Source organism: Psychrobacter sp. UBA2514, from assembly GCF_002341255.1.
GTDB classification, from domain to species: Bacteria; Pseudomonadota; Gammaproteobacteria; order Pseudomonadales; family Moraxellaceae; genus Psychrobacter; species Psychrobacter pacificensis.
The window spans coordinates 47,994-103,705 of record NZ_DDNS01000038.1; the positions used below are offsets into that span (position 1 = coordinate 47,994).

45 protein-coding genes, 2 tRNA genes and 1 pseudogene are annotated in these 55,712 nt (G+C 42.9%); 25 read left to right on the forward strand and 23 right to left on the reverse strand.

Going from position 1 to position 55,712, the window contains the following annotated elements; all coding sequences use genetic code 11:
• Positions 1 to 159: 159 nt before the first annotated feature.
• The 3 genes from B3V51_RS10180 to gltX form a co-directional block, all read right to left on the reverse strand.
• Positions 160 to 235: transfer RNA gene (locus B3V51_RS10180), tRNA-Ala, on the reverse strand.
• Between the two features lie 122 nt (positions 236 to 357).
• On the reverse strand, positions 358 to 723 hold the full coding sequence (locus tag B3V51_RS10185; protein WP_186474972.1) for a hypothetical protein: 366 nt from the start codon (positions 721 to 723) through the stop codon (positions 358 to 360).
• Positions 724 to 867: 144 nt separating this feature from the next.
• Complete coding sequence (gene gltX / locus B3V51_RS10190) at positions 868 to 2,391, reverse strand: glutamate--tRNA ligase (RefSeq protein WP_286708352.1); 1,524 nt, start codon at positions 2,389 to 2,391, stop codon at positions 868 to 870.
• A 373-nt stretch (positions 2,392 to 2,764) separates the two neighbouring features.
• On the opposite strand from gltX, the gene rsmH reads away from it, so the two are divergent.
• Complete coding sequence (gene rsmH, locus B3V51_RS10195) at positions 2,765 to 3,778, forward strand: 16S rRNA (cytosine(1402)-N(4))-methyltransferase RsmH (protein WP_286708372.1); 1,014 nt, start codon at positions 2,765 to 2,767, stop codon at positions 3,776 to 3,778.
• 242 nt (positions 3,779 to 4,020) lie between these two features.
• On the opposite strand, the gene B3V51_RS10200 is transcribed toward rsmH, so the two are convergent.
• Positions 4,021 to 4,179 (reverse strand): hypothetical protein, encoded by a 159-nt coding sequence (locus B3V51_RS10200; RefSeq protein WP_156770989.1) that lies wholly within the window; start codon positions 4,177 to 4,179, stop codon positions 4,021 to 4,023.
• Between the two features lie 14 nt (positions 4,180 to 4,193).
• On the opposite strand from B3V51_RS10200, the gene ftsL reads away from it, so the two are divergent.
• From ftsL to B3V51_RS10230, 6 genes are all read left to right on the forward strand, one after another.
• Entirely contained in the window at positions 4,194 to 4,676 is a 483-nt protein-coding gene (gene ftsL, locus B3V51_RS10205) for a cell division protein FtsL (RefSeq protein ID WP_071003736.1), read from the forward strand.
• On the forward strand, positions 4,673 to 6,757 hold the full coding sequence (locus B3V51_RS10210; RefSeq protein ID WP_186474971.1) for a peptidoglycan D,D-transpeptidase FtsI family protein: 2,085 nt from the start codon (positions 4,673 to 4,675) through the stop codon (positions 6,755 to 6,757). Before ftsL ends, B3V51_RS10210 begins: the two co-directional genes overlap by 4 nt.
• A 67-nt stretch (positions 6,758 to 6,824) precedes the next feature.
• Positions 6,825 to 8,561 carry a UDP-N-acetylmuramoyl-L-alanyl-D-glutamate--2,6-diaminopimelate ligase gene (locus B3V51_RS10215; RefSeq protein ID WP_286708353.1) on the forward strand — a complete coding sequence of 579 codons (1,737 nt, stop codon included), beginning with the start codon at positions 6,825 to 6,827 and terminating at the stop codon, positions 8,559 to 8,561.
• A gap of 83 nt (positions 8,562 to 8,644) precedes the next feature.
• On the forward strand, positions 8,645 to 10,093 hold the full coding sequence (locus B3V51_RS10220; protein ID WP_093070127.1) for a UDP-N-acetylmuramoyl-tripeptide--D-alanyl-D-alanine ligase: 1,449 nt from the start codon (positions 8,645 to 8,647) through the stop codon (positions 10,091 to 10,093).
• A 3-nt stretch (positions 10,094 to 10,096) separates the two neighbouring features.
• Complete coding sequence (gene mraY, locus B3V51_RS10225) at positions 10,097 to 11,215, forward strand: phospho-N-acetylmuramoyl-pentapeptide-transferase (protein WP_186474969.1); 1,119 nt, start codon at positions 10,097 to 10,099, stop codon at positions 11,213 to 11,215.
• A 128-nt stretch (positions 11,216 to 11,343) separates the two neighbouring features.
• Positions 11,344 to 12,294, forward strand: coding sequence for a putative RNA methyltransferase (locus tag B3V51_RS10230; protein ID WP_186475411.1), 951 nt, complete (start codon positions 11,344 to 11,346; stop codon positions 12,292 to 12,294).
• A 35-nt stretch (positions 12,295 to 12,329) separates the two neighbouring features.
• On the opposite strand, the gene B3V51_RS10235 is transcribed toward B3V51_RS10230, so the two are convergent.
• The gene (locus B3V51_RS10235; RefSeq protein ID WP_093070132.1) at positions 12,330 to 13,112 is read right to left on the reverse strand and encodes a YdcF family protein; all 783 of its coding nucleotides are present in this window, start codon (positions 13,110 to 13,112) and stop codon (positions 12,330 to 12,332) included.
• A 357-nt stretch (positions 13,113 to 13,469) separates the two neighbouring features.
• Here B3V51_RS10235 and B3V51_RS10240 point away from each other — a divergent pair, with 357 nt between their 5' ends.
• From B3V51_RS10240 to B3V51_RS10290, 11 genes are all read left to right on the forward strand, one after another.
• A complete protein-coding gene (locus tag B3V51_RS10240) occupies positions 13,470 to 13,772 on the forward strand; it encodes a hypothetical protein (protein ID WP_071002761.1) in 303 nt (100 codons plus the stop codon).
• 1,206 nt (positions 13,773 to 14,978) lie between these two features.
• Complete coding sequence (locus B3V51_RS10245; protein WP_286708373.1) at positions 14,979 to 16,325, forward strand: MBL fold metallo-hydrolase; 1,347 nt, start codon at positions 14,979 to 14,981, stop codon at positions 16,323 to 16,325.
• A 291-nt stretch (positions 16,326 to 16,616) separates the two neighbouring features.
• Complete coding sequence (locus B3V51_RS10250; protein ID WP_286708354.1) at positions 16,617 to 18,152, forward strand: type I restriction-modification system subunit M; 1,536 nt, start codon at positions 16,617 to 16,619, stop codon at positions 18,150 to 18,152.
• The gene (locus B3V51_RS10255; protein ID WP_286708355.1) at positions 18,142 to 19,368 is read left to right on the forward strand and encodes a restriction endonuclease subunit S; all 1,227 of its coding nucleotides are present in this window, start codon (positions 18,142 to 18,144) and stop codon (positions 19,366 to 19,368) included. Before B3V51_RS10250 ends, B3V51_RS10255 begins: the two co-directional genes overlap by 11 nt.
• A gap of 82 nt (positions 19,369 to 19,450) precedes the next feature.
• Positions 19,451 to 19,762: a hypothetical protein gene (locus tag B3V51_RS10260; protein ID WP_286708356.1), complete on the forward strand. Its 312-nt coding sequence runs from the start codon at positions 19,451 to 19,453 to the stop codon at positions 19,760 to 19,762.
• A gap of 2 nt (positions 19,763 to 19,764) precedes the next feature.
• On the forward strand, positions 19,765 to 20,247 hold the full coding sequence (locus B3V51_RS10265) for a PIN domain-containing protein (protein WP_286708357.1): 483 nt from the start codon (positions 19,765 to 19,767) through the stop codon (positions 20,245 to 20,247).
• A gap of 227 nt (positions 20,248 to 20,474) precedes the next feature.
• Positions 20,475 to 21,977 (forward strand): AAA family ATPase, encoded by a 1,503-nt coding sequence (locus B3V51_RS10270; RefSeq protein ID WP_286708358.1) that lies wholly within the window; start codon positions 20,475 to 20,477, stop codon positions 21,975 to 21,977.
• A complete protein-coding gene (locus B3V51_RS10275) occupies positions 21,961 to 22,581 on the forward strand; it encodes a hypothetical protein (protein WP_286708359.1) in 621 nt (206 codons plus the stop codon). The genes B3V51_RS10270 and B3V51_RS10275 overlap by 17 nt, the downstream gene beginning before the upstream one ends.
• On the forward strand, positions 22,578 to 25,913 hold the full coding sequence (locus B3V51_RS10280; RefSeq protein WP_286708360.1) for a type I restriction endonuclease subunit R: 3,336 nt from the start codon (positions 22,578 to 22,580) through the stop codon (positions 25,911 to 25,913). The genes B3V51_RS10275 and B3V51_RS10280 overlap by 4 nt, the downstream gene beginning before the upstream one ends.
• Positions 25,914 to 25,919: 6 nt before the next feature.
• The gene (locus B3V51_RS10285) at positions 25,920 to 26,729 is read left to right on the forward strand and encodes a M48 family metallopeptidase (RefSeq protein ID WP_286708361.1); all 810 of its coding nucleotides are present in this window, start codon (positions 25,920 to 25,922) and stop codon (positions 26,727 to 26,729) included.
• 134 nt (positions 26,730 to 26,863) lie between these two features.
• Positions 26,864 to 27,718, forward strand: coding sequence for a patatin-like phospholipase family protein (locus tag B3V51_RS10290; RefSeq protein ID WP_198328257.1), 855 nt, complete (start codon positions 26,864 to 26,866; stop codon positions 27,716 to 27,718).
• Positions 27,719 to 27,861: 143 nt separating this feature from the next.
• Here the strand turns inward: B3V51_RS10290 and B3V51_RS10295 are convergent.
• The 3 genes and pseudogenes from B3V51_RS10295 to B3V51_RS10305 form a co-directional block, all read right to left on the reverse strand.
• Positions 27,862 to 29,143, reverse strand: a pseudogene (locus B3V51_RS10295) (IS256 family transposase).
• A gap of 67 nt (positions 29,144 to 29,210) precedes the next feature.
• Positions 29,211 to 31,730 (reverse strand): S8 family peptidase, encoded by a 2,520-nt coding sequence (locus tag B3V51_RS10300; protein ID WP_230710333.1) that lies wholly within the window; start codon positions 31,728 to 31,730, stop codon positions 29,211 to 29,213.
• A gap of 11 nt (positions 31,731 to 31,741) precedes the next feature.
• On the reverse strand, positions 31,742 to 32,707 hold the full coding sequence (locus B3V51_RS10305) for an AAA family ATPase (RefSeq protein WP_192993555.1): 966 nt from the start codon (positions 32,705 to 32,707) through the stop codon (positions 31,742 to 31,744).
• A 148-nt stretch (positions 32,708 to 32,855) separates the two neighbouring features.
• Between B3V51_RS10305 and B3V51_RS10310 the strand changes: the two genes are divergently transcribed.
• The gene (locus B3V51_RS10310) at positions 32,856 to 33,080 is read left to right on the forward strand and encodes a hypothetical protein (protein ID WP_286708362.1); all 225 of its coding nucleotides are present in this window, start codon (positions 32,856 to 32,858) and stop codon (positions 33,078 to 33,080) included.
• A 119-nt stretch (positions 33,081 to 33,199) separates the two neighbouring features.
• Here B3V51_RS10310 and B3V51_RS10315 read toward each other — a convergent pair whose 3' ends face one another.
• The 6 genes from B3V51_RS10315 to B3V51_RS10340 form a co-directional block, all read right to left on the reverse strand.
• The gene (locus B3V51_RS10315) at positions 33,200 to 33,460 is read right to left on the reverse strand and encodes a helix-turn-helix transcriptional regulator (RefSeq protein WP_330165964.1); all 261 of its coding nucleotides are present in this window, start codon (positions 33,458 to 33,460) and stop codon (positions 33,200 to 33,202) included.
• Positions 33,461 to 33,628: 168 nt separating this feature from the next.
• A complete protein-coding gene (locus tag B3V51_RS10320; protein WP_286708363.1) occupies positions 33,629 to 34,540 on the reverse strand; it encodes a hydrolase or metal-binding protein in 912 nt (303 codons plus the stop codon).
• Between the two features lie 109 nt (positions 34,541 to 34,649).
• Positions 34,650 to 35,777, reverse strand: a complete 1,128-nt coding sequence (locus B3V51_RS10325) for a YqaJ viral recombinase family protein (protein WP_286708364.1) — start codon at positions 35,775 to 35,777, stop codon at positions 34,650 to 34,652.
• A gap of 111 nt (positions 35,778 to 35,888) precedes the next feature.
• A complete protein-coding gene (locus B3V51_RS10330; RefSeq protein ID WP_286708365.1) occupies positions 35,889 to 36,884 on the reverse strand; it encodes a DUF932 domain-containing protein in 996 nt (331 codons plus the stop codon).
• A gap of 56 nt (positions 36,885 to 36,940) precedes the next feature.
• Complete coding sequence (locus tag B3V51_RS10335; protein ID WP_286708366.1) at positions 36,941 to 37,219, reverse strand: hypothetical protein; 279 nt, start codon at positions 37,217 to 37,219, stop codon at positions 36,941 to 36,943.
• A gap of 181 nt (positions 37,220 to 37,400) precedes the next feature.
• Positions 37,401 to 38,291, reverse strand: coding sequence for an inovirus-type Gp2 protein (locus B3V51_RS10340; protein ID WP_286708367.1), 891 nt, complete (start codon positions 38,289 to 38,291; stop codon positions 37,401 to 37,403).
• Between the two features lie 413 nt (positions 38,292 to 38,704).
• On the opposite strand from B3V51_RS10340, the gene B3V51_RS10345 reads away from it, so the two are divergent.
• Positions 38,705 to 40,078, forward strand: a complete 1,374-nt coding sequence (locus B3V51_RS10345) for a hypothetical protein (RefSeq protein WP_286708368.1) — start codon at positions 38,705 to 38,707, stop codon at positions 40,076 to 40,078.
• A 194-nt stretch (positions 40,079 to 40,272) separates the two neighbouring features.
• On the opposite strand, the gene B3V51_RS10350 is transcribed toward B3V51_RS10345, so the two are convergent.
• On the reverse strand, positions 40,273 to 41,643 hold the full coding sequence (locus B3V51_RS10350) for a tyrosine-type recombinase/integrase (RefSeq protein ID WP_286708369.1): 1,371 nt from the start codon (positions 41,641 to 41,643) through the stop codon (positions 40,273 to 40,275).
• 282 nt (positions 41,644 to 41,925) lie between these two features.
• A tRNA-Ser gene (locus B3V51_RS10355) sits at positions 41,926 to 42,016 on the reverse strand.
• Between the two features lie 186 nt (positions 42,017 to 42,202).
• On the opposite strand from B3V51_RS10355, the gene B3V51_RS10360 reads away from it, so the two are divergent.
• The 3 genes from B3V51_RS10360 (at position 42,203) to B3V51_RS10370 (ending at position 43,999) form a co-directional block, all read left to right on the forward strand.
• Positions 42,203 to 43,039 (forward strand): DNA/RNA non-specific endonuclease, encoded by an 837-nt coding sequence (locus B3V51_RS10360; protein ID WP_227674111.1) that lies wholly within the window; start codon positions 42,203 to 42,205, stop codon positions 43,037 to 43,039.
• A 52-nt stretch (positions 43,040 to 43,091) separates the two neighbouring features.
• Positions 43,092 to 43,355 carry a hypothetical protein gene (locus tag B3V51_RS10365; protein ID WP_093070137.1) on the forward strand — a complete coding sequence of 88 codons (264 nt, stop codon included), beginning with the start codon at positions 43,092 to 43,094 and terminating at the stop codon, positions 43,353 to 43,355.
• Positions 43,356 to 43,615: 260 nt separating this feature from the next.
• Positions 43,616 to 43,999 carry a DUF2147 domain-containing protein gene (locus tag B3V51_RS10370; protein WP_058023491.1) on the forward strand — a complete coding sequence of 128 codons (384 nt, stop codon included), beginning with the start codon at positions 43,616 to 43,618 and terminating at the stop codon, positions 43,997 to 43,999.
• Between the two features lie 196 nt (positions 44,000 to 44,195).
• On the opposite strand, the gene B3V51_RS10375 is transcribed toward B3V51_RS10370, so the two are convergent.
• The 4 genes from B3V51_RS10375 to B3V51_RS10390 all read right to left on the reverse strand — a co-directional run bounded on the left by B3V51_RS10375 (position 44,196) and on the right by B3V51_RS10390 (position 48,891).
• A complete protein-coding gene (locus B3V51_RS10375) occupies positions 44,196 to 45,458 on the reverse strand; it encodes an ammonium transporter (RefSeq protein WP_286708370.1) in 1,263 nt (420 codons plus the stop codon).
• Positions 45,459 to 45,564: 106 nt separating this feature from the next.
• Positions 45,565 to 45,903 (reverse strand): P-II family nitrogen regulator, encoded by a 339-nt coding sequence (locus B3V51_RS10380; RefSeq protein ID WP_010197981.1) that lies wholly within the window; start codon positions 45,901 to 45,903, stop codon positions 45,565 to 45,567.
• 462 nt (positions 45,904 to 46,365) lie between these two features.
• Entirely contained in the window at positions 46,366 to 47,220 is an 855-nt protein-coding gene (locus B3V51_RS10385; RefSeq protein ID WP_286708371.1) for a universal stress protein, read from the reverse strand.
• Positions 47,221 to 47,391: 171 nt separating this feature from the next.
• Entirely contained in the window at positions 47,392 to 48,891 is a 1,500-nt protein-coding gene (locus B3V51_RS10390; protein WP_093070144.1) for a SulP family inorganic anion transporter, read from the reverse strand.
• Between the two features lie 668 nt (positions 48,892 to 49,559).
• On the opposite strand from B3V51_RS10390, the gene murD reads away from it, so the two are divergent.
• Positions 49,560 to 50,996: a UDP-N-acetylmuramoyl-L-alanine--D-glutamate ligase gene (murD, locus tag B3V51_RS10395; RefSeq protein ID WP_093070146.1), complete on the forward strand. Its 1,437-nt coding sequence runs from the start codon at positions 49,560 to 49,562 to the stop codon at positions 50,994 to 50,996.
• Positions 50,997 to 51,284: 288 nt separating this feature from the next.
• Positions 51,285 to 52,481, forward strand: coding sequence for a putative lipid II flippase FtsW (ftsW, locus tag B3V51_RS10400; RefSeq protein ID WP_186474963.1), 1,197 nt, complete (start codon positions 51,285 to 51,287; stop codon positions 52,479 to 52,481).
• Between the two features lie 107 nt (positions 52,482 to 52,588).
• On the opposite strand, the gene gluQRS is transcribed toward ftsW, so the two are convergent.
• From gluQRS to B3V51_RS10415, 3 genes are all read right to left on the reverse strand, one after another.
• Positions 52,589 to 53,569, reverse strand: a complete 981-nt coding sequence (gluQRS, locus tag B3V51_RS10405) for a tRNA glutamyl-Q(34) synthetase GluQRS (RefSeq protein WP_379542900.1) — start codon at positions 53,567 to 53,569, stop codon at positions 52,589 to 52,591.
• A gap of 240 nt (positions 53,570 to 53,809) precedes the next feature.
• The gene (gene dksA / locus B3V51_RS10410; RefSeq protein ID WP_071002794.1) at positions 53,810 to 54,247 is read right to left on the reverse strand and encodes an RNA polymerase-binding protein DksA; all 438 of its coding nucleotides are present in this window, start codon (positions 54,245 to 54,247) and stop codon (positions 53,810 to 53,812) included.
• A gap of 472 nt (positions 54,248 to 54,719) precedes the next feature.
• Positions 54,720 to 55,562 (reverse strand): metallophosphoesterase, encoded by an 843-nt coding sequence (locus B3V51_RS10415; protein WP_071002795.1) that lies wholly within the window; start codon positions 55,560 to 55,562, stop codon positions 54,720 to 54,722.
• Positions 55,563 to 55,712 lie beyond the last annotated feature (150 nt).

Sequence of the window (55,712 nt, forward strand, 5' to 3'; positions counted from 1 at the left end):
CGGTGTCCTAGGCCTCTAGACGATGGGGACGCATAGAGTGTTATAACCTATGGTTATAACGGTACTTCACAATATCAGAGCGCTTATTTATTAATAAGCCTTGCCTAGGTGCTGACATTGTTCTCAAAGCAATATTTATCCGTTGAGCGATAAATAGTATGGTGGAGCTAAACGGAGTCGAACCGTTGACCCCTTGCATGCCATGCAAGTGCTCTACCAACTGAGCTATAGCCCCTCGCTAAGAGTGTGCGTATTTTAGGTAAGACCAGCAGTCTTGTCAACCGATATTTTTAAAAAAATGCATAAATATGCAAAAAAAAGCGTTTTAGCCTATTTTAAAGGCCCAAGAAGTCCAAATTAGCGTAGATTTTGCTTAAGCGCGATCTCTTTAATGGCTTTATCGGTATAAAACTCTGCTTCGCTGCCATCAGACAAAATAATCGCACAGCATTCGGTTGGCACATATTGACCGCCTTTTTCTCGGATCGTTCTGATACTTTTGACCCCAATGATGTCATATTTGCCTAATTTATCTAGATTATGCTTGGTATAACCGCAGTAAGTGCGGTATATCCATTTTAAATCTTCAAAATCCCGACCTGTGGTTTGGGTAAGGTTTGTCTCAAAAAGCTCTTTTACGATGGCATCGTAGTATTTTTGCGCTTCTTTTAGAGTGTTAAACACATAATCTTTGCTTTCTATCGTGACGGTTTTGGCGGCCATGTTTATTTCCAATTAAAAATTTGATGATATGGAAGTAGCCGTATTGACTAACAACAAAAAAAGGGTCAGAGATGGCTTGACCCTTTTACATTCGACAAGTTTCGCTAATTAACTGTTTAGTAGATAAGTTATTCAGCTTCTGAATTACTCAGCAGCAGCCAAAAAATCTGGCAACTCTGCCGCCTGCTTCTCAAGTTTTTTCAGTTTCTTTTTGCCAAGACCGCCGAGTACATCAACCGCATGGCGCAAGCGCGTCAAGGTCATATCCGCACCGATAATCGCCATCGAGTTCATAACGGGCGTCGATGAGGTGCTACCCGCAATCGCGATAAAGAACGGCGCCATAAAATCGCGCATCTTGATATCGAGGTGAGCGGCGAGGCCTTTTAGCGTGGTATAGATGTTTTCCTCCGACCACGTCGGCAGGGTCTCAAGCTGCCAAAGCGCCAGTTGTAGCAGCTCGATGATTTGCTCAGGCTCAAGCGATTTATGGGTGAAGCTCTCAGCGGTGATGTCTGGCAGGTTTTGGAAATAAAAGCCGCCCCAGTTGACCGCGTCAGACAACAGCTCGATGCGTGGCTGAATCGCAGCGGCGATAGCGGTCAGCTTGTCACTGTTACTGGCCCATTCAAGGATTTTATTTTTTAGCTCTTCAGGGCTAAGCGCACGTAGCCACTCGCTATTGACCCAGTTAAGCTTTTCGATATCGAAGATAGGACCACCAAGCGACACACGCTGAATATCAAAGCTTGCAATCATCTCATCTAAGGTAAATTTCTCAGCATCATTGGGCATGGAGTAACCCATACGACCCAGATAGTTGAGCAACGCTTCAGGCAGCACGCCTGCATCACGATAGTAAGTGATAGAGGTTGGGTTTTTACGCTTAGACAGTTTTGATTTGTCAGGGTTACGCAGTAGTGGCATATGGCAAAGGGTCGGCATTTCCCAACCAAAATAATCATACAGCAGTTGATGCTTGGGCGCAGAGTTCAACCACTCTTCACCGCGCATGACATGAGTGATTTCCATCAAGTGGTCATCGACGACGTTGGCGAGATGATAGGTTGGCATGCCGTCGGTTTTTAGCAATACTTGCATGTCGACTTGGGTCCAAGGGAACTCAACCGTACCGCGCAGCATGTCTTGTACCTGACAGGTGCCTTCGGTCGGCACGCGCATACGAATCACGTGTGGTTTGCCCTCGCTTACTAATTGCTCGGTTTTTTCTGGAGCAAGATGTGCGCAGCGACCGTCATAACGCGGCGTCTCGCCATTGGCCATTTGCTCAGCGCGCATGGCATCGAGCTCTTCAGGGGTACAAAAACAGCGGAACGCATGGTCTTTTTCTATGAGTATCTCGGCGTGTTTTTTGTAGATATCACTACGCTCGCTCTGACGATAAGGGGCGTGCGGGCCGCCAATATCTGGACCCTCGCTCCAGTCTAGGCCAACCCAGTGCAAGGCATCCAAAATCATTTGCTCTGATTGCTCAGTCGAGCGCGTCTGATCAGTGTCTTCGATACGTAGGATGAATTCGCCGCCATGTGCTTTGGCAAAAGCCAAGTTAAATAGGGCAATATAGGCAGTACCTACGTGTGGAAAGCCAGTTGGTGATGGGGCGATACGCGTGCGTACAGGGCGCTTGCTGTCAGTAGAGGTTTGCATGGTAAAAGTCTCAAAGTTTACTATCAATATAGGCTATTAGTATAAATAGCGATGAAAGATATGAAGAGGGTGCTAAGAAATAGCGTAAAATATAGCGCTAGTATAACAGAGACATGTGATATTTTTAATGAAAAGCCCTTCTAGTGCTTGACTACCCGTGTATCCTTGCGATAATAATGCTAGGCAAGTCATAACTTGTTTATTTTCATCCAACTACTGGCCAGTATGGTCGTCATCTATTGAGTTGTTTGTGTCCCTATCTAAATCTAAGTCAAATGCTAACGCTAACCATTCTTCAGTCGCGGCTGCTCCTAAGCCTGCGATCAGCCCTTCTTCGATAGAAAATGATGCAGCTCAAAACCTGCAATCATCGATGGAAGATTCTGCCCCGTCTAATAAGCTGGATTTTGTCCACGATGCGGTGCTGTTGCCAGAGACCGTCGCGGCAGTGCTGGGTGTAAAATCCCTACCCAAGCAAAAAGACGGCGACCAAAATGGCTTAAATATAAGCGGTATATACGTTGATGCGACCTTTGGTCGTGGCGGTCATAGCAGATTACTATTAAGTCAGCTTGCCGATGACGCCACACTCATTGTCTTTGACAAAGATCCGACAGCCATTAGTGTGGCGCAGGAATTGGCAAGTAAAGACAGCCGTGTGCATGTGGTTCATGACAGCTTTGCAACGTTGACAGATAGTCTGGCTGCTAGGGGTATTACGCAAGTGGATGGCTTGATGGCGGATTTGGGTATTTCATCACCGCAGATTGATGACGGTAGCCGCGGTTTTAGCTTTATGCGCGATGGGGCAGTGGACATGCGTATGGATACCAGTCGCGGCCAGTCAGTTGCCGAGTGGCTTGAGCAGGTTGACGATGAGACATTGGCCAATGTGCTTTATGAATTTGGTGAAGAGCGTCATAGTCGCCGTATTGCGCGCGCTATCAAGCAAATGGACAGCTACGAGTCTACGCTTGAGCTGGCAGAGGTAATCAAAGAGGCGCATCCCAATTGGCAACGCGGCAAGCACCCAGCCACGCAAAGCTTTCAGGCCATGCGTATTTTTATTAATAATGAGCTGGGCGATGTTGACGAATTTTTAGCGCAAAGTATTGCTATCTTAAAGTCAGGCGGGCAGCTTGCGGTCATTAGCTTCCATTCGTTAGAAGATCGCCGCATCAAGCAGTTTTTGCAGCGACATAGCAAAGGGCAATATCCAGAAGATGAAAATCTACCGATGCCGCCCAATCGTCCGCGCTATTTTAGCAAGCCAAAACGCGTTGGCCCCAGCAAAGCTGAAACGAGCCAAAACCCGCGCGCGCGCAGTGCATGGTTGCGTATGGCAACTCGCACCGACACAGAGTATCAGCAGACGGCCGCGCCATAAATCATGGATGAAAACACTGAGTAAATCGCATATGATTGCTATTGTTTGTCTGAATGATGCATAAATGTCTTAATCGCTACGCCACTGTTAAAAAGCTGTAAATATTGTCTGTTAGGCTCAGCAAATAATTTTCCGTCATTTATTAGTTGAGAGTGTCTGAGATATCAAGCGACTCAATCATTCTTTACTCTAAAATAACGTGATTATTTATTCGACCTATTCGACTTTGCAAGATAGCAGGTTTAGTAAGACAGCAGGTTTTGATATGACATATCGCTATAGCGGTAGGCTGTTGCCGCTATAAGACGGTCATCTTTGGTTTTATTTTTATCAATGGTATGGCTGAGCAATGATGCGTTCATTGCTTGCAGACCATTATCTACTTTATCGTTTACGTTCACTTTTTGAGATCGTCATGGCAATATCTGACAAACCTGCAAACCGCCGCGCCGTCGCGCCCTATAACACCGATATCGGCGAGCTATTCGTGCGTCGGTTCAATGTGGTGAGCATTTATGTGGTCGTATTACTGCTCTTGGCAGCCGCAATCGTATGGAGCGGCATCAAGACTGCCGAAGCCGTTCAGCAATATCATCAGGATTATAAAACCTTGCAAGACATGAAAAAACAAGAGCGTAAGCTACAAATAGAACATCAGCGTCTATTGATTGAGCAGCAAACTTTTAGCGCCACGCCGCAAATCGCCAGTCGTGCAGTGGCGGAATTGGGTATGTACTCACCGACACTAAAGGATAAGCTGATTATTCAGCCTGGTGTCGCCACCGCCTTGGCACCAGTAGTCTCTGATGACGACGATGAGTTAGATTTAGATGTGGTCGGACCACGAGCCTCTACCGATATCTCCCCTGAAGAACCGGTAGCGGAGGCAGGACAATGAGCGACAAAAAACCTAAATCCACATCAGCAAAAAATACCAGTAAAAAACCAGCCAGTGGCAAGGTGACCAAACCATTACGCCGTGCGAGCGCTGCTAAATCTGGACAAACGAGTGATAAAGCGGCAGGCAGTCGTAAAGCCAAATTATTTGATCGTATCAAAAAGAGTGACACGAAAGGGACGCATGCTAGTGCCAGAAACCCAAAGAGCAAAAGAGGGTTTTTAGGTAAAGCCTCTGGCGCCTCGTCTCGTGGCGGCTTTGAGCAGGACAAAAACCGTTTTCGTACCGTTTGGGGTTTGGCGCTGGTTATATTGGTGCTATTGATTGGCCGTGCCTACTATATTCAGGTGGCCAACGCGCAGTTTTATCAAGACAAAGGTAATGAGCTCATTACCAGTGAGCGCACGCAAAAATCCTATCGCGGTATGATTACTGACCGTAATGATTTACCACTTGCAGTGAGCGCACCGCTGGCGACCGTGTCATTTAGCCCGCATGATTACGCGAGCGAATACTACGAGCTCAAACGTATTATCTTGACCAATCCTAATAGTCCACAATTGCAGGCGCGTATGCAAAAGCGTTTGGACAATATGGATCTGACGACGCTGGCTGCGGCTGCCAACATCTCTGTCGATGAGCTAAAAAAAGCCACGGCAATCGATGACAGTATTGATGTGACCGATGAAGCAGCAGTCAAAGCGGCGCTGCCCTCTGGTGCAGGCTCGCATTATTTACCCCTTCTCAATAAAGTCACACCTGAGATTGCGCAAAGTGTTAGCTCGCTTGATTTCCCTGGTGTCCATGAGAAAAATTTCTTTCAGCGTTATTATCCGCAGCCGCAATCTAACGCGCAGTTGTTAGGGTTTATGGGGCAAAACGCCAACGACCCTGAGGGTGGTTACGAAGGACGTGCTGGTATTGAGCGCCAGTATGAAAAAGATTTAGCAGGCGACGATGGCAAAGTGCTTGTTTTAAAAGATGCCAAACAAAACAGCTTAAAAGAGATCAAGCAACTTGAGCCTGAGATACCAGGCAAAGATGTGGCGCTGACGATTGATTCGCGGTTGCAATACTTGCTCTACAAAGAGCTAGAAAAAGCAGGGCGTCTGCAAAAAGCGCGCTGGTCGACGGGTATGATCGTCGACGTACAGACTGGTGAAGTACTGGCGCTCTCCACATGGCCATCATTCAACTCAAACAATCTCAATGAGATGACCGGTGAAAACCAGCGTAACCGTGCGCTATTGGATGTGTTTGAACCCGGTTCGGTGATGAAGCCGTTCACCGTTGCGGCAGCCTTAGATTCAGGCAAATATACGCCGACCACTTTAATTGATACCAATCCTGGCTCAATTCGCGTGCGTGGCTATACCATCCGCGATCATAATAATTTGGGCATGATCAACATGGCGACGCTATTACAGAAGTCTAGTAACGTGGCTTCAACTAAGATTGCGTTGTCGCTACCGCCTGATGCCATTACTAATATGCAACGACAGTTTGGCTTTGGTTCAAAAACGCCTTTACAGTTCCCAGGTGAGGGCAGTGGTCTGATTGTGACGCCAAAAGAGAAAGAAACCTCACGCCGTGCGACAGTCAGCTATGGTTATGGTTTACAAGTGACACTAGCGCAGGTAGCGCAGGCTTATTCAGCCCTCGCAGCAGGTGGCGTGATGCACCCGTTGACTTTGATCAAAGATGACAAACCGCAACCAAGCAAGCGTATTATGGCGCGCGAGCAGGCGATGTCTATTGTACAGATGCTTGAGAGCGTGACCGAGGCAGGTGGAACAGCTAAAGCTGCCGCCATTGACGGATACCGTGTGGCAGGCAAGACGGGTACCTCGCGCCGTATCAACCCAGAGGGTGGCTATTATTCTGACCAGTATCGCAATGTCTTTGCTGGTATGGCACCAGCGTCTAATCCAAAGCTTGTGGGCGTCATGCTCATTGAAGATCCGCGCGGTCAGATTTATGCGGGTCTAACGGTCGCACCTGTGTTCCACAACGTGATGAAAGAAGCGTTACGATTGTATAATGTGCCTTTAGATAAGCCGCTCAAAACAGAACCACAGTAGGCGTTCAATGATTTTAAGTAGTCAGCTCTTTAAGGGCTGATTTGTATTAACTGTTTAGGATTTGCTCATGACCATGCCTACCTTATCGCCAAATAGCGCCACTGTTACGACGGCCACTCTACAGCAGCTTATCCATACTAGCGATAATAGGCTGGCGCAACAGCTAACCGCGATGATCGCAGCATCGGTTCAACAGGCGTCGAGTCAGTCAGGGGCGGATCAGATTCAATCAATTGCTCATATTCCTTTTCAGCAGTTCCAACTAGACAGCCGTCAACTATCCAATAATGACGTATTCATCCTTTTAAAAAGCCACAATCCAAATTACCAAAAGAGCCGAAATTATTTGCTACAAGCCGCTGAGAAGGCTGCTTTTGTCCTCTCAGAGATGGATCCTGCTGCCTTGATTAGCGAAGCAAATACCCCTCTGAAGATGGATGGTGAGTCTAACGCACAGCAGCAATTAGCAGCGCTGCCGTGCCCAATCTTATACGTTCCTAATATTCGTGATTTCTTAGGCAGCTTAATCCAAGCATATTTGCAATATCAGCAGCCAGTGACCCTGCCAAAGGTAGTCGCTGTCACGGGAACCAATGGTAAAACCACCATCAGTCAATTGGTGGCACAGCTGACCCAATTAACAGGCATGAGCAGTGCAGTGATGGGTACGGCAGGTAATGGTCGCCTTGGCGCTTTGGTGCAAGCCAGCCATACCACTGGAGACGCCTTAGCTGTACAGCAGTTTTTATATCAAATGGGTACCGAGAATGCTGAAATATTGGCATTAGAGGCCAGCTCTCATGGTCTGGATCAGCAGCGTTTACAAGGCGTGCCAGTTAGCATTGCGATTTATACCAATCTGAGTCGTGACCACTTAGACTATCATGCTGATATGGAAGAATACGCGTCTGCCAAAGCCAAGCTATTTGATAAAGCTCACTTCCCAGATTTGACCCATGCCATCATCAACGTCGATGATAAATATGCTCAGATTATGTTGGATACAGCCACTGCTAGTGACTTGACGGTATGGACGTACAGTCTAGAGCCTGCAACATCTGCTACTTTTGTCGCTGCTGATATCGAGCCAAGTCTACAGGGCGTCAAGATAAGTCTGCGTACTGACTTTAATGATAAAACAGTTGGTGATGAGAAAACGGATATTATCGAGATTGTCAGTCCATTACTCGGTCGCTTTAATGTTGCCAATTTGCTTGCCGCTATCGCAGCAGCAGTAGCGACTGTTACTGGTACTAAGTCTGCTACTGATTCAAATGTGGATATTGGACGCATTGCGACTGCGGTCACGCAGCTACAAGGTGCAGTTGGGCGTATGCAGCGCGTGCCATCAAATTATGGCTGTTTTATCGTTGATTATGCGCATACGCCAGATGCCTTAAGTCAAGTGCTGGCGAGCCTGAAAACTCACTGTAAAGGCCAGCTATGGGCAGTGTTTGGTTGTGGCGGCGATCGTGATGCAGGTAAGCGCCCACTGATGGCGCAAGCGGGCCTCACAGGTGCTGATCAAGTTGTCTTGACCGCTGACAATCCACGTACCGAAGACCCTAATGCCATCTTACAGGATATGCAGGCTGGGATGAGTGCTGAGCAATATCAGCGTACACATATAGAACCTGCTCGCCAAAAAGCCATTGAATATGCCGTCAGGCAGGCAGGTCCAGACGATATTGTCGTCATCGCTGGTAAAGGCCATGAGACCTATCAAGAGATTAACAACGTCCGTTACGATTTTGATGACAGTGTGATTTTGCAGCAGGCGTTAGCGCAAGCGGGCCCTATATAGTCGAGTGATTATCGATACCCCTATTATCAAAAAATTAAACATTAAATATAAAAATTGAGTAGTCATTATATAAGGTAACCATTATGACAGCCGACAACGATAACACCATCCAGTCGCAAGGGCTTTATGTCTGGCAAATGGATAATATGCTCGAGGCGACAGCGTCGCTCGATGGTCACTGGCAATTGCCACAAGACTATACAGATGCAGGCCAGCCAGCCCTAGCCAGTCAGCGTATTGCGACCGACACTCGTACGATAAAGCCTGGTGATATCTTTTTGGCGTTACGTGGTGAGAACTTCGATGGTCATGACTATATCGATATGGCAGCATCAAAAGGTGCCATTGCTGTCATTGTGTCTCGTCCTATCTTATCTGAGTCAAATGCGATTCCGCAGCTGGTTGTCAGTGATACCCGTTTGGCGTTAGGGCAGTTGGCAAGCTATCGTCGTCAGCAGCATAAAGATCTGACCGTGATAGCGATTACTGGTTCTAGCGGTAAAACCACCTGCAAAGAAATGCTAGGCAGTATTTTTGGTCGATTGGCACCGACATTGATTACTCGTGGTAACCTCAATAATGATTTGGGTGTGCCAATGATGCTGCTTGAGTTATCAGACCATCATCGCTATGCCATTTTAGAATTGGGTGCCAACCACATTGGTGAGATCGCCTATACGACTGAGATTGTGCGCCCTGATGTGGCCTGTATCCTAAATATTGGTACGGCTCATCTGGGTGAGTTCGGTAGCCGTGAAGGTATTTGCCAAACCAAGGCGGAGATTTATCACACCTTAACGGATGCGCAGTTTGCGATTGTTCCTGATAAAGACGATTTTACCAATCAGTTACGCCGCATTGCTGAAAAGCACACGTCACATGTGATTGGGTTTGGTAATACCGATGTGAGCGCAAGCCATCTAGATGTAGAGCCTGAGCGTAGTGAGTTTAAGCTACATATCGGTAATCAGGTTCATGATATCAATTTGCCATTAGCAGGCGAGCACAATGTCAATAATGCTTTGGCTGCTGCAGCCTGTGCGCATGCATTAAATATCAACGTCAGTGATATTGTTATCGGCCTTGAAAACGCGCGTCCAGCCAAAGGTCGTCTGAACAGTCAGATACTGGGTAAGCACCGTCTGATTGATGATACGTATAACGCCAACCCACACTCGGTACGCGCCGCTGCCAAAGTATTGGCTGCACAAACGGGTACGCAAGTGATGGTGTTGGGTGATATCGGCGAGCTAGGAGAGGCGGCAGTTAGTGAGCATCAAAGCCTCGGCCGTACTATCGCGACCACAGGTATCGATGTGCTGCTCTGTGTTGGCGAATATGCCAAGGCCACCGTTGCTGGTGCGAAAGAGGTTGCTGATATCAATGCTCAGGCATTCGCAGACAAAGACAGCTTATTGCAGTATTTGCAGCCGTATTTACAAGCGCACCAAGCAAAACCTTGTACGGTGTTGTTCAAAGGCTCGCGTTCCATGACAATGGAAACACTTATTCATGCGCTAGTAGAGGAGTAGGCGGTGTTAGTTTGGTTGTTTGGCTGGCTTGGCCAGTATTATACACCGTTTTCTGCGGTTTCTTCGTTGACGTTGCGAGCGCTGCTTGCGGTTATCACAGCGCTTGTGTTTAGTATGTTTTTTGGCGGGCGGGTCATTCAGCATCTGCGTGCGCTCAAATACGGTCAGGCCATTCGCAATGATGGGCCGCAATCGCATTTGGTCAAGACCGGTACGCCAACCATGGGCGGGGTATTGATTCTCAGTGCTATTGGGGTATCGACTCTGCTATGGGCACGTTTGAACAATCCTTATGTGTGGATTTTGCTCGTTGTTATGGTGATCTTCGGTGCTGTAGGGTGGGCGGATGATTGGCTCAAAATCAAGTATAAAGATCCCAAAGGTCTGATTGCGCGCAAGAAATATTTTTGGTTGTCGATGGGCGCATTATTCGTCGGCGTCTCTTTATACTACATCGCCACACTACAGCCGGATATCAATACGACTCACGAGATGCAAGATCTGTTGGTGCCGGTTTTTAAAGATTGGATGATTCCATTTTCGGCAGTACCTTTTGGTATTGGTTTTATTATCTTTACCTACTTTGTGATCAATGGTGCGTCCAATGCGGTTAACTTAACTGATGGCCTTGATGGCTTAGCAATCCTACCAGTAGTGCTTGTCGCAGCAGGCTTGGGTGCGATGGCTTATGTGTCAGGCGATGTGCGCTTTGCGGATTATTTGCACGTTCCGTATATTCCCTATAACTCTGAAGTCATTATCGTTTGTGGCGCCATGGTCGGGGCGGGTCTTGGCTTTTTGTGGTTCAATGCGCATCCTGCACAAGTATTTATGGGTGATGTGGGCGCGTTGGCACTGGGTGCGATGCTCGGTACGATTGCCGTGATGACGCGACAAGAGATTGCCTTTGCCATTATGAGTGGTCTATTTGTCGCTGAAGCGCTATCAGTAATGCTGCAAGTTGGCTCTTATAAATTGCGCAAAAAACGCGTTTTCCGTATGGCTCCGCTACATCATCATTTTGAAGAAATTGGCTGGAAAGAGACGCAAGTGGTGACGCGGTTTTGGATTATCGCCATCATTCTCGTCATCCTTGGGTTAATGACTTTGAAGCTGCGTTAGAAAAACAAGCCTCAAACATACCTAACTTTCCTGCTTAGAAGCCATCTCGATGATTATTGAGGTGGCTTTTTATCGTCTAAGCAACACGAAATTTGTTAAAATGTGGGTCATATTGCTATGACGTTGAGATACCTGTGTCCTTATTTATTTGTCCCCTTTGCCAGTCACCCATGCAGCCTGCAGCCGATACGTGGCGCTGTGACGGTAGTTTGCACCCCAAAAACACCTCACACCCTTTTGATGTGGCTCGCCAAGGTTACGTCAACCTGTTGCCTGTACAGCAGAAGAAATCAAAAGCACCTGGCGACAGTCAAGAATCTATCAATGCCCGCAAGCGATTTTTGAACCATGGGCACTATGGGCCGTTACAGAATCTGATTAGCCAAAAGATGGCAGCGCTACTGTCAAAAAGTGAGGCCATAGAGGAGCAGGATACTCAGTCTGTGAATTGGCTTGATATTGGCTGCGGCGAGGGCTACTACACGCAGGCAATGGCACAACTTGGCTCAGGTATTATTGATAACTTACTCGCAGCGGATATCAGCAAACCTGCATTGGTGGAATTGGCTAAAGTCAGTAAGGCGGCAGGTCGTCTTTGGTATCAGCGCAATAATACTAATGCTGCCAAAACAACGGTGATTTATCCGCTAGTGACCAGCGCCGCGCATCTACCGTTACGCTCTCATAGTGTGACGGGTATTAGCAGTATTTTTAGTCCTATTTTACCTGAAGCGTTCGCTGAGGTATTGGCCGATGATGGTTATTTAATCATTGCCAAACCAGATGCCGGACACTTGGCGACGATGCGAGATGCCTTATTCGATGATGTGCGTGAGCATGATTCTGATAAGTTTTTACACGAGTTGGCGCCATACTTTACGTTGATGGGGACTGACCATGTTAGTACAGAGATGACATTATCAGCGGATGATTTGGCTGATTTAATGACCATGACCCCGTATGCCTACCGCGCACGTAGTGAAAAAAGACAAGCGTTACTGGAGCTTAGTAAGCACGCGCCATTTAATACAGAGGCCAAGTTTGTGGTTTATATTTTGCAAAAAAAGGCGTCCAGTTGAGAGCCTTTTAATATTTTTGTTACGGCATCCACTAATCAGTATTCTTGTAGTAGCCAACCGCTACCAAAGGCAAAATACTCTCGAAACCATGCATTGTAGCGAATAGACAGTGGGGTTGGGCTGGCAAGCGTGATTGGTTGCGTATAACCTTGATGGAGGGCAATGGCGGCTGCGCGGATGGTATGAAAGTCGCTGGTGACAATCGCAATCGGTACCTCTTTATCAATACCATGCTGTTCAAGTATGATTTGGCTGTACGCCAAATTCTCCTCAGTACTGGTACTTTTCCCTTCTTGATAGATACGATCTAGTGGAATGTCATGGGTTTGCGCCAAGTAAGTCGCCATGATGTCCGCCTCACTGCGCGTGTGCTCATAGCCCATACCGCCACTGGTAATAATCAATGCCTGTGGTTGCTGCTCAATCAGTGTTGCTGCCGTATCCAAGCGACTAGCTAAGGTAGGGGTCGGCTTGCCATCGACCGTCCCAGAACCGAGTATAATAATAGCTGCTACAGGTGGCAAATCTTGTCTGCCCTGGGCAATCTGCTGCTGCAATGAATAAACAAAGAGCAAAAAGCTTATGAACCATAACCCAAACGCTAGCCACAATCCGTACCAAATACGTCGCAGTAAAGGATTCTTAGCAAGTATTTTTATAATTAAAGGAGCACCTAGTCCATGCCCTACAAAAACCACGCCTATCAAAAAAGGCAGCACTGTACCAAAATTAACCTTATCTACGGCCATCAGAGCAGTACAGTCAATGATGAGTATGGATCCAAGCGCTATCAATACGATACGTAATAATCCAAACATAAATTTTTTATCCTGTCAGCACTGATAGATCAATCACGCTTTCTATATAAGTGTCAAACATTCAGCATCAAATATTAAACGCTACAGCCACATCAACAGCGACCAAAAGCGTTATACATACTTCTAGGTCTGCCCGTCTATTTACACCAGTGGCACAACTATACAACTGTCTGCAGTTTAGTGGACGAATATGCCAAATAAAGGTAACAATCGCAACCTTTCTTCAAGTTTCATAAAGCTACTTAATACGAGAACCAGTTATCATTTTCTTTGTCGATAGAGCGATGCTTTATCGTGATACTTCATAAGGTATCTTTAATCATCATTTATTAATATGAATTACATTAGGAAAAAACAATGAAAAAGATAATAGTAAGTTCGATTTTAGCCGCTACCGCTTGTTTATCTATGGTTGGTCAAGCCAACGCTGCACCTGACTACTCAAAGTCTCATGCCGCTCAAGTACAGCATCAAAAGCATGATGCTAAAGCCAAAGTAGGTAGTAAACATAAAGTTGTCAAAAACAAGGCAAAGGTATCACAGCAAAAAGCAAAAATAGTGGCTGCCAAGCATAAAGCACAAGAAAAGCATCAAGACAAATATCAGGGCAAATATAAAAACGATAAACAAAGCAAAAACGACTACAGACACCGCTCTTAAAAGTGATATCTGATTATTTAAAAATGACGCCCTAAGTAGGCGTCATTTTTATGTGCAATGGTTTGGCTAGTAGTTGTGATATATCTGGTCTTGTATCTCTATTTGAAGAGATATTACGGTTTAGCAGATATGCAAAACGCTCACACCTTAACGTTTCTTAAACTTTCATCAAGCTACTTAACATAGGAACTGGCTATGATAAGAGACAGTATTAACATCATCTGCGCGCGCTAGTTATCTCAAGTAGTGCTTTTCAATCAAACCAGTGATGTTAAATATTCATTGACTGTCCTAAATAATCATCTTAAAAATCGACTGAGAGCGCCCATGAGACAAACCTTGTTCGTACTATTTATCACCTTATTCAGTGTAATAGGCTACTCAGCCAACGCGATGGTACCAAGCATTGCTTTTGCAGAAGCAGTAAACGCGACTCCAAAACCAGTCATGTCTGCTGAAACGAAAAAAATCAGACGAGACTGCCGCATAAGTTTGGGGTTGAACAAGTTACATATGAATCTAAGTGACAGTGAAAAAGAAGCAATAAAGAGATGTATAGGCAGTAAACAGCTGTAGATTTAGATATTAGCAGCAATAGAGCAGTGATATGAGCCAGCAATATTCTTTATTGGTGGTTTTTTTTGATAGATAGGATAAAAATCACCATTTAGGCAGCATTAGACGATCAGACTGACAGTCTTACTGTTAAGGTGTCTGGATTTTATTTAGGATAGAGTATGACAGTACAGAAAAACTAGTGCGTTTCTCAGAATAGATAAGATTGGCGGTGAAGGAGGAAGTCAAACTTTATGTATAAGCAATTGATTTTATTAATATTTATATTCTATAAAATTGTTATAGACCAGCTATTAGACCAACACCTTTCAAGTATTGGATGTAAGAAATATAACGGAATTTTCTTTCCTTTTATTTGTAACAAGATGTTTCTAGTTTGAAAATTTAATTTCAAGTGCATATTATCACTAAAAAACTGTTCCTAGCAAAAGGTATCGAAGTCTCAAAGATAAAGCATGTTGCTTTTGATAAAAGCAACCAAGTTAATATATGTTATTGTATATTGATAACCGTTAAAATAGTATGGTACTTTTAACAAGTTCACATAGCTCTTTGATATTTAGCCAATTAATGATAGCTCACTATTGAAAGTAGCCGTCTGGTTTAAATTATAATAATAAGGATACAATGATGCTTTTGGAAAAGATTAAAACATCTGGTCTTTCACACCTCTCTTATTTAGTGGGTTCTGGTGGTCAGGCTGCGGTGATAGATCCACGTCGTGACTGTGCGATATATGTAGAAAAGGCACGCGCAGCAGGACTTCAGATCACTCATATTTTTGAGACTCATCGTAATGAAGACTTGGTCTCTGGTGCACCAATTTTGGCAGAAATGACAGGAGCCATTGTATTACATGGCCCCAATCCAGAGCGACCAATTGTCTATGCTAAGACGGCGCGTAATGGTGATTGCTTTACTATTGGTCAACTTGAAATTCGCGTACTAGAAACGCCCGGTCATACTGATGATCACCTTGCCTATGCTCTGTTTGATACCGCCTATCCAGACAAAGCGGTTGGTGTCTTTACTGGCGACGCGCTATTTGTGGGAGATGTTGGTCGTACTGACTTCTATCCTGATCGCCGCAAAGAAGTCGCAGGCCTGCTTTTCGACTCACTACAAGATATTCTAGCGCTTGGTGATCAAGCCATTATTTATCCTGCTCACGGTGCTGGGTCAGTCTGTGGCTCAGGGATGGCAGAGCGTGAGTTTTCTACCGTCGGCCACGAAAGATTGAACAATCCGCGTTTACAAATCACAGACCGTGATGACTTTATTGATTTTAAAGTGAGCGAAAACCATTACCAACCACCTTACTTTAGGTTAATGGAGCGACTGAATATGGAAGGTGGTGAAGCCCCACCAGTCGTTATGCGCCCTCGTAATCTTTCGCTTGATCAACTCAATAGCTGCGGTGCCGATCATCTTATCGATATTCGTGAACCAATGGCTTATGCCTCAGGTCACCTGCATGGGTCTATGAGTCTACCCGTAAACATGCTTCCTGCGTTTGCTGGGTGGTTTATTGAAGAAGGACAAAGTTTGGCATTGATTGCGTCTGATGAAGAGCAGCTTGCTACTGCGATGGCGCATCTGGTACGAATTGCTCTCGACAATGTAGTGGGTGGCTATGTGGGTGTCGTTCCTGCTGCTAAAGGGGAGCAAATGCAACAAACCCCTATGGTTGATACACATGAAGTAGAAGATCGTCTTAATAATGCTCAAAATTGGACACTGCTCGATGTACGCGATATCGATGAGAGGAATGCCAATGCAATTGAAGGGTCACAGCACATCTATGTCGGACATCTTAACGAGCGTTGGCATGAGCTTGACTCAAGTCGCCACTATACGTTGATGTGCGCCAGCGGTGCACGAGCGACGATAGCGGCAGGATGGCTTGCCAGTCGTGGTTTTGAGCATATTGATATCTACCTAGGTTCAATGGGTGCGTGGCAAGCCGCTCATGATTAAAATAGCAAACGGTATTCGAGATATATGAGAACAATGAACTATTTTGCCAATGCACTCTATCTATATTATCGTTGAAAATCATTATTCAGAGTAGTAAAAAATAGCGCCTATTTTGGGCGCTATTTTTTTATTTAGAGCCGACTTAGTATATTCTTAGACCAACTAACGGCAATACATTACACCTTATTCGAAACAGTAATGTGCGCTATACTTCCAAGCGAAACGAGTTAATCGAACCATCATTGTTTATTATAAAAACTCGTAACCTTCCAAAGTATCTAGGACTAATAAATGCCTGCCAGTACCACTAATAATATTAGCAAAATCAATCAAGACGATATCAATAAAGCCGTATGGAACGCCTGTGATACTTTCCGAGGAGTCATCAGCGCCGATACCTATAAAGACTTTATCTTAACCATGCTGTTCCTAAAGTATCTGTCTGATGTCTATCGAGATGAGTACAACAAGCTGGTCGAGCAGTTTGGCGACAACCCAGAGCTGATCCACGCCATGATGTCAAAGCAGCGCTTTGTCTTGCCTGAAGGCGCAAGCTTTTGGGACTTGTATGAGCAGCGTCATCAGCCGGGCAACGGTCAACGTATTGACGAGGCGCTACACGCTATCGAAGAAGCCAACGGTACTAAGCTCAAAAACGTCTTCCAAGATATCAGTTTTAACACTGATAAACTGGGTCAAGAAAAGCAAAAGAACGAGCTACTACGCCACTTATTAGAAGACTTTGGCAAAGACATCCTGAATCTAAGTGCCGAGCGTGTCGGTAGCCTCGATGTGATTGGCAATGCGTACGAGTACTTAATCAAGCACTTTGCGGCAAGTAGTGGCGCGACGGCTGGTGAGTTCTATACGCCGCCCGAAGTATCGAATTTGCTAGCGACTATGCTTGAGCCTGTTGAGGGTGATGAAATCTGTGATCCAGCTTGTGGTTCAGGCTCGCTACTCATTAAGTGCGGGGCGATGGTACGCAAAAACTCAAACTCTAAGAAGTATGCGCTATACGGTCAAGAAGCCATTGGCTCGACATGGGCACTGGCAAAAATGAATATGTTCCTACACGGTGAGGACAACCACCGTATTGAGTGGGGCGATACCATCCGCAATCCGCTGCTATTAGGTAGCGACGGCAAGAACTTATTACAGTTCGATGTGGTGACCGCCAACCCGCCGTTTTCACTAGATAAATGGGGTCATGACGATGCCAGTAGCGATCCCTATGGTCGCTTCCATCGAGGTGTACCGCCTAAGACTAAGGGCGACTATGCCTTTATCAGTCATATGATCGAAACGCTAAAGCCTGCGACTGGCCGTATGGGTGTGGTCGTACCGCATGGTGTGCTATTCCGTGCGTCAAGCGAAGGCAAAATCCGTCAGCAGCTCATCGAAGAAAACTTACTCGATACGGTGATTGGTTTACCTGAAAAGCTGTTCTTTGGGACAGGGATTCCAGCTGCTATCTTGTTGTTTAAAAAGAACAAAACTGATGACAAAGTTCTGTTTATCGATGCCAGCAATGAGTTTAAATCAGGCAAAAATCAAAACCAGCTCACCGATAGCAATATTGCCAAAGTCATTGAGACGTATAAAGAGCGAGAAAGTGTCGATAAATACGCGTATCTAGCGAGCTTCGATGAAATTAAGGAAAACGACTTTAACCTAAACATCCCACGCTATGTCGATACCTTTGAGGAAGAGGCAGAGATTGATTTGGACGCGGTGCGTGCTGAGCGTCTTGAATTAAAAGCTGAGTTAGAAAGTCTAGAGACTGAAATGGCAGGGTTTTTAAAGGAGTTGGGTTATGGTGCCTAAAGGATGGGAGGTTAGAAATTTAGAAAATTTAGCATCTGTTGAAAGAGGAAAGTTTTCGGCACGTCCAAGAAATGACCCAAAATATTATGGTGGTGAAATTCCATTTGTTCAAACTGGTGATATTGCAGGAGCAAAAACATACTTAAAATCCTACAGTCAGACTTTAAATGAAGAAGGATTAAAGGTTAGTCGTTTATTTCCGAAAGATACTATTCTCATCACTATTGCAGCAAATATTGGTGATGTTGCAATCACTTCGTTTGATGTTGCTTGCCCTGATAGTTTAGTAGCTATTCAGCCTAAAGAAGGTACGAATGTTATTTGGCTGTATTTCTACTTAGAGACATGTCAAAAGGAACTAGATGGACAAGCAACACAGAATGCTCAAAAAAATATTAATTTGCAGGTATTAAGACCGCTTGAAGTCCTTACTCCACCTCTCCCAGAACAACAAAAAATCGCCAAAATCCTATCCACTTGGGATAAAGCGATTAGCACGACCGAGCGTTTAATTGAGAATAGTACCCAGCAGAAAAAAGCCTTGATGCAGCAATTGCTAACAGGTAAAAAGCGCTTGCTTAATGACGATGGGAAAAGGTTTGAGGATGAGTGGGAAGAGGGTTTGTTGGGAGATTTGGTGGATGTTACGACTGGTTACGCCTTTAAAAGCAATGAGTTTGTTGAACATAAAAATGATTCATATTCAATTGTTAGAATGAGTGACCTTAAAGAAGGTGTCTTAAATCTTACACAATCTGCGAGAGTACCTAAATCTACCGTTGTAGGACTAGAAAGATATAAATTGTCTGAGGGTGACTTCATTTTTGGAATGTCTGGTAGCTTAGATAATTACGCTACAGTTAAAAATGTTGATTTACCATGTTATCTCAATCAACGGGTAGGGAAAATTAGAGCAAAATCTAATTCGAATCAAGACTTTGTTTCATATATATATTTATCAGATAGAGTAAGAGAAAGTATATTAAATAAAGCGGCAGGTGCCGCTCAACTTAATATAAGTATAGGAGATCTGAGAAAAACATCAATTAGATATCCAAATAAAAAAGAACAACAAAAAATCGCCACCGTATTAATCAATGCCGATAAAGAAATTGATCTGCTTGAGCAGCAGTTGGCTGATTTGCAGCAAGAGAAAAAGGCGCTGATGCAGGTATTGTTGACGGGTAAGAAGCGGGTGGTGGTTGATGTGGGATAATTTTGATATAAGATACGTTTCATGCACCCCGAGGCATCTAAATAGTCTAAAATGAATTAAAAGCTCAATAGGAGTATATGACATGATCGAAGTGACTCAGGCAGTAAGGCTAGCACGCCAATATGCTAATGACTTTTATCAAGACGAAGATATCAAAAATCTAGGCTTGGAAGAAGTCGTTTTTGATGACGATAGTAAGGAATGGCGCATTACTTTAGGTTACGATTCCTATCGAGTAAAAACAATAGCTAAAGCAGCAAACCCTTATACAGCAGTAGGTAATTTAATAGGGTCTGGCAACATAGAAAAAGAAACCTTGCGGGAATATAAAACATTTCGTATTAGCGGAGATGACGGCAGTTTCAAAGGTATGCTAATACGTGACGTAGGCTAGCAGTGACTTATCATTATATTGATAAATCAAAAAATGTATTGCTTGATGCTAATCTACTAACTATGTATTTGGTGGCTCAGCTTGGTGATGGTGAAGTAGAGAGGTTTAAGCGTACACGAGAATATACGACAGCTGATGCCAAGATATTGGATAATACTTTATCAGGTTTTAAATCTATTATTACTACACCGCAAGTCTTAACTGAAACTGCTAACTTGCTTGATTGGTTTGAAGGGGCAAAGCGGCAGGTGCTATTTGGTTATCTGAGTCAGTTTGTTGTGCAAGTTGATGAAAAATACTTATCTGCTAAGCAAATTATAGTAAGTCCTGCATTTATTAAGCTAGGACTATCAGATGCTGCCTTATTTGATATTTGTCATTTAGATAAATGTGTCCTACTTACGTCTGACCTTGATCTATATGGGTTTGCAGCAGGTCATGGCATAGAGGCTATTAACTTTACCCATTTAAGAAAATATTTATAAACAGTATTGTTGACGCAAAACAACTATCAACTAATCTATACCTAACATAACCGCCATGCTTAGTGCCCTTTGGGTAACGCGCAACCTCGGCGGTTTTTTATTGCCTTTTTAAAGCAAAAAAAGACGTCACGCTTCATTGTAGCGACAAACAGTAGCGCACTGCTATACTGACAAGGTATAAGGCTTATTCATAGATCGATCACATAAAAAAGCGACTGGATACACTCATGGACATAAAAAAACTCACGTTAAATAATCTAGGACGCTTTGAAGACCTTGAGGTAGATTTTGCCCCAACTGAGAGTCATCAGTCGAATGTCACGGTATTCATTGGTAATAACGGTGCCGGTAAGACTTCCATACTAAACGCGTTAGCAACTTCTTTAAGCTGGTTCGTTGCACGTTTGCGTACTGAAAAAGGTAATGGCACGACCATCGATGAGCTGAATATCATCGACAATGCGTCAGCTGCTGGTATTTCATTATACTTGTCTGATGATATTAAAACGGATAGCGAGATATCATTTTTATTGTACCAATGGACGCTCGTAAAAGTACGAAAAGGGCGTAAAAGTGAGAAGTCTAGCAATCTAAGTCAACTTTCTAAACTGGTAGATAATTACCGTCAGAAACTCACCGATAATGACAATGCGAGCCTGCCTTTGATTGCCTACTATCCAGTCGAGCGTTCAGTCTTGGACATTCCGTTAAAGATAAGAAGCAAGCACAATTTTGAACAGATAGACGGCTATGACAGTGCGCACAATCAAGGCGTAGACTTTCGACGGTTTTTTGAATGGTTTCGTGAGCGTGAAGATATTGAGAATGAGGAGCAGCTTAGGTATCGCGAAAACTCTTGGCGTGAACAAATGCAAGAAATTAAAAGACAAGAACAGCTTACAGAAATATATAAGAAAAAGGCAGATGAGTTAAGGAAACGTCAGGATAAAAATTTAAATACTGAGGAAAGAATTAAGAGTTTAGAAGAGTTAAAAGAGCTTCTTGAAGAAGTAACGACTTTTCGTGAAAGTTTTAAAAATGTAGGTGGAATAAGTGATAATCGAATTGAAGATAAGCAACTAAGCGCAGTCAGAACTGCGATCACAGCCTTTATGCCTGATCTCAGTAATATCCGCGTTCAACGCAAACCACGACTACATATGGCGGTCGATAAAGATGGCAGGTCACTCAATGTCATGCAGCTCTCACAAGGAGAGAAGTCGTTGATGGCATTGGTGGGCGATATTGCCCGTCGTTTAGCGATGATGAACCCTGCTCTTGATGACCCACTACAAGGCGATGGCATCATCTTAATTGATGAAGTCGATATGCACTTGCATCCTAGTTGGCAGCGTAACTTAGTGCCGCGATTCACGGCTACTTTCCCCAATTGTCAGATCATACTAAGTACCCATTCGCCTTTGGTCATTAGTGATCAAAAAGGCATATTGGTCTATCTGCTAAGTGATGGCGAGATTGGCGCATTGCCACCTTTATATGGTGCCGACGTTAACACCGTATTGCTAGAGGCAATGGACACGGACGTCCGTAACCCTGATATTAATGATAAGCTCAATGATTTATTAGATGCCATTCATGATGGTGATGTCAATAATGCTAAGATGCTAATGCAAGCACTAGGTCGTGAGCTGCCTGCCGGTAATATGGAGCTTGCCAAAGCAAGATTGCTGCTTCGTAAAAAGGAGCTGCAACTTGCGAAAAATAAGTAAACAAGTAGGTCTCGAGCCAGCAAGTTTAAGTCAGTTCAAACGTCGCAATAGACAAGGCAACTATAGCGATCTGACGGTTGAAACAAGACAAGATATCCGTTTGGCATGTACCATAGAGCAGTTTTATTTATGTGCTTACTGCTGCAAACAAATCTCAGGCAGCAGCGACGATACAATGAATGAGCATGTCATAGCAAGAAAGACAGCACCTCATAAAAGCCTTGATTACACCAATATCGTTGCCAGTTGTACAACGGCCAATCAGTGCGATAATGCACATGGGTCACAGACATTACCCTTAACGCCTTTTGACGTTGAATGTGAAACAGATTTAGATTTTAAGCTCAGTGGTAGAGTGGTGGGTTTAACCGATGACGCTCAAAAAACCATCGACGTATTACATTTAGATCATAGGTCTTTGACTGAGCAAAGAGGGCAATTTGTACAAGCCTTATTATTAGGAAGTGGCATTGATCCTGATGATGTCATAGATGATAGTGATTTGATTCAAATGGTGATTGATGATTTAGCAAAGCCACAAGATGGCAGGCTTGAAGCATTTGCGCCTGTGGTTATCAATGTATTACGAGGATGGCTTAGATGACTAACAGTATCAATTTCGCAGAAGAATTTAGCTCAAAAATTCCTGCCTTAACCTTACTCACTACACTAGGCTATCAATTCATTCCTCCTAGCTGGTGCAATGCCATGCGCTCAAAGACGGTCTCCAATAAAGCCACCAACCAAGTGGTGCTATTGCCCATCATGCGTGCATTTTTAGCCGAGCAAACTTTTACGTTTGAAGGTCAGGCGCATCCTTTATCAGACAGCGCCATTGATAAGATCATACATGAGCTAAACCCAGCGATGAACTTAGGCTTGCAGCTCGCCAATGAGAAACTTTATAACGCTATGCTCTATGGCGTGACCGTGACTGAGTTCATCTATGGTAAGAAAACCTCGCAGACCGTCGCTCTGATAGATTGGAATAATATTGATAATAATAGCTTTCACGTTACTGAAGAGATGGTAGTACAGAATACTGAGGGCACAGGTAATGTCATTCCTGATATCGTTTGCTTCGTGAACGGTCTACCGCTGGCAGTGATCGAAGCCAAACGCCCTGACTCCAGTAGAGAGGGACAGTCGACCAATGCTCAAGCGGTGTCCCAGCATATTCGCAATCAAAAGCCGAAATTTATTCCAAACCTATTTGCCTATAGCCAGTTATTACTTGCGGTTAACGGTAATGAAGGTCTGTATGCTACTTGCGGTACACCTAGGAAATTTTGGGCGAAATGGGTCGAAGAAGAAATCTCTGAGCCTGAGTTTGCCCGTATAAAAAACCAAACGCTCAGCGATGAGAAGATTGAGAATTTGTTTAGCCATCGTCCTGCCTCTATTAAAGATGAATATAAATCACTGATTGCTAGCGGTGATCTGGTCGTTACCGATCAAGACCGCTTAATCATCAGTCTTTTACAGCCACAGCGTTTGCTTGAGATGACGCGCATGTTTACCTTGTTTGATAAAAAGGCTGGCAAAATTGTTGCCCGTTATCAGCAAGTCTTTGGCATCAAAGCTCTGATTGAACGTATCAGTAGTTTTGACGGCTCTGATGGTAAGTCGGGTAGTCGGCAAGGCGGTGTCATTTGGCATACCACAGGCAGTGGTAAGTCCTTTACGATGGTGTTCTTCTCCAAAGCACTTATTTGGCTAGAAGCATTAGCAAAGTGCCGAATAATCGTAGTGACTGACCGTGTTGATCTTGAAACTCAGCTGAGTAATACCTTTAAGTCTGGTGGTGTCATCACCAGTAAGCGAGATAGTCAGGATGCCATGGCAACCTCTGGTCGTCGTCTGGCCGAGCAAATCGGTCATGGTAATGAGCGCGTTATTTTCTCCATTATCAATAAGTTTGGCTCAGCCGTTAAGTATGATGAATGCTATAATGACAGCCCAAACATTATCGTCATGGTCGATGAAGGTCACCGAAGTCAAAACGGTGAAAACAATATTCGCATGACGCAAGCCTTACCAAATGCTGCCTTTATTGCCTTTACGGGAACGCCATTACTAAAAGATGATAAAACCGAAAACAAATTCGGCAGCATCATTCACTCCTACACCATGCAGCAAGCGGTCAAAGATAAAACCGTCACGCCACTGTTATATGAAGAGCGTATCCCTGAACTTAATACCAATGATCAAGCCATTGATGCTTGGTTTGACCGTATCACCCAAAAGCTTACCGACGATCAAAAGAGTGACCTCAAACGTAAGTTCTCCCAAAAAGGTCAAATCTATCAGGTTGAGGGACGTATCGAGCTGATCGCTCATGACATCTCTGATCACTTCCAAAACTTTAAACAGCAGCATCTAAAAGGTCAGTTGGCTTGTGACTCTAAAGCCTCAGCTATTCGCTATAAAATGGCATTAGATAAGATTGGCAAAGTGACCTCAGTGGTCGCTATGTCACCACCTGATACCCGTGAAGGGCATGACACTGTCGATGGCGAATCAAAAGACATCGTACAAAGATGGTGGCAAGATAATGTCGCCGCAGACTTCGGCGGTGATGAAAAAGCGTATACCAAAGCCATCATAGAAGCCTTTAGTCAGGACGATGGTCCTGACATTATGATCGTCGTTGATAAGCTATTAACGGGCTTTGATGAGCCAAAGAACACCGTTTTATATATTGATAAGCCTTTAAAGCAGCATAACCTCATTCAAGCCATTGCACGGGTGAACCGCTTGCATGAGAAGAAACGTTTTGGTTATCTGATTGATTATCGTGGCATCCTAAAAGAGCTGGATATCACCATTGAGAAATATCAAGACTTAGCGGAACGTACGCAAGGTGGCTTCGATATCGAAGACCTCAAAGGTTTGTATAACGCGATGGATACCGAGTATAAGCAGTTACCCAGACTGCATAGCGAACTGTGGGCTATCTTTTCATCGGTAAAAAACAAACAGGATGGGCAAGCGCTAAGGCAAGTGCTAGCACCGAAGATGCAGGATATCGATGGCAGAGTAGTCGATACCAAGCTTAAAGAACGTGATGACTTTTATGCTGCTTTGACCGAGTTTTCTAACGCCATGAAGATTGCGCTGCAATCAGCATCTTTCTTTGCAGATAAATCATTTGATAGCAAGCGTGATCGCTACAAAGCCGATCTAAAAGCCTTTATCAATCTACGTAAGCAAGTTCGTGAAGATGCTGATGAAACCATCGACTATGATGAGTATGAAGCGGATATTCGTAGCTTACTTGATAAGCACATTGCAGGGCTTGAGGTTAAAGAGGCGAAAGGGGCTTACTTGGTCGGCAATTTAGGCAAGGATGTTAAGCCCGAAGCGCTCAGTGATGATGAAGCACGCAACCAAACCGATAAAATTACAGGTCGTGTGACTAAGATGATTGAGCAAGATTTGGCTGATGATCCGTATGCGCAAGAGTACTTCTCTAAGCTCCTAAAAAAAGCCATTGAAGAAGCTAAAGCGATGTTCGATGCACCCGTGAAGCAGTACATGATGTTTGCTGACTTTGAGCAGGCCGTCAAAGACCGCGATGTTGCTGATGTACCGAATGAATTTATCGATGACAATGGCAAATTAAATAAACATGCTCAGGCTTATTTTGGTTTGTTTAAGCATTTATTTGATACTGATTTCTTAGCGGATAAAGAGCTAGATAATGACAAGCTGGTCGCTTACGCCTTTGAGATTGATGAAGTAGTCAAAACGAATGTGGCGGAATATTCCATCAATGCCAGTGAAATTGAAAATGCGATTAATAGACGATTATTGCCAATGCTGTTTGCTGACTTGGGTATTGATAAAGCGCAACAGCTCATTGAAGAGGTGCTAAAGATTACCCGACTTGGGCTGTCGAGAGAGACAAGTAGCCCACGAGCAGCAAGAGGGTAGTAGGCAATGACTGAGACAGGCAACTTTTATTATGGTGAAGATAAGATCCATTATGAAGTCGTGCGTAAAGACACAAAAAATAAGTCTAGAAGCGATACGCTTATTAACGAAAAGAGCAAACCTCGCAAAGTGGTCATCAAGGTACATCCTGATCAGCGTGTAGTCGCCACAGCGCCTGTTGATGCCAGTGACGAGATAATACATGACGCCATGATGAAGCGTGCTCGCTGGATATGGCAAAGCCTACAAGAATTTGCAAAGCAACAAGATCACGTATTGCCTAAACGTTATATCAGTGGTGAGACCCAGTTTTATCTGGGTCGTCGTTATGTGTTAAAAGTGATAACCGATGCAAAAACTAACGATGTGATAAACAGTACGGTGAAGCTCAGTCGCGGTAAGTTACATGTAGAATTGTCTCAAAATGATTCTGAATTAGACGCTGAAAAACGAGCGATTCTCGTGAAAAGCTTGATTGATAAATGGTATAAAGATAAATTTACGTCGGTCTCTAGAGAGAGGCTTGAGGCCTTGATACATAAGGCCTCATGGGTTAAAAATAGTCCTTCAATAAAATTAATAACCATGAAAAAGCAGTGGGGAAGCTGCTCTACTAGAGGCAATCTAATACTTAATCCACATTTGGTAAAAGCACCAAAGGAATGCATTGACTACGTGATACTGCATGAGCTCTGTCATATAGCCGAACACAACCATAGCGAAAACTTTTGGCGCTTATTAACTCAAGTCATGCCGCATTGGAAAGAGGTGAAAGCTAGGCTCGACGGGATGGCTGAGCTTTACTTGAATGAGTAAAATTTGGAGCTAGGTAGTTTAAGATGGTTCTTTGGAAAAGTATCAGCCTCCGATATACTCGAGGCGCTTCACTTAATTACTCTATGTAATGGTTAAGTTAAAAAGGTAGTATTTACAAGAATTCGAGGTTTTCAATGCTTAAACAACATCGACAAGCACTTGTAGTTGAAGGTGGTGGAATGCGTGGCGCATTTACCAGTGGTGTCTTAGACGCATTTTTACAACAACAATTTAATCCTTTTGATCTTTGTGTGGGGGTGTCCTCAGGCTCAACGAACGTTGCTAACTATTTAGCTGCGCAACAAGGTCGCACCCTGCAGATTTACTTAGATCATTCACTTCGACCTGAATTTATCCATTATGGTCGTTTCCTTAAAGGTGGGGACTTACTGGATCTAAAGTGGATGTGGGACGTGGTGGAACAAGAGCATCCACTAAATCAGGCACAATTATTTGCCAGTCATGCTGAGTTTTACATGGTGCTAACACACGCTATTTCAGGTGAAGCTAACTATATTAAAGCCTGTAAAGACAATATTTTGGATGGATTAAGAGCATCAAGTTCTATACCAGTGCTGACTCGTCAAGCGGTCGAGATATTTGGCGAACCTTATTTCGATGGTGGTGTAGCTGATGCTTTGCCTGTGCATTGGGCCGCTCAACAAGATCGTGTTGCTAAGCTAATGGTGATCCGTACTCGTCCTCACAATTACTATAAAGCAGGTCGCAAGGGCGATCAGCTGTTGGCTAAATATTTTTCTAAGCAACGATATGGTTTTGCCCAAAGCTTATTAACACGAACCCAACGTTATAATGATGCGGTGCAATTTTTACATTCTGCATCACCACAGAAGTTTTTAGAAGTTTGCCCACCCGACTTGAAAAATATGGCGGGTCGATTATCTAAAGATAAAGCTAAAATTCGTTATAGCTATGATGTAGGACTAGAAACTGGGTACAAAGCGATTGAAGATTGGCATAAACTTTAATGATAATTCCGTTAATAAATCAGAATGCTTAAAATTAGACATTAACTGTTAAATAGTGCAGCTTAATTCTATTGGATAAGTATCTTATGGTTGAGATATTTGCCGGTCAGTCGAGACCATCCCGAATTCTGTGTAACTGACGTTTAGATTAAATGCCTGCTTATACGATCATCAAACATAATCATAAAGCGATTCAGAGCAGACGTCCAGTTACGGATCGGCATTGACCACTTTTTGGATGCCTGCTGGGTGGCTAAGTACACCACCTTGAATGCCGCCTGATCAGAGGGGAACACCTTACGCTTATTCACCGCTGTCCGAATCACGCTGTTTAAAGACTCAATAGCATTGGTGGTATAAATGGCTTTTCTGATGTCTTTAGGATACTCGAAGAACACCGTTAAGCTCTCCCAGTTATTACGCCAAGACTTAACCACGTGCGGGTACTCTTTACCCCAAGTCTCATCAAAGTGCTCAAGATTGGCCTCTGCTATCTCAAGCGTATCAGCGCCGTAGATGGCCTTTAAATCAGCCGCCACGGCCTTCTTATCTGTCCACGGCACAAACTTCATGGAGTAACGCAGCATATGCACGATACACAGCTGAACCTGAGCATTGGGATAAACCGTGTTAATGGCATCAGGGAAGCCCTTTAAACCATCGACACAGGCAATGAGGATATCTTGTACCCCGCGGTTTTGTAGTTCAGTGAGAACGCCTAGCCAGAACTTAGCGCCCTCATTCTCTGATAGCCACATGCCAAGCAGCTCTTTTTTACCATCAAGTCCCACGCCTAGCGCCAGATAGATAGCCTTGTTGATGATCTGCTTGTCTTGGCGTACCTTAACGACGATGCAGTCCAAATAGACGATAGGATAAACACTGCTCAATGGCCGGTTCTGCCAAGCGGTGATGTCGTCTAAGATATTATCGGTGACTCTTGAAACCAATGTACTTGAGATATCTACATCGTAGAGCTCTTTAATGCTCTCTACGATCTCAGTGGTGGTTTGACCCTTGGCGTATGAGCGAGGATCAGCAAGTGTCTGGGAGACACTTGCCCGAAGCGCAAGACGTAAGGCTATGCCTGTAGTGAAATATGATCTTGTCATCAAGGCCTGAGATACGACTTTGATGCTTACGCACTAACGCAGGTTCAAAGTCACCATTACGGTCTCTTGGGGTGGAGATTTCAAGATCGCCCGTGTCACTGCGGACTGTCTTTTTAGTGTGCCCATTGCGCTTGTTTGGCTTGTCTGCTTTCTCATGCTTGGGGTAGCCGAGATGGTCTTCCATCTCAGCTTCAAGGGCAGTATCGATAAACGATTGCATGAGCTGCTTCTGAAAGTCTTTGATGTCATCAAAGCTTTTCATGCTACAAGCCATTTGTTCGGCTAGTTTCTTAATGTCAGTTTGGTTAGTCATTGCTTATTCTCCGGTTAGTGGATTATAAGCAGTTACACAAAGTTTGGGAAACTCTCGAATAAGAGGGCTAGTGTTCTATATCAATTGATACTAGATTCTTAGTAAGAAGTTCTATTTTGTTTTTAACCTCAGAATAAATATCTACTTCGTTATCTTCAACCTCCAGAGTAACTAATAATGAATAGTTAACCGTTCTCGAACATCTTTCTTTATCTTTATTAAGCTTCCACCAACCTGTAACAGGTTTGACTATTATTCTAGATAACTCAGAAAGCTCTGCTGCTGTTCCTTCCCAATAGTCTTTATGTATTGAGCCAGATTTTTGTAGACTACTACCAAAGAACCATTTATGTTGTGTATCGTGACTAGTATATTCTTCACCACGTTTATTGCTTCTGTTCATACTGTCTATAAAATCTTCTTTATTCTGACCTGATTTACAAAGATTAAAAGAGAGTCCATGTGACCTGTAAACATACTTACTTTTAATACTTGAAACCCTAGGGTTAGGTTCAATAAAGTAGGATAAGGTAATAGTCATTTTGACTGTCGAGTCTAAGGGTAGCTCTTTAAGAACTTGTTCAGGCCATGGTAATTCATGAAGGTTAAACTCATTGAGTTTGAAACTATCAGTTTCATCAAAAGGTTTTATTGAAGACTCAATAATCAGGCTTAGTCTATTATTTTTGCTATTAACAGCTTTTTCTAAGTCAGGAATCCCATATCCACATACCCTCAGTATATTTTTTTGATACTCTTTGAGCATATTATTCTGTGGATGTTGCCTAGCTAATTGTTCTAACTCATCAAAAATAGATTCTGACCATTCAGCTGAATGAATCATTAACCCTCTAATAGTTTCAGAGGTAGCTTCGGGGTACGCTGACATAATTTTTGCAGCCATATAGGAGGCTTCAGCGGTAGCGGCACTGGTATCAGCATGTGAACTAAAAACGTTATTTTGAGTTTTACCTGAAGCAGTGAGAACTGATAAATCTTCATGAAAGTCTATAACACCATCGTCACGAATTAATCTATTGCCTCCCTCACAAAGTATTTCTGGCTTAAAAGGAGCATCGACCCATTCCCAATTATGAGAACTGGATGTTGTTGGGTTAATATCTTTAAATTTTGAGCAGATCACTGGATTGGGAATATTGGTAACATCATAAAGCTTAGTACAGCTACCTACTGTAATAGCATTCCAAGCTTGAGCAGGATCTTGGACTTTAGTTAACCTTGCATTTGACCAATAATCTTTTTGAAAGTTATCAGCATTTCCAGCTGAGATTATGAAAATATCAGAACTCGTTTGTGAGTTTTCATAGCAAAAATTATCTATAGTTGCAGACCATGATGTGGGGTAGCCTTCACATTTATAATCTTTATTAGTTACTGCTAAGCTATATACTCTTTGACTTTCAGGCCGATCGATTATAAGGTTACTAATAGTGCCTAATGTAATTGCTCCGTATAGTTCTTCGGGGTTCGTTCCTCGTGGTGGTAAAATTCGACCTGATTCAATTTTATGAGTCGCCTTAATCATCTGACTATTTACTAAATAATCTAGAATATCAGAGCCAAACGCAGCTACCCCAGCTTGAAAAGAACCGTGATAAACGTTTGTTGGAAAAAGTACATTATCAGTATAGTGATCCCAGTTTGTATCCCAAGAAGTACTATAACGTGCTTCACACACCTTATTAAGTAAAGGGTTATTATAGTTAACACCAGTGTCTAGAATGCTGACAAAAATATCGTTTTCACTCGGTTCTAGCTGTATACGTTGGTTAAAGTCATCAGTAAATTCATGCTGAGATGGTATGTCCATATCAATGAATACGCTAGGGTTTTCTGATGATATCCGTAGTTCTACGATATCAGGGTTTTCAGCTATTAAACCCTCAATTTGATTCCTATTAGCACTAATTTTAAATATGGTAACTGTTGGCAATGTTATATACGATTTACTTATATAAGAATATAATTTTTCGTCAATTTTCTTTAAAAAATTATTTCTCGCTTCTTCATCATCGAATGTTACCCATGCTTCACACTTTATAATGCTTTCTGAATCTTTTGGTAGCAACGATATATCGTCTGTCCATAAGTCCTCTAACGTAGAAGGTCTTATTAAGAATATATTATTCAACATCGGACGATTTTTAGGTTTTCCACCCCTAGTATCATCATTAATAAACTGCTCAATTCTACTGCGAAATACATCTTTTTTTTCGTTGCTTGTATAAAAAGTTAAGACTTGCTGATCCTCTTCTAGCTTTAATGTCTTTAGTTTGAATGACTTATTATCAAATTTTTCAACATCAAGCTCTGTTCCATTATCACTTACAATGCTAAGGAAGATACCTTTTTCGCTAGTCAATGGGTTGACTTTATCCTGACTATCACTAGAAATATTTTGTTTTTCATTTAATATATTCAAAGCTTCATCGTATTGAAGTATTAATTTCTTTCCATGCTCTGATCTGTCTTTTGGAGTAAGATAAGGCGAACCTCCACCAGAACTAGCGAAATAATTATGTTTTTCGATGTTATTATAGAACAGGTGAGGCTTGTTGTTATTCATTAGGTTACTCTTTAGAGTTTCGTTTTACTGTTTAGGGACTGGAGTAAGAAGCTCTCATCAACAATATTATTATTGTTTAAGACAGCTTGTTTAGCAGCATCATCGCAAGCCTTTACAATCTCAGCGTAACTTAACCCTTTTGCAGCGTCATAGATAGCAGACCACTTATTTACTTTAAACTTAAACAAAAGGAACTTATTTTGAATTAAACGCTTTATTTCATCTTCGTTAGGTAAGTCAAATTCAATAATATCATCAAAACGACGAAATAGAGCTTTGTCTAAAGATTCAACATGATTAGTAGCTGCAATTACTATACTATTAGACTGCTCTTCTTCGAAAAAGACTAAAAAAGAATTTAGTATTCTTTTGATCTCACCAACATCATTCCCCTGACCTCTAGAAGACCCTATGGAGTCAAACTCATCGAAAAGGTAGACAGCTTTGTTGTTAGAAATAAAATTAAAAATAGCTCTTAATTTAGCAGCTGTTTCGCCCATATACTTACTCATGAGTCCATCAAGTAATATCGCGTAAAATGGCATATTCAGTTCTGTAGCCAACATTGAAGCTGATATTGTTTTTCCAGTTCCTGGGAGGCCGTGGAATAACAATTTCCTGCGTGGAGTAAGCCCGAATTCTCTAAGGCTAGCAGCATTTTTATGTTCATTGATGACTTTATCTAAGTGCTCTTGTACAGAAGGTGATAAAACAATTTCATTTTTCCGAACCGAAGCAAATTTGAGCTGAAGGCTACCATCTAATTCATTACCATTTGAAGCACTCATACTACTTTTATCAAAGTTTTTCTGTGTAGGTGACCCTTTATCGATGATAGATTTTAACTCTTTAGCAAGTTTATGATGACCAGAGCGCGCTTCATTTGCAGCAATTTGCAATGAAACTGACTGGAATCGGCCAGTATCGTTTTGATAGTGAGCCCTAATCAGGTTCTTAATCTGTTCAGCGGTTGCCATTTTGGACTCTCGATGATACTAGTTAGTTTGATATATAATTATATCAAATCGGTACGTAAAAAACTCACTGATTGAAGGGCGCAAAAATAGCTATATTATTGCCGCTGATGTTGCCAAGCATACTGAGCAGCAGGCAGAGTATATGTAAATGCGCGGCTTAGATGACATGCATTATCAAAGCTTGATTATAGAATACCTCAAGACGTTTGAGCGAGGCAGACTAGCTGATTTTGATAAAATGCTGGCTAATAAGTTACCGCAAGTGCTAGATGATAAACAGCGTAAGAACAAGGTGCGTAACCTGTTGCAGAAAATGCGCCGTGATGGATTAGTCGTTTCTGAGGGTTGGTCTTGGACTCTTGCAAATAGCTAAGGATAGCTAAGGATAGCTAAGGATAGCTAAAAACAGCTAAGAATAGCTAAAAGCAGCTAAGTGTAGCTAAAGATAGCAAAAAAACAAGCCGCTTAGTGCGGCTTGTTTTTCATCATTGATCAGTGAAACCGCGCAGCCATCTTCCTCTCGATCCACTGAGCGACTTCACTTTCAACCCATGCTACGCGTCCTTTGGTCATCTTTACTTGAACAGGAAAAGTAGGGTCATAACGTTTAGATCTCTTATTAAGCATATCATAAATTGTGGAACTACTAAGTCCTATACAGTCTTCGACTTGCTGTATCGAAATCATACGAGGTATTTGTGGCATGCTTGGCATTGATGTGTTTGGTTGAGTGTTTGCGTTTAAATTATCCATTGTTTTCTCCTAGTAAGTGAATGAGAGCTTTCTCTCTCATACAGTTAGGGAGTCCTATATTTTTTTACGGCATCCTATACAGTCCGACCGTTCGCCTTAGTTAACCCAATAAAAAAAGAAGCAGAATGAATCCGCTCCTTCTTATATCAACTGCTTATTTTCACAGAGTTAGCTAACTGCTGTTACGCTTTGCCGTAGTCCTTGCTCAATGCTGCTCACGTTCTGAGTGGCTAACCCATTCTGATAACTCCCTTGCTGAGTACTACTCACATCCTCTGTCTCCATGGGATAAAACTCTTCAGCCACATCAAGCATGCCATCACTATCAACCTCAAAGCAGGAGTTCACATAACCTTGTTTGGCAGCTGCCTCTAACGCCGCTTGATCAAAGCCGTGTTCACACAGCTCTGCATCAATCACTCCAGCATGTTGTACCGCATCTTTGAGCGTTACCCCATCACGCAGCGTTAAATCCACAAAGTAAATCGGTGTGCGATAGCTTTGCGTCGTGCTTTTACCTCGCAAGGTGAGTTGCAACGGCAAGCAAGACAGCTTATTGCCAGATACTGCGGCAAAGTAGCTTAAGCGTGCGGCAAGCGTTCTAATACTATTAAAGCCAGTGGTGCGAAAGATAAAGGTGCCAAGCTCATCGTCCTCAGATAGATTGACATACAGACGACCGTAGGGCTTACAAGCACCCCCTTGCGCTAAGGGGCAGCGATCAGGTGATGGGCAAGGAAGCTGCTCGACACCATTATTGGTACGACGCTGACAATGTTCACCGTCACCCACGCATAGCGGGCGTCCAGTTTGTCGATCAAACAGCGTGTACTCAGCACGAAGGTTTAGGTCAGGATCGTTAAACAACATGCGTACCGGTATTTGTCTGAGTTTACCGTCATTCTTTTCGCGCAGCTTTGCATCGAGTGGATGGTTAACCCAGCCATCTTTGTTTTGGATTTGACTGGTAATCGTGAACTGATCGTCTTTAGCAGGTAGACGCTTGCCATCTTTTACGATGATACGTCCGATGCTAATACGACCTAAAACTGGTGGGGTTATGGTGAGACCTTTAATCATGGTGATATTCCTTATATGTTTTAGTTAGCCATAAAAAAGCCCATCTTTGATAGATGGGCTCTTATGCGCTAGATTTAGTTTGTGTGTGTTGATTAGAATAGATAGCAGGTTAATCGTTTAAGATCACAAAACGACGACTACCCTGACGGGTTTTACTGAACTGAATGAGTAGCTCAGGATGGGCTTTGATCACCGCCTTGGTATCTAAGCTTACGCTGTCCTTGGATCGTTTCCACGAGATAGCCCCTTTATCAAAGATCGCCACCTCATGGTCTTTGATCAGGCTTTGTAGTTGATGCTTTACCTGATCATGACGCTGCTCTAACTCTTGCATGTAATCACGGTAGCTCAGCAATTGCTCAAATAGCTTGTTAGCGCCACCATCATGTTTAAAGTCAATTTTGCTGTTAGGCTCAGGTTTGGGATAAAGCTGTTTTAGTGCACGCGCTGCCGACTCACTATGATCAGGGGTTGGTGGCGTGTCGGTCTGCACGTATTGCCAGAACAGACGCTCATGCTCCATGATGGATTCAATCAAGCGCTCGTCACGCTCAACTTTATAAATCTTAGCCTCATGTCCACAGAGTAGTACGCAGATGTGCGCCGCCGTTTTGCCTGTGACCGCTAGCTGATGCTGTACTTGGCACGTCACATATAACGGCACGCCATGCTTCCACAGCTTGGCTCCATGCTCCCCTGTGGTTTTACACTCTAATATCTGTACCTCATCTGACCCCACCACACTGTAGTCTAGATTGGCTAACATAAAGTGGTTGTCAGGATCAGGGTGCTGTAAGACAGCATTGACGCGGCGAACTTTATTGCCGGTGTGCTTTTGATAATATTTAGCCACTATTGGTTCTAAGGTGTTACCCCAGTACAGTGGCGCATAACTATCAGCACCTTCATCAATATTTGATGCCATACGTCCAGTCTTAATCATCCATAATTCAAGCATGGATAGAAAAGGGTGAATACCGCAAGCGGCAGCAGCATCAGAGCTGCCAATGCCTTGCTTGCGAACTTCAAGCCATTTGTCATGGCTTAAGTTTTTGGTGTTGATTAAGCGTTTGGCTGTCGCTTTGACGACTTTATCCTTCTGAACCGTGTCAGTGCTAGGACTAGGCTTAGTTGTCTTTGCGTTTACCGGAGCAGCAGGTTTGAGGTCTTTAGCTCTAACCGTTGAACGCTTACGACGTCTCATTTGAGCGGTGTTGTTTAATGCGATGGTTTCCATGATAGATTCCTTATAAATGGAGTAGTGAGTGTGATTGGTTAAATAAGCGGCATAAAAAAACCACGCTCAAAGGCGTGGTTGATTCATTGAGTAACTACAGTAATTAAGAGATTAGGCAATTAAGCGCAGCGCTTCATCGAGGCTCTTATCTTTGAGCTTTGCCCCTGCACCAAACCAAGCTGAATCAAGACGATGATCTTGCGACATGGCACGGCGTTCATGATCGACAAACTCCGTCATCGCAGACAGTAAGCCATAAGCAGTGTCTTTAGCGGAGTCTAAATCTGCCCCTCGACCCTGACCGTTAAACATCGTCATCACCTGATTCATAGCGCGAGCATTCGGAACCGCTTCTTTCTCTTTCTTAGCGGTATTAAACAGAATAAGGCCATCGTCTTTGACATCGTTAAACACGCGATTTAAGTAATTGGCGGCTTCTGCTTGCGTCACTCGTCTATTGGTGAGCTGCTTCATCTCATAGTTAAAATTATCCCACTGGCTGACGGACACACCCAATTGCTGCTTGACCTTCTGGGCATCAAAGGTGGTACTGTGCGGTACTTTCACCACACCGCCGCTGCCATCAGCAAGACTGATTGCTAAGGTGTTATTACACACCACACGGATATTGGTGAACTGCGCTGTGGTCGCAAGCGTACCATCACAAGCGGTTGCAAGGAGCAAATAGCCATGACTGACATCACCACCACGTAATGTTGCGGATTGGCCGGTACGAGCAAGGGCCCAGAACTTACGGCCACCCTTTAGGACGCCTGCGGTTTCTAGCTCAAAGTCTGCTTGCTCGGTGAGATCTCGATAAAACTCTAAGATCTCACTCGGTTGTACTTCTTGATAGCGCTGACTCACTACCGATAACGGCTCTAAGTTATCAGAGCGATACAACACTTTATTGCTGTCAAAAGGCATGATCAGGTTTTGACCTTTATCATTGGTTGCCATGTAGCTGACGTCTGAGGACTCAATACGCCAGTCCATTCCAGCCTCACGTGCCCATACCTCTATAGGCTGCTTTGGAGATAATTCACTGCCTAAGCCATGCCAAGGTGTTTCGCCAACGTATGCCATTGATTCGATTAAATGTGCCATGAATACTGCTCCTTGATAAGTTTTAATGAAATAAATGAGTAATGATAAAAATAAGGTTATGGCGTGAAGGGCTTAAAACAGCGCTGACAAAGGTAGTTTTTCTGATGGGTTGTGATCAGCGGCGTTTGTGCGCGGCGCGTTGCCACGCTAACAGCAGAGGCAATCGCGGTGGCTGTGATCACACCAATGGCAGGATTGACTTTGTAGTATTTACAAATGCTCACGCCAAGGCTTGTCAGCGTTGCCTGAGAGCATAACTGTTCGAATATTGATGAGACGGGATTAGATTGACTGATTACATCGGATGAGTGACAGTAAGGGCAAATAGGTTTCATAGGATCTCCTTGATAATGGCGCATAAAAAAGGCCTGCTATAAAGCAGACCTTGATTAGACGTTTAGGGTTCGATTAATGAGGCAACGATGACATCGATGCTCATCTCATGGGGATGCTATATATCTGAGATTATTTTGATATGAGATACGTTTACAGGTTCTAACTATATTGACCATTAACCTAGTTTTTGGGCCTGCTTTGCCCAAAGGCCTTCATATTCGGTAAAGACACTTTAAGACGTTGATAGCTGCCATCAGGCTTATCAGGACGGGTTAGATACAAGGCAGCGTTAACTGCATTTTCAACTTCTTGTAAGTTGTTACGATGGATCATTCCGATACCAAGCTTGCCGTAGCGTGCAAAACTTTCTTTATATTCTTTAGTATTTAATATAAAGCAATAGCCAACGCCTTCAGTAATCGCTTGCCATTTTTGTCCAACTTGATCAGCCAAATAACTGTCCTTGTAATGTTTTTCGCCATCAAAGATCAATAGCAAATGACAATGAAAACCACCATTATCTTCACCCTGTTCTAATGACAAAGCGTAATGCAATAAATGCGTAAAACAAGTATCGCCATTATGAATGGCGTCTCTTAATTTTTTCATATGAAAGTTAAAATCATGAATGGTAATGTGATGACTGATCTCTGGTATGTATTTTAAATCCACTCTCACAAACAACAATCTTGAATGATCTGATATGAGGGTTCTGATATTAGGTTCTAAGTTTCTGCAGTTTTTATTACTCTGATAACGCCACGCGCTGTAGTCTTTTTTTATCGCCTTCTCATAACCTGACAGTAACCGAATAAACTGCACTGTCTTTTCATTATCCCAAAATACGTTATAAGCGTAAGCGTCACCAATAATCATACTGGTGCTTTCTATAAATGCCTGGATAGGTTTTGAGTATCTGTCTTCAGGATTAAGGCTAATCATGAAGGAGTAATAGAACTCATTTAATTGGCTTTTGATTTGTTGAAAATTGATGGTACCAAATAGTACATCTCTAACCAGTCTGTCGACGTTAGAGATAAGCTGTGAGTGATTAACAGGGGAATAGATCATGGCTTGTTTTCCTATGAATATAAAGTTGAATGGGCGCTACATATATTCATAGGGTTGTGTATTTTTTTATTCCTAAGTGCGGATAGCATCCGCCTTAGTTAAGTAGTACTTAATATAATTTATATTATCTTACCGTCCTTCCATGAGCATCCAAAGGCAATTTTTTTGTAAGCCAGCCTTGGGTTTCTGAAAATCGTAACACAGTAATTTGCTGTGTTTCATAGGAGAGAGTGAAGATGGAGTTAGCTGATCGTCATTGACGTTAATTTATAAGAATTTTATAGTTCAATCGTATATAATGCATGTAATACTCTATATTTATACCGACGTTTTAATGACGAAAAAATGATGATTTTATGATGCATAAATCAATAGGTAATAATTCAATTTTAATTATTATATAAGGATGTATAATGAAAAACGGACTTAGAAATAGTAGCGAGATTTTGATAGAGAATGAAAAGTATATTGAAAGAAAGGTCAACGCTCTTAGCGTTTACAATGTGTATTGGTGCCTTTTTGAGTTGAGAGAGCGTGCTCAACTACCAACAGGAACTGTATTGAAAAACGACTCGTTTTGTAAATTACAGTTAATAAGAATTTTAAAACAGCGACGATACAGCGTTAGAAGTTTGAATATATTTTTAGAAGTCAGTGCTGAAAACAGTATTCCTTTGTCATATGTCAAGTGGTTATACGACGATACAAGAGCCGCACTATGGCTAAAAATGGTGTTAAGAAATACTATCAACTCAAGTGAATCCATCATTACAGAATCCGATATATCGATTTTTATTCATGATGTTATTTTTAATAGAAAACTGCTACTTTCGAATAAAAAAATTGTTGAGAAAAATAATAATTCGCAAGTTAAATTAAAAGAAATAACTTTAGAATCACTAAAAGATGCTTACCTTCTCAGCCAAGTAAATTCGAAAGATATTAAATGGCTGACTAGTAAAAGCAACAGTAGCGTTAAAACAAACTATATATATAAATATATGAATAAATTGCATGATCTTAATAACTTGAGAAGAAACAAAGAGAGTAAAAAAAAGAACGGAGGGCGAAAAACAAACATCAATAAGGCTGGGTGCCAACAGGCTTTAATTTGTTCTGACATTATTAAATTTAAAGAAACAGATACAGCTATGCGGCTTTGTCACATACTGGCATCACTTGATTATTGGATGTTCGAGACCTATTGGCTTTACAAAAAGGGTGACGTTGTAAACACAGAAAAGGCTGATAATAGAACGCTCTTTATTAGCAATATGTATGACGCTTGGAATGCAAAACAAAAGCGTGATCGCGATAAAGCTAAGAAACAACAGGGTATAGACCTTACCAGTGACAATAAGAAAAACCTAAGGCGTCTTGCTAAGGCGTGTGGTAAAACGCAGCGTGAAGTCTTAAATGAGTTAGTTGAATCTGCTTATAGTCAGATAACGAAGCAAGAAATTAAGCTAACCTCATCTTTTTCTTATCAAGATGCTTTTTTTGAAAGTATACCTCTAGCGCAGCCTTCTAACTCGTCAAGCGAACATAGTGAGGAAGATGTAGTCTCTGAAGACACTTTTCTAACTAAAGATAAGCAAGAGTTAAGTAGCGATCACGATGCAGAATCGGTTGGCTCATCGACATACGATAATGAAGAGGTGCCAGCTGAGACTATTACACCCAAACAAGAAGTTAATACATTACAGCCATTTTATCCTGAAGGAAGCAATGGAAAACAAGCTAAGGAAACAGCCGATACTAATACTGAAAATTACACTCAGATATGACTTAATACAAGGATAGCCTTTGTTGGTTTGATGTGCTTAAGCCAACAAAGGCTATAAAAAACTCATCACTGCTCTGCTGTGTGATTTTTATATTGAGCTGGCTCTAGACGTAGCTCAACTGATTATGATGTAAAGATTTATTACATTTAGAAAAGTTATTACTGATAGACGGCTTTGATAATTTTTCGTAATAGTTAAGTATATCTGCTATTCTCAATATACTCTTGCAGCTCATCAGCTGTGATACCCTGATTTAACAATGCTTTAATTAAGGTCTGCTTATCAGCATTTTGTAATGAGTCAGCTTGTTTGCTTTGTAGTGATTTCTCAATCTGCTGCCGCGCTGTCTGAAAGTCCACAACCTCACCTGTGTCTCTGAGCAGGTCTAAAAAGTCTGCCCAAACTTGCATGATTTTACGACGCTCCTCTAAATGCTGCGCATGATTATAAACTGCTCGGATACTGCTTTTTTTATCATGAGCCATTTGCTTCTCGATCGCATCGCCCATATAGCCAAGCTCGTTTAAATTAGTGGATGCGATGTGACGAAAGCCGTGACCTGTTTGTTTGCCAGCATAACCTAAGATATCGAGCGCATTATTGATAAACTCCTCGCTATATGGTTGCTGAGTGCCTGTATTATAGAAAACATACTCATAATGACCTGTGATTGGTTTCATTTCTTCTAAGACTGCCAGCATTTGATCTGACAGTGGTACGACATGCTTACGTGCAATTTTAAGGTTATCAATATCAACACGCCATAACCGATTGGCAAAGTCTATATGCGCCCATTTCATCATACGCAGCTCGATAGTACGACAAAATGAGTAGGCTAAAAACTTCATACCTAATCGGGTTTGGTCGTGACCATGATAGCCCTCGATAGCTTGGAGTAAGGCAGGTAGCTCATGGATATCCACATGCTTCATGTGCTGGCTTTTGGCTTTAGGATAGAGCGCCTTTAGATCATCGATTGGGTTTTGCTCAATGATGCGTTCGCGTTTAGCACGTCTTAAAACATTAGCAACCAGATCAATAGTGCGTCTGGTTACCTCGCGTGGCGGCTCACCGTCTTTGTTCACACGCTTTTCGATTTCATCTGCCATCGATCGACAATCCTCAAAGCTCACATCTTTTAGTACAATACCTTCAAAGTGTGGCAACACATCTTTATGCATACGGTTATAGTCTTGCTGATAGGTGCGCGGTTTGACATTACGCTTACGCTCAACCAGCCAATCAAGCGCATATTCATTGAATTTTTGCGCGTGAATATTGGCAAGCTTATCTTGACGCTTTTTATTTTTTGGATCAATACCATCAGCAAGTAGCGCTTTAATCTCAGTATTGGCTTGTCTGGCTTCAGCAAGCGACATGATGGGGTAAGTACCAAGTGTGAGCCGTGTCTGCTTACCATCGAAGCGATAGGCGCTTATCCATGTCTTTGTGCCAGTATTGCGTACTAATAGCTGTAAGCCTTGCTGATCACTGTATTTGTCAGGACGTGAAGGTGTGCATTTCTCACTAGGTTTAAGCTTGCGTATCTTACTATCGCTTAACATGTTGGTCTATTCCCTATGGCTACAAGCTATATGAATCAAGAAATACAACAAGTACGTTGGTCTAATTCTGAATCATAAAGCCTAAATGTTGGTCTTTTTGAGGTCTAATGAAATCATAGACCAACAGATAGACCAACACAAGCTATGGGATAGGTGGGTTATGTTCGGATAGATTAGGAAAACGTTAGACATAAAAAAAACGCTAGAAGCGTTATTTATAAAGGGTTTAAGATGTATATAGGATAGTTTAGGACAAGCTAGGAAACTAGTATTTAATAAGATTGGCGGTGAAGGAGGGATTCGAACCCTCGATACGCGATTAACGTATACACACTTTCCAGGCGTGCGGTTTCAGCCACTCACCCACTTCACCGTTTTTTGAACGCCTAAGTATAGCGGATACCATTTAAAATGTCACGACTTGCGCGCTATCTTTCTTTATTGCTAACTGCCTGCTAGGATAGCAGATACGCAATGATGAGTATAAATGGTTGAAGATTGAATGATAAGTTTCCGTGAGCGCACATATGGAGTTAAACACAGCATACTAATGACTGTCATGACAGTTGTAATAGGTGTTAATCAGGCACATGCTGATAATTTCACGCAGTGTAGCCAATCTTTTTATGGTGGTATCTATCCTGAATTTACCAACACCAAGCTAAGTAATAAGACACAAACACTATGCATGGATGGCTTTGCCGTTATGTACTCTGGTGTATCACGGACACCGCTGTGGTCAGCAGAACATCTAGATCGTGCGCGTCTGCAGCAAGCCAAACAGATCGACCGTGAAGACAGTTTTCACGAAGAAAGCAAGCTCCCAGAAACAGCACGCGCGTCATTGTCTGACTATTCAGGTTCTGGTTATGATCGCGGACACCTAGCACCAAATGCCAATATGGCAACGCGCAGCCAGCAATATGATAGTTTTAGTCTGGCCAATATCGCGCCGCAGTCGCCGCGCAATAATCGTTATATTTGGCGTAATATTGAGTCTGCTACTCGCTATTTGACCCAGCAATACGGTGAGGTTTATACCATTACTGGCGTCGCATTTACCAATAAAAAGACCAAGCAGCTTGCCAATCGTGTGCTTGTACCCAGCCATTTTTTCAAAGCAGTGTATATACCCGCGACCAATCAGGCAGGGGTATATTACGCACCAAATGACGAATCTGAACGCATTGATGTTATTAGTATCGATGAGCTGACCGCTGAAACCGGTATCGATGTCTTGCCGATGTTGGACATTCAAACCAAGCGAGAAGCATTGGATTTGCCATTGAAGGCAGGTGAGAGTTCAGACACAACTGATGCGTCAGCTCAGGAGCCGGATTGGATGCTATTCGTCTGGGCTATTTTGGAGTGGTTACTTGCGCAGTTAAAGGCATAGAGCAAAACGTAGAATACTTTTTGAGTTTTAAATACACCATAAGGATACACACATGATTGACCCATTCGCCAATGATCACCAAAGCATGCAGGTTGGTGATCTTGTTATTGAAAACCAAAAGGACAAAATCATCATCTATGGTGATATTGACCTGACTTTGGATGCATCCGGATATGAACACGCTCAGCAATTGCATGAGCTAATGAGTCGGGTCATAAACATATTTGAAAGTAAAAACCTTTATAATAATAATGATGATAAGTCAAAGGAAAATGATGACCAATTGGGCAAAGATATCGACAATCCCTTCTTGTAAGTCTTTGATATGGTTTTATTTTATAGAAATAATAAAGTATAAAAAAATTACTAGGCAAAGTCGGAAAATTGATTATAATGAGTCAAGACATCGCTTATGTCGCTCAAAATCTTTGACAAAGAGTTATGAGCAATATCGATAACCTACGCTTTATAAGTAGGGAATCGCAAAGCTTGTAATAAAAGATTCTAGCAAAGGATAAGCATAGGAGATCAGAAACATAATGTTTCGAGCAATCATTGTATGAAGGGAGTCAATCTATGAAGTTATTTACAAAAACCACGTTAGCCGTTGCTGGTATTGGTATTGCTAGTATGGCATTTGCTGCTGACCCATTAGCCAATACGACTTGGCAGACATATGATGAAGGCAAGCCAAAAGGTACGGTAAAAATTACTGAGTCAAATGGGGTACTGACAGGTACGCTCATTGCTACTAATTCAGCCAAAGGCAAAAAGCATATAGGCACGACCATTATTAGAGGTCTAAAATCTGATGGTGGCGGTAAATACAGCGGTGGTACGATTACTGATCCTGAAAAAGGCAAAGATTATCGTATGACGGCAAATCTAAGTGGTAATACTTTGAAGCTAAGAGGCTATATTGGTCCATTCTCTCGTAGCCAAGAGTGGAAAAAGAAATAAGTCGATCAAGTAGTTTTTTATCAGATCTGTACTTAATAGATAAAATCCCGCACTACCGAAAGGTACTGCGGGATTTTTTATGTTTTACATTTTATTGTGTCAGTAAGGGGAGGTTACTCAATAAAATAATAAACGCTGACACTACGGTAAGTAGTATCAGCGTATCGAACGATAGGGTTTAGACTATTAAGAGGTCTTATCTGATAAATTCTGGATAAGCTTCCATACCACACTCTGCAATATCAGCACCTTCGTACTCATCTTCTTCAGAGATACGGATACCGATGACAGCTTTGATGATGACCCAAACGATGAAGCTTGCAACAAATACCCAAGCAAAGATGGTCGCAGCGCCTGCAATCTGACCGATAAAGGTAGATGCTGGATTGGTAATTGGTACGATTAGTAGACCAAACAGACCAACCACGCCATGAACTGAGATTGCACCCACTGGATCATCAATTTTGATTTTATCTAACGCTAAGATTGATAATACGACGATGACACCAGCGGCAACACCGAAAAGAGTGGCTTGTAGCGCAGAAGGGGTTGATGGCTCTGCAGTAATGGCGACTAGGCCGGCTAATGCACCGTTTAGGAGCATGGTTAGATCCGCTTTACCAAAGATGATACGAGCGATTAACAGAGCGCCTACAGCACCGCCAGCAGCAGCAGCATTGGTATTCAAAAAGACCATGGCAACAGAGTTGGCACTGGCGATATCGCCAAGTTTTAGTACTGAGCCACCGTTAAAGCCAAACCAACCCATCCATAGGATCAATGTACCAAGCGCCGCAAGTGGAAGATTGGCGCCAGGAATCGCACGTATCTCACCTTTAGGACCGTATTTACCTTTACGGGGTCCTAGGAGTAATACACCCGCTAGAGCAGCAGCAGCACCCGCCATATGGACGATACCAGAGCCTGCAAAGTCAGAGAAGCCCATGTCACCTAGGTTAAATAACCCAAAGACATCGTTGCCGCCCCAAGTCCAACTGCCTTCTAATGGATAGATAACACCAGTCATGACAACAGCAAATAATAAGAAAGCCCATAGCTTCATACGCTCAGCAACAGCACCTGAAACGATGGACATACAGGTTGCTACAAAGACAACTTGGAAGAAAAAATCTGAGGCTGCAGAGTAGACAGAGTCACCACTAAAGCCATTTTCGGCAGAGGCTGCTAACGCGTCTTCTACCAAGGTGTCGCCGCCTGCAATTCCGCTTAAAAATAGCTCGCCGCCATACATAATAGCGTAGCCGCAGATCATATACATAGTACAGGCGGTCGCAAATAGCGCGACATTCTTAGTTAAGATTTCGACCGTGTTTTTTGATCGGACCAATCCGGCCTCTAACATAGTGAAGCCAGCTGCCATCCACATGACCAACGCCCCACAGATCAAAAAGTAAAACGTATCGAGCGCATACTGGAGCTCAAAGATTTGACTTTCCATTTAAATTCCCCTTGAATTTACAATATAGATATCGGTATGACCGATAGATAAAAATGCAGTAAGAGCCTTTCTCTATAAATCGATGTTTATAGATATGGCCTCAAATCTAGATAGCATCAGGTCCGGTTTCGCCCGTACGGATACGAATGACTTGCTCAAGCGCAGTGACGAAGATTTTGCCGTCACCAATCTTGCCAGTGCTAGCGATACGAGTGATTGCTTCAATAGCAGGTTCGACCATCTCATCGATCACAGCGACTTCGACTTTTACCTTAGGTAAAAAGTCCACCACGTATTCTGCGCCGCGATAGAGCTCTGTGTGACCTTTTTGACGACCGAAACCTTTGACTTCAGTGACGGTAACACCTTTAACACCGATGTCAGAAAGCGCTTCACGCACATCGTCGAGCTTAAACGGTTTTAAGATCGCAGTGATTAGCTTCATAAAAAATTCCTTATTTGTGTGATGCCGCAGATTGATAGAGGCATTATGGTGCATCGTCGTATCTCTGCTTTGCTTACGATAAGTTATTCAAGAACTGTGCCAACCTACTCAAGGGGGAGGTAGAATTGGGTTTATTTATTCAAAAATAACCGCGGTTGCAACAGCGTATATGGGTGACGATGTAATGATGAGAGCCATCATTATAAACATAGTAAAAGCGAATCAACCTTTAGCGTTTGGTTAATGAAAACTTTATTATAACCAACTTTTTAGGTGCTTGGGGAGGCTATCCCTTTATTTCATGTGACGATTTGCTAACTTGAGTTTAGTAATAAAATGAACGTTTGATGACAGCTGATTAAAGCTAAATAGAGGAGAGGTCGCGGTAAGCGGCAGAGACCAAAAGAGTCATTGGTGCTCTGCGCTTATATAGATAGGCTATGTGTGTAGATAAAACGATGCTTAAGCCTTAGGAAAAAGGAGGTATGGTGTTTTGGTGCTGCCTAATAACTTCTTAGTATCGCTGCCTTGTAGCAACTCACGTAAACGCGATTGGCCAAACGCGCCTGTTATGAGTAGGCCGATATCGTTTTGGTTTTGGTAGTAATTTAAAGCCGCCGCAACATCACGGCAGTCTAATAATGTTTTTTTAGATTTGATACCTGCTTGCTTGAGCTTCGCGTATGCTTCACGTAGGGCGTCACAGTTATCAGAGGTTTCTTTACCGATCATGACAATATGAATGGTCAAGGCACGCACGAGCGGGGTCTTACACAACCAATTAAGTAACTTATGGCATGTTGGACTGTTGTCAAAAGCAAACAAAGCGGTAGTAGGGGGCAAAAATGGTGCATGTGTCACCAAAATGGGGCAGTGGCTGACTCTAATCAGTTGTCCTAATGTCGATTTGCACGTGACATGATGACCGATGACGATCAATTGTGCCTTGTCATCGACGTAATCGATACTCTGGTTCAGGTTTTCATGACGATGCAAGGTATAAGTTTTAAGCTTATGAGGCTTTTGCTCGCAATACGTGGTAGCTTGAGACAGTAATAGTCTGCCCTGTGCTTTTAGTTCACAGTTGCCCAAATGCTCTTTGGTTGTGAACTGCTCAAGCAAGGCATTTTCATCATCGATATTGAGACAACCAGAATAATTGATTGCAGCTTTTTGCTGTAAGCTTGGGACTGAATGTAGCAGTCCTACAGGCGCGCGCAAGCGAATAGAAGCCCACATGCTGGCCTCTAATACAGCTTGAACATGATCAGGACAGTCCAAGCAAGCAATGACACTATCTGGTTTTAAGTTACTCATAAAACGGCCACATCATTCTAATCATCAAAATCAGCCACTCAGCGTAGGGCTAAGGCATCACGTACATACCCAACTCTTTTGACCAACGCAGCTGTCTATTTATCCATCGATTCACAAAACCTTGCCATACAACCTTGCCATACATCAATGACAAGTTAGACGTAGATTTGCTTAATCTAATAAGCCAATATCTCGGCGATCGTGAATAGAGAAGCGGTCAATCAGTGTTCGACTCGCATTGTTGAGTCCTACCACTTTGACATTAATACCTTCACGTTGCAAGCGCATGACCAGCTTGTCCAAGGTATCAACAGCACTGATGTCCCAAAAATGTGCATTGCTGACGTCAATTTGAATGCTGTCTACCGCTTCTTTGGTATCAAAGCTATTCAAAAACTGTGTCGTAGAGGCAAAGAATACCTGTCCTTGAACATAATAATAACGGGTATTGCTACTATCATCGTACTCACTGAATATGGTTAAGAACTGACCAATCTTATTGGCAAATGCTAAGGCAGATAGCAACACGCCAACACCAACGCCATAAGCTAAGTTGTGCGTAAAGACAGTGGTCAATACCGTCGCTAGCATCACTATATTGAATGACATCGGATGGGTTTTGAATTCGCGAATAGATTGCCAGTTAAACGTGCCAATCGATACCATAATCATGACAGCAACGAGGGCTGCCATTGGGATTTGGCTGACCCATTCACTCAAAAACACCACCATGATAAGCAGTACTACACCTGCGATCAAGGTAGAAAGGCGCGTGCGTCCACCGGATTTTACATTAATCATTGACTGACCAATCATCGCACAGCCTGCCATACCACCGAAGAAACCTGACACCACGTTAGCTATGCCTTGACCACGGCATTCTTTGTTCTTATCACTTGGCGTATCGGTCAGCTCATCGACAATCGTCGCAGTCATCATAGACTCTAATAAACCCACAATGGCAAGCGCAATAGAATAAGGAGCAATAATCAACAATGTATTTAGGTTCAATGGAATATCAGGCAATAAAAACACAGGCAACGAATCTGGCAAATCACCCATGTTACCGACGTTACGAATATCAAGATTCATATACATGGCGACCGCTGTCAAACCAACGATACAAATCAATGGAGAGGGAATCACACGGCCTATTTTAGGGATAAGTGGAAACAGATAAATAATTGCCAAACCCACAGCTGTCATGATATATACCGTCATACCGACACGCTCAGTCATGGGATTTAATTCTGGTAACTGGGCGGCGAATATCAATATTGCCAGTGCGTTGACAAAGCCAATGACGACTGAGCGCGAGACAAAGCGCATCAAATTACCAAGCTTTAGGATGCCCATGACGACCTGAATGACGCCGCACAATAAGGTCGCAGCCAGTAAATACCGCAAACCATGATCGGCAACCAAATCAACCATGACTAAGGCCATAGCACCCGTTGCTGCCGAAATCATACCTGGACGACCACCGACAAAACTGATCACCACAGCGATACAGAATGAGGCATATAGGCCGACTTTTGGATCCACACCTGCGATAATAGAGAAAGCAATGGCTTCTGGAATAAGCGCCAAGGCGACAACCAAGCCCGATAAAACGTCACCGCGAACGTTGGAGAACCACTCGTCACGCAAGTTATCAACAAAAGATATCATAAGTAAACTACATAGGGTTAGAGGCAAAAAAAGTAATCATTACTCATTTATAAAATGATCGTGTCACTAAAAATAGCTATTCATTTTTCTTTTACGTCAACATGCACAGGTCATGTTGCCGTGTTGGAATGTGAAAGGTCAATCATAAGTATGTCTACTGATTTTTTTGGTATCACAAATACGCTCATCAATATTCAAAAAGATGATAAGAGCAATAAAACTACCTAAAATATGGTTTGAACCAGATTGCTTAAAATAGGCTATAAAAAAGACCTATCGTAAGACATAGAATCAGCAATCACTTGCTGCAGTAGAGGGTAATCAATAATCTGCCAGAAAAGAATGCGGGTCTGACATCTCGTTGTAACACATGAATCATTGCTAAAGAGACGTGACAATAGCGCGATTAATGTGACAACATGATAAACTAAAATGCTTGGGTGAACTGCTTTATCATATAGCAGTGTCACGCATCAATTAAGTTAGCTATTATAGCATTAGCCACTGAATATAAAAATAGGCGAATAATAGCACAAACACATAAAAAATCAGTACCGAAATCTGAACGATACCGTTATGATGCTTGTCATCTCGACGGTGTCATTTGGAGTCGCTATCCGCATCAGTGTGCTTGATGACATCTCGCTCGTTCAATAGAAGGAATAGATATGACCGCTCATAACGCAACAGAAACCTTGATCCACAAGGGTAATGGTCTACAGGTCGTGGTTGGTTTGGGACAGTCTGGGTTATCGGTCGCGCATTATCTTGCCAAACAAGGCTATCAAGTGGCGGTAACAGATGCACAGGTCGCGCCTACACTGGCAGCACAATTGCCAGATGAGATTGAGGTTCGTCAGTTTGGTACCATTGACGCAGAATTATTGCAGCAAGCTGCCCGCATTATTATCAGTCCTGGTATCTCGCTTGACACACCTGCCATTGCAGCAGCTCGTCACGCAAATATTCCCGTCGTCAGCGACATTCAGCTTTTTTGTGAGGCTTGTACGGTGCCGATCGTGGCGATCACAGGCTCCAATGCCAAAAGCACCGTGACCACCTTAGTTGGGCAAATGGCAGCAGACGCTGGTATCAATGTGGGTGTAGGCGGCAACATAGGGATACCAGCACTCACTTTGCTGGATAATACGAACATGGAGCTGGCGGTGCTAGAACTATCTAGCTTTCAACTAGAAACCGTCACAAATTTGGGGGCAAAGGTTGCCACTGTCCTCAATATGTCACCAGATCATCTCGATCGCCATGGTGATATGCTGGGCTACCATCAGGCCAAACATCGTATTTTCCAAGGCGCTAAGTCCGTCGTCATCAACCGTGAGGATGCACTCACCCGTCCATTGGTTGCAGACAATCTGCCAAGGATCAGTACTGGCATCCATGCGCCTGACAAAGGACAGTACGGCCTGATAACAGATGGGGAAGGTCAAACATTTATTGCGCGTGGTACAGAAAGGTTACTGTCCGCAGACAAACTGTTGATGAAAGGACGTCATAATCTGCTAAACGCGCAAGCAGCTTTAGCGCTCGGTGAGCTTGCAGGTTTGCCCCTTGAGAGTATGCTCGAAACGTTACAGCAATTCACAGGTCTTGAGCATCGCTGCCAGTATATAGGGAGCTTTGCTAATATCGACTATTTTGATGATTCTAAAGGCACCAATATTGGCTCGACCATGGCTGCTATCGAAGGGCTAGGCGCGGTCTATGCACCAAAAGATGGTAAGCTATTATTGATTTTGGGCGGGCAAGGTAAAGGTCAGCAGTTTGGCGAGTTGACGCCCTTTATCAATCAGTATGTCAGCCAAGTGCTGTTTATTGGTGAGGATGGCAAGCAGATTGAGCAGCATTTACGCGCAACGAAATTAAGCGACGATGTGGCATTGCATCAATGCCAAACATTAGAAAACGCCTTTGTCACTATTCAGCAAGTCACTGCCAGCAGCCTATCGCAAGTGCAAGCGGTATTGTTGTCACCTGCCTGTGCCAGTTTTGATCAATACAGTGGTTATGCGGCTCGCGGTGAGCATTTCAGTCGATTGGTTGCTCAGTTAGACACGGCACAATCAGATAGCACGATTATCAGTTAAAAGTTTTAAATGGCTATGGGCTCGAACAGATTAGCTTAGATAGTGTAGTAGCATGTGAGTTACTTATTAACCAAAGCAGCATTTCTCGTATAAATGATTGTTTTGCTTATAAATTGCTGCTACTGTCGATCGTAATGACTCTGGTTGCTAGATAAATGATTGCTCAAGCATTTTTTGATGATTGAGGGTTTTTATCATCGTCTATCTAGTAAGATTTACTTTATGATTTTTTAAACGGTGGCGTTTCATAGACGCCGTGTTTTTTCGTTTGTTAGTGTATATAAAATTATGGCGCTCTCTTCTTTTTTTCGTTCTTCGCCCAAAACCAAGCAAGCCTCTGGCTCAGATGGTGTGCTTTCTATGCCATCAGCGCGCGCAATTTTACTATCGAGCGTAGGTTGCATGATGGTACTTAGTCTGCTGATGGTGGCTTCTGCTTCTATTCCTTTTGCGCTCAGTCGCGGTATGACGGAGCTGTATTTTTTCAATAATCAGCTACTTTACATGACGATTGGGTTAATCGTCGCCATTATCCCTTATTATGGTGTGTCGTTACGGACGCTATATAAGACTGAAACGCAGTTTCTTTTGTTGGGTATTACTGGTATTTTGCTGGTGGCAACGCTGTTTAGTACACCCATTAACGGCTCTAAGCGCTGGCTCACGCTGGGAGGCTTTAACTTTCAGGTAGCCGAGTTGGCTAAGCTTGTCATGATTGTGTTTGTCTCTGATTTTGTGGTGCGCCGCTCTTTTGAGGTTCGTAATGGCCTAGACGGCTTTTTACGCATTATGCTAGTGGTGGTACTGATAACGATACTGCTATTGTCGCAGCCAGATTTTGGTTCTTTTGTCGTTATTTTGGGGACGCTATTTGCGATTTTTTATATCGCTGGAGCACCTTATAAGCATTTCTTAGCATTGGGTGCGGCAGCCGTTGGTGGCGCAGTGTTGATGGTGACCACGGCAGAGTATCGATTGGTACGTGTGATGTCGTTCATGGATCCGTTTGATGATGTGCAGGATACCGATTATCAGCTGGCACGTAGTCTGATTGCTTTTGGCCGTGGACAGTTTACCGGGGTTGGTTATGGCGAAAGCGTGCAAAAACTGTCGCATTTGCCTGAGGCGCATACTGACTTTTTATTGGCGATTACGGGTGAAGAATTGGGTTTTGTTGGTGTCAGTATGGTATTGATACTTGAAGCATTGATTATCGGTAGTGCGATGCGTATCAGTTACAACGCGCTAAAACGTCGCCAAATGCGCATGAGCTATACCGCGTTCGGTATCGGTGTGGTGTTTATTGCGCAGACGATTATTAATGCGGCGATGAACATGGGTGCCATTCCTACCAAAGGTCTCACCATGCCATTCTTTAGTTATGGCGGTTCTTCAATGTTGATTAGCTTGATGATGGTGGCTTTATTATTAAAAATATATAAAGAAAGTCCTGAGATTGAAAAGAGCCAATGCCGCTACTACTAAAAAGTTTAAATTAGTCTATACATTCTATGATCAAGCACTAAAAAAGCGCCGCAAACAGTGGCGCTTTTTGCTATCTATTTTTTTTGTGAGTTGCTTTTTAGTTATCTTCAATAAGGCGAATTCAACTGCTGCTTCCCTCGTAGCGGCGTATTGTCCCATTGAGCAATTGCTTGCTTGAGCATATTGGCTGGTGTGTCGATATCGACCTTTGGTTGCTGGAGTAGCTCTAATCCATGAGTAATGAGACGGCTTGGGTCTGAGGTATCAATTGGCTGCGCAAGATTTTGCTTAGAGAGCTTTTGACCGTCAGCATTATTGATTAATGGTAAATGATACCAATGGTCGATGGTTGGCAGTTGTGCCGCCTGCATGATACTGATCTGTGCTGTGGTCATGGGTAAAATGTCCAAACCACGCATGATATGAGTTACCTGTTGTAGGCCGTCATCAATGCTGGCTGCCAGTATATAATTGATCATACCGTCTTGACGACGAGCCACCATATCTCCTAGTGTCTGCTGCGGATTGTCCCATTGCAGTCCTTGGATACCATCGTGAAAGCCAATTTTATAGTCTGGCAGCTGTATACGTAATTTATGCTGTTGCCTATCAAGGCCAGATGCAACACAGCGTCGTGGGTAACGCTGTCTGTTTGGCTGCGTTTGATTGCATGGTTGTGTTAAGTTAGCATTATTGTGATGTCTATTAATTTCCTCTTGCGCCCAATATTGCTCTAGGTATTTGCGTGAGCACTGGCAGCCGTAGGTCAATGGGCGTAACGATGAAGACAAGTATTCGTTATAAATATCAATACGTTCAGACTGATAAATGACATCACCGTCCCAGTGCAACCCAAGCACCTCTAAGTCCATCAAAATCTGTTCAGTAAACTGTCTATCACAGCGCTCGGTGTCGGTATCTTCGATACGCAGCAGCCACTGTCCACCGAGCGATTTGATATGGCAAAAGCTTGCAAGTGCCGTGGTCAAAGAACCAAGGTGCAACTCACCCGTTGGTGAAGGGGCAAAGCGGCCAATAGGCTGGGATGATTTGGTGTGAGATGGCGTATCAGTAGGAATAGTTTTCACAATAAATGGCTATCGATAAAAATAATACAGATAGAATAATAAAAATCAGGTCCAAAAGATATTTATTAAATGAGATTGTTTCGTGAGCAAAGGCAACATTTCACCAACGCTCCCTCTACTCAACACAGAGTAGGGGGAGCGTTTGCGTGAAGAGGCAGTCATCTAAACGGTCGTCTAAAATGCAAAAAGCGACCACTCATAGGGTCGCTTTGTTTTACAGTCATCTTAGTTCTATCTGATTTAAGCGCCTTGGTTTTGGCGTTCTTTAATCTCAGACAAGGTCTTGCAGTCGATACATTGGGTTGCGGTTGGACGTGCTTCTAGACGGCGCAAACCGATTTCTACGCCACAAGTTTCACAAAATCCATAGTCATCATTTTCGATTTCCAATATGGATTTGTCGATTTTGCGGATAAGTTTGCGTTCACGGTCACGTGTGCGTAAAGCAAGGGCAAACTCTTCTTCTTGAGTGGCACGATCATTGATATCAGGCATGGCGCTTGATTCGTCTTGGATGTAGCTTTTGGTACGATCCGCTTCGCCAATCAGTTGGTTTTTCCATTCCAACAAAATCGCCTTAAAATGCTCTAACTGTGCATCAGACATATACTCTTCGTCTGGGGCTGGCACATAAGGAGTAAACTTGACTTCACTTGGATTTGTGGTCACGGTGCTCATATAGGTATCCTACTTTTTCAAATTAATTCAATAAAACGACGTATCAAAAGACAAGACGTTATCAGTTTTACAAACGCTATAATTTGTCCTTTTATCAAACGTTTTACCACTTGGTAACACAAGTAACACAGCTGATCAAATAATATCGTTATGCTGGTCTATCGGTATCGACACACCATTGCTTAGGTATACTGCGATGCAAAATTTTCGTTCAATAGCATGGCTGCAATCATGTGGTAAATGACTGACTGTGAAAAACGATTTTAGCTACTATATTGCTGACTAATGTGAGATATCAGGTCATTTCGCTTCATTTTACAAGTTGTATCATTGTTTTTAATAATAATGAAGTTATTTTTTATCCTGATCTCATTTTTGCTTAATCTACTCTCTAGTGCCACTTCAGTTAATAGGTGCTAAATCCTTGACGTGTAAGCGCTATAGCTATTTTATGCACCAATAAATATGGGCATTAAGTATCCAGTCTTTCAATCCAGCTTGCAACCTTTCCATTGTTGGCTAATTGCAACCAGCGGTAACCAGGCAAGCAAGCTTCATCGTAAGCAAAATCATGCGAATAAGGTTTAAATTGATAGCAGGTAGATGGTGTGCTATAAACAGTCACACCTTGACGATGACGAATCTGCTCTTGGTGAGTATGACCGCTAATGATTACCTGTAAATGCTCAAAAGGCGCCATATACTCCCAAAAAGTTTCAGCGTTTTGCGCCATATGGGTGTCAATCCAGTCAGAATCTACTGGGATGAGGTGATGGTGTAGGGCGATAAGCGCAGGCTTATCACATGCCTCAAGCCGTTTGCATAACCAATCAATATCTGTAGTGGTTATCTCACCTGCCACTTTCCCTGTGATAGACGAGTCTAATAACAGTAGCTGCCAGTGATCACTCTCAATGATGTGCCGACTGAGTAAGCGTGAGTCAGCAGGCTGGGCAATGAGTGTCCGCTGAAAAAACGGCAAGTCTTCACCATTCTCATCAGTCACATCGTGATTGCCAGCGATACATACAAAAGGAATTTGAGTTGCCTGTAGTACGGCAAAAATATGGTCATAGGTGGCGGGCTTTACTTTACTGACCAGATCGCCAGTCACGATAATCAAATCACAGCGAATATCTTCACTCAGTGCTTGCTGCAGTACAGCTTCAAAATTACGCTGACAATCACCCACTTCATTGACATGACTACTGTCAGTATCAGCAGCGACAGGCGTAGATAGATGCAAATCAGTGATTTGTAAAATATTTATCTGTTCATCGGACGTGCTGATTTTATTGACGGGATAGTTCGGCATTGGGTCGGTCCCTTATCGAATCAAAACAATGGTCATTGTGAGAACGAATATGGATAAATGATCTACTATTTTCAAAATTATATTAGGGCGTGTTGAACATTCTCAAAAAAGCACTGCTGATCGCTAAAATTGTTCCAGACAAAGCACAAA

What these genes read in the sequence shown, in the direction of transcription:
- gltX (WP_286708352.1), bottom strand. Translation starts at nt 2,391, where the DNA reads ATGCAAACCTCTACTGACAGCAAGCGCCCTGTACGCACGCGTATCGCC.
- B3V51_RS10345 (WP_286708368.1), top strand. Translation starts at nt 38,705, where the DNA reads ATGAAAAACGGACTTAGAAATAGTAGCGAGATTTTGATAGAGAATGAA.
- B3V51_RS10340 (WP_286708367.1), bottom strand. Translation starts at nt 38,291, where the DNA reads ATGATCTATTCCCCTGTTAATCACTCACAGCTTATCTCTAACGTCGAC.
- ftsL (WP_071003736.1), top strand. Translation starts at nt 4,194, where the DNA reads ATGGCAATATCTGACAAACCTGCAAACCGCCGCGCCGTCGCGCCCTAT.
- dksA (WP_071002794.1), bottom strand. Translation starts at nt 54,247, where the DNA reads ATGAGCACCGTGACCACAAATCCAAGTGAAGTCAAGTTTACTCCTTAT.
- B3V51_RS10245 (WP_286708373.1), top strand. Translation starts at nt 14,979, where the DNA reads ATGCTTTTGGAAAAGATTAAAACATCTGGTCTTTCACACCTCTCTTAT.
- B3V51_RS10335 (WP_286708366.1), bottom strand. Translation starts at nt 37,219, where the DNA reads ATGAAACCTATTTGCCCTTACTGTCACTCATCCGATGTAATCAGTCAA.
- B3V51_RS10310 (WP_286708362.1), top strand. Translation starts at nt 32,856, where the DNA reads ATGCGCGGCTTAGATGACATGCATTATCAAAGCTTGATTATAGAATAC.
- B3V51_RS10380 (WP_010197981.1), bottom strand. Translation starts at nt 45,903, where the DNA reads ATGAAGCTAATCACTGCGATCTTAAAACCGTTTAAGCTCGACGATGTG.
- B3V51_RS10300 (WP_230710333.1), bottom strand. Translation starts at nt 31,730, where the DNA reads ATGAATAACAACAAGCCTCACCTGTTCTATAATAACATCGAAAAACAT.
- B3V51_RS10415 (WP_071002795.1), bottom strand. Translation starts at nt 55,562, where the DNA reads ATGCCGAACTATCCCGTCAATAAAATCAGCACGTCCGATGAACAGATA.
- B3V51_RS10305 (WP_192993555.1), bottom strand. Translation starts at nt 32,707, where the DNA reads ATGGCAACCGCTGAACAGATTAAGAACCTGATTAGGGCTCACTATCAA.
- B3V51_RS10210 (WP_186474971.1), top strand. Translation starts at nt 4,673, where the DNA reads ATGAGCGACAAAAAACCTAAATCCACATCAGCAAAAAATACCAGTAAA.
- B3V51_RS10315 (WP_330165964.1), bottom strand. Translation starts at nt 33,460, where the DNA reads ATGGATAATTTAAACGCAAACACTCAACCAAACACATCAATGCCAAGC.
- B3V51_RS10260 (WP_286708356.1), top strand. Translation starts at nt 19,451, where the DNA reads ATGATCGAAGTGACTCAGGCAGTAAGGCTAGCACGCCAATATGCTAAT.
- B3V51_RS10250 (WP_286708354.1), top strand. Translation starts at nt 16,617, where the DNA reads ATGCCTGCCAGTACCACTAATAATATTAGCAAAATCAATCAAGACGAT.
- B3V51_RS10240 (WP_071002761.1), top strand. Translation starts at nt 13,470, where the DNA reads ATGAAAAAGATAATAGTAAGTTCGATTTTAGCCGCTACCGCTTGTTTA.
- B3V51_RS10285 (WP_286708361.1), top strand. Translation starts at nt 25,920, where the DNA reads ATGACTGAGACAGGCAACTTTTATTATGGTGAAGATAAGATCCATTAT.
- rsmH (WP_286708372.1), top strand. Translation starts at nt 2,765, where the DNA reads ATGGAAGATTCTGCCCCGTCTAATAAGCTGGATTTTGTCCACGATGCG.
- B3V51_RS10235 (WP_093070132.1), bottom strand. Translation starts at nt 13,112, where the DNA reads ATGTTTGGATTATTACGTATCGTATTGATAGCGCTTGGATCCATACTC.
- B3V51_RS10330 (WP_286708365.1), bottom strand. Translation starts at nt 36,884, where the DNA reads ATGGCACATTTAATCGAATCAATGGCATACGTTGGCGAAACACCTTGG.
- B3V51_RS10375 (WP_286708370.1), bottom strand. Translation starts at nt 45,458, where the DNA reads ATGGAAAGTCAAATCTTTGAGCTCCAGTATGCGCTCGATACGTTTTAC.
- B3V51_RS10320 (WP_286708363.1), bottom strand. Translation starts at nt 34,540, where the DNA reads ATGATTAAAGGTCTCACCATAACCCCACCAGTTTTAGGTCGTATTAGC.
- B3V51_RS10390 (WP_093070144.1), bottom strand. Translation starts at nt 48,891, where the DNA reads ATGATATCTTTTGTTGATAACTTGCGTGACGAGTGGTTCTCCAACGTT.
- B3V51_RS10370 (WP_058023491.1), top strand. Translation starts at nt 43,616, where the DNA reads ATGAAGTTATTTACAAAAACCACGTTAGCCGTTGCTGGTATTGGTATT.
- B3V51_RS10270 (WP_286708358.1), top strand. Translation starts at nt 20,475, where the DNA reads ATGGACATAAAAAAACTCACGTTAAATAATCTAGGACGCTTTGAAGAC.
- B3V51_RS10365 (WP_093070137.1), top strand. Translation starts at nt 43,092, where the DNA reads ATGATTGACCCATTCGCCAATGATCACCAAAGCATGCAGGTTGGTGAT.
- murD (WP_093070146.1), top strand. Translation starts at nt 49,560, where the DNA reads ATGACCGCTCATAACGCAACAGAAACCTTGATCCACAAGGGTAATGGT.
- B3V51_RS10215 (WP_286708353.1), top strand. Translation starts at nt 6,825, where the DNA reads ATGACCATGCCTACCTTATCGCCAAATAGCGCCACTGTTACGACGGCC.
- ftsW (WP_186474963.1), top strand. Translation starts at nt 51,285, where the DNA reads ATGGCGCTCTCTTCTTTTTTTCGTTCTTCGCCCAAAACCAAGCAAGCC.
- B3V51_RS10360 (WP_227674111.1), top strand. Translation starts at nt 42,203, where the DNA reads ATGACAGTTGTAATAGGTGTTAATCAGGCACATGCTGATAATTTCACG.
- B3V51_RS10185 (WP_186474972.1), bottom strand. Translation starts at nt 723, where the DNA reads ATGGCCGCCAAAACCGTCACGATAGAAAGCAAAGATTATGTGTTTAAC.
- B3V51_RS10255 (WP_286708355.1), top strand. Translation starts at nt 18,142, where the DNA reads ATGGTGCCTAAAGGATGGGAGGTTAGAAATTTAGAAAATTTAGCATCT.
- B3V51_RS10280 (WP_286708360.1), top strand. Translation starts at nt 22,578, where the DNA reads ATGACTAACAGTATCAATTTCGCAGAAGAATTTAGCTCAAAAATTCCT.
- B3V51_RS10220 (WP_093070127.1), top strand. Translation starts at nt 8,645, where the DNA reads ATGACAGCCGACAACGATAACACCATCCAGTCGCAAGGGCTTTATGTC.
- B3V51_RS10290 (WP_198328257.1), top strand. Translation starts at nt 26,864, where the DNA reads ATGCTTAAACAACATCGACAAGCACTTGTAGTTGAAGGTGGTGGAATG.
- B3V51_RS10385 (WP_286708371.1), bottom strand. Translation starts at nt 47,220, where the DNA reads ATGAGTAACTTAAAACCAGATAGTGTCATTGCTTGCTTGGACTGTCCT.
- B3V51_RS10350 (WP_286708369.1), bottom strand. Translation starts at nt 41,643, where the DNA reads ATGTTAAGCGATAGTAAGATACGCAAGCTTAAACCTAGTGAGAAATGC.
- B3V51_RS10325 (WP_286708364.1), bottom strand. Translation starts at nt 35,777, where the DNA reads ATGGAAACCATCGCATTAAACAACACCGCTCAAATGAGACGTCGTAAG.